The 40835-nt window shown below is 40.9% G+C and carries 40 protein-coding genes and 1 tRNA gene; 34 read left to right on the top strand and 7 right to left on the bottom strand.

Features of this window, described 5'->3' with window-relative positions:
• The 15 genes from H7T93_RS09905 to H7T93_RS00135 all read left to right on the top strand — a co-directional run.
• Positions 1-3147 (top strand): LPXTG cell wall anchor domain-containing protein (locus tag H7T93_RS09905; RefSeq protein WP_260313901.1); only part of this gene is annotated, 3147 nt, incomplete at its 5' end.
• A 187-nt stretch (positions 3148-3334) separates the two neighbouring features.
• The gene (locus tag H7T93_RS00200) at positions 3335-3556 is read left to right on the top strand and encodes a DUF4649 family protein (RefSeq protein WP_002890796.1); all 222 of its coding nucleotides are present in this window, start codon (positions 3335-3337) and stop codon (positions 3554-3556) included.
• Positions 3557-3691: 135 nt separating this feature from the next.
• Positions 3692-4693, top strand: a complete 1002-nt coding sequence (trpX, locus tag H7T93_RS00195) for a tryptophan ABC transporter substrate-binding protein (protein WP_014634336.1) — start codon at positions 3692-3694, stop codon at positions 4691-4693.
• A gap of 9 nt (positions 4694-4702) precedes the next feature.
• Positions 4703-5572, top strand: a complete 870-nt coding sequence (locus H7T93_RS00190) for an ABC transporter permease (RefSeq protein ID WP_002883493.1) — start codon at positions 4703-4705, stop codon at positions 5570-5572.
• The gene (locus tag H7T93_RS00185) at positions 5569-6327 is read left to right on the top strand and encodes an ABC transporter ATP-binding protein (RefSeq protein WP_021144291.1); all 759 of its coding nucleotides are present in this window, start codon (positions 5569-5571) and stop codon (positions 6325-6327) included. The genes H7T93_RS00190 and H7T93_RS00185 overlap by 4 nt, the downstream gene beginning before the upstream one ends.
• 179 nt (positions 6328-6506) lie before the next feature.
• On the top strand, positions 6507-8168 hold the full coding sequence (locus H7T93_RS00180; RefSeq protein ID WP_155164676.1) for a ribonuclease J: 1662 nt from the start codon (positions 6507-6509) through the stop codon (positions 8166-8168).
• A gap of 134 nt (positions 8169-8302) precedes the next feature.
• Positions 8303-9085: an alpha/beta hydrolase gene (locus tag H7T93_RS00175; protein ID WP_021146944.1), complete on the top strand. Its 783-nt coding sequence runs from the start codon at positions 8303-8305 to the stop codon at positions 9083-9085.
• 119 nt (positions 9086-9204) lie between these two features.
• Positions 9205-9924 carry a matrixin family metalloprotease gene (locus H7T93_RS00170; protein ID WP_014633224.1) on the top strand — a complete coding sequence of 240 codons (720 nt, stop codon included), beginning with the start codon at positions 9205-9207 and terminating at the stop codon, positions 9922-9924.
• 12 nt (positions 9925-9936) lie between these two features.
• Positions 9937-10308: a hypothetical protein gene (locus H7T93_RS00165; RefSeq protein WP_021144289.1), complete on the top strand. Its 372-nt coding sequence runs from the start codon at positions 9937-9939 to the stop codon at positions 10306-10308.
• Between the two features lie 85 nt (positions 10309-10393).
• The gene (locus H7T93_RS00160) at positions 10394-10837 is read left to right on the top strand and encodes a flavodoxin (RefSeq protein ID WP_002883520.1); all 444 of its coding nucleotides are present in this window, start codon (positions 10394-10396) and stop codon (positions 10835-10837) included.
• 52 nt (positions 10838-10889) lie between these two features.
• Positions 10890-12425 carry a ClC family H(+)/Cl(-) exchange transporter gene (locus tag H7T93_RS00155; protein ID WP_175057556.1) on the top strand — a complete coding sequence of 512 codons (1536 nt, stop codon included), beginning with the start codon at positions 10890-10892 and terminating at the stop codon, positions 12423-12425.
• 73 nt (positions 12426-12498) lie between these two features.
• On the top strand, positions 12499-12771 hold the full coding sequence (locus tag H7T93_RS00150; protein WP_021145512.1) for a chorismate mutase: 273 nt from the start codon (positions 12499-12501) through the stop codon (positions 12769-12771).
• A gap of 9 nt (positions 12772-12780) precedes the next feature.
• Complete coding sequence (locus tag H7T93_RS00145; RefSeq protein WP_201041557.1) at positions 12781-14007, top strand: voltage-gated chloride channel family protein; 1227 nt, start codon at positions 12781-12783, stop codon at positions 14005-14007.
• Positions 14008-14134: 127 nt separating this feature from the next.
• Positions 14135-14482, top strand: a complete 348-nt coding sequence (gene rplS / locus H7T93_RS00140; RefSeq protein WP_002883489.1) for a 50S ribosomal protein L19 — start codon at positions 14135-14137, stop codon at positions 14480-14482.
• 50 nt (positions 14483-14532) lie between these two features.
• A tRNA-Arg gene (locus H7T93_RS00135) sits at positions 14533-14604 on the top strand.
• A 175-nt stretch (positions 14605-14779) separates the two neighbouring features.
• On the opposite strand, the gene H7T93_RS00130 is transcribed toward H7T93_RS00135, so the two are convergent.
• Complete coding sequence (locus H7T93_RS00130) at positions 14780-15325, bottom strand: hypothetical protein (protein WP_201041556.1); 546 nt, start codon at positions 15323-15325, stop codon at positions 14780-14782.
• A 75-nt stretch (positions 15326-15400) separates the two neighbouring features.
• Positions 15401-15577 (bottom strand): DUF3042 family protein, encoded by a 177-nt coding sequence (locus tag H7T93_RS00125; RefSeq protein ID WP_002883513.1) that lies wholly within the window; start codon positions 15575-15577, stop codon positions 15401-15403.
• Positions 15578-15652: 75 nt separating this feature from the next.
• Between H7T93_RS00125 and miaA the strand changes: the two genes are divergently transcribed.
• The 4 genes from miaA to H7T93_RS00105 all read left to right on the top strand — a co-directional run bounded on the left by miaA (position 15653) and on the right by H7T93_RS00105 (position 19141).
• A complete protein-coding gene (miaA, locus tag H7T93_RS00120; protein WP_201041555.1) occupies positions 15653-16564 on the top strand; it encodes a tRNA (adenosine(37)-N6)-dimethylallyltransferase MiaA in 912 nt (303 codons plus the stop codon).
• Positions 16565-16597: 33 nt separating this feature from the next.
• Complete coding sequence (locus H7T93_RS00115; protein ID WP_282184294.1) at positions 16598-17098, top strand: GAF domain-containing protein; 501 nt, start codon at positions 16598-16600, stop codon at positions 17096-17098.
• Positions 17098-18750, top strand: coding sequence for a DNA polymerase III subunit gamma/tau (dnaX, locus tag H7T93_RS00110; protein ID WP_049545619.1), 1653 nt, complete (start codon positions 17098-17100; stop codon positions 18748-18750). Before H7T93_RS00115 ends, dnaX begins: the two co-directional genes overlap by 1 nt.
• 205 nt (positions 18751-18955) lie before the next feature.
• Positions 18956-19141 carry a DUF3272 family protein gene (locus H7T93_RS00105; protein ID WP_002883500.1) on the top strand — a complete coding sequence of 62 codons (186 nt, stop codon included), beginning with the start codon at positions 18956-18958 and terminating at the stop codon, positions 19139-19141.
• On the opposite strand, the gene birA is transcribed toward H7T93_RS00105, so the two are convergent.
• Positions 19128-20066 carry a bifunctional biotin--[acetyl-CoA-carboxylase] ligase/biotin operon repressor BirA gene (gene birA, locus H7T93_RS00100; protein ID WP_021146940.1) on the bottom strand — a complete coding sequence of 313 codons (939 nt, stop codon included), beginning with the start codon at positions 20064-20066 and terminating at the stop codon, positions 19128-19130. The genes H7T93_RS00105 and birA overlap by 14 nt on opposite strands.
• 279 nt (positions 20067-20345) lie before the next feature.
• Here birA and metK point away from each other — a divergent pair, with 279 nt between their 5' ends.
• From metK to H7T93_RS00025, 15 genes are all read left to right on the top strand, one after another.
• Positions 20346-21539, top strand: coding sequence for a methionine adenosyltransferase (gene metK, locus H7T93_RS00095; protein WP_014634398.1), 1194 nt, complete (start codon positions 20346-20348; stop codon positions 21537-21539).
• 667 nt (positions 21540-22206) lie between these two features.
• Positions 22207-23979 carry a DUF4118 domain-containing protein gene (locus tag H7T93_RS00090; protein ID WP_201041554.1) on the top strand — a complete coding sequence of 591 codons (1773 nt, stop codon included), beginning with the start codon at positions 22207-22209 and terminating at the stop codon, positions 23977-23979.
• Entirely contained in the window at positions 23976-24893 is a 918-nt protein-coding gene (locus H7T93_RS00085; RefSeq protein WP_021144278.1) for a hypothetical protein, read from the top strand. The genes H7T93_RS00090 and H7T93_RS00085 overlap by 4 nt, the downstream gene beginning before the upstream one ends.
• Positions 24890-26716, top strand: coding sequence for a DUF2194 domain-containing protein (locus H7T93_RS00080; RefSeq protein WP_201041553.1), 1827 nt, complete (start codon positions 24890-24892; stop codon positions 26714-26716). The genes H7T93_RS00085 and H7T93_RS00080 overlap by 4 nt, the downstream gene beginning before the upstream one ends.
• A gap of 22 nt (positions 26717-26738) precedes the next feature.
• Positions 26739-28145, top strand: a complete 1407-nt coding sequence (pelF, locus tag H7T93_RS00075) for a GT4 family glycosyltransferase PelF (RefSeq protein ID WP_201041552.1) — start codon at positions 26739-26741, stop codon at positions 28143-28145.
• Complete coding sequence (gene pelG, locus H7T93_RS00070; protein ID WP_060972704.1) at positions 28145-29596, top strand: exopolysaccharide Pel transporter PelG; 1452 nt, start codon at positions 28145-28147, stop codon at positions 29594-29596. The genes pelF and pelG overlap by 1 nt, the downstream gene beginning before the upstream one ends.
• Entirely contained in the window at positions 29593-31359 is a 1767-nt protein-coding gene (locus H7T93_RS00065) for a CotH kinase family protein (RefSeq protein ID WP_207185595.1), read from the top strand. The genes pelG and H7T93_RS00065 overlap by 4 nt, the downstream gene beginning before the upstream one ends.
• Positions 31349-32077: a polyphosphate polymerase domain-containing protein gene (locus H7T93_RS00060; protein ID WP_002883511.1), complete on the top strand. Its 729-nt coding sequence runs from the start codon at positions 31349-31351 to the stop codon at positions 32075-32077. The genes H7T93_RS00065 and H7T93_RS00060 overlap by 11 nt, the downstream gene beginning before the upstream one ends.
• Before the next feature lie 49 nt (positions 32078-32126).
• Positions 32127-32798, top strand: coding sequence for a DUF4956 domain-containing protein (locus H7T93_RS00055; protein WP_002890827.1), 672 nt, complete (start codon positions 32127-32129; stop codon positions 32796-32798).
• Positions 32791-34212 carry a DUF4832 domain-containing protein gene (locus H7T93_RS00050; RefSeq protein ID WP_201041551.1) on the top strand — a complete coding sequence of 474 codons (1422 nt, stop codon included), beginning with the start codon at positions 32791-32793 and terminating at the stop codon, positions 34210-34212. Before H7T93_RS00055 ends, H7T93_RS00050 begins: the two co-directional genes overlap by 8 nt.
• A 14-nt stretch (positions 34213-34226) precedes the next feature.
• A complete protein-coding gene (gene galE / locus H7T93_RS00045; RefSeq protein WP_195917784.1) occupies positions 34227-35240 on the top strand; it encodes a UDP-glucose 4-epimerase GalE in 1014 nt (337 codons plus the stop codon).
• A 191-nt stretch (positions 35241-35431) separates the two neighbouring features.
• The gene (locus H7T93_RS00040; protein ID WP_037603973.1) at positions 35432-35668 is read left to right on the top strand and encodes a DUF1146 family protein; all 237 of its coding nucleotides are present in this window, start codon (positions 35432-35434) and stop codon (positions 35666-35668) included.
• A gap of 67 nt (positions 35669-35735) precedes the next feature.
• A complete protein-coding gene (gene murA / locus H7T93_RS00035) occupies positions 35736-37007 on the top strand; it encodes a UDP-N-acetylglucosamine 1-carboxyvinyltransferase (RefSeq protein WP_038675881.1) in 1272 nt (423 codons plus the stop codon).
• A gap of 1 nt (position 37008) precedes the next feature.
• The gene (locus H7T93_RS00030) at positions 37009-37197 is read left to right on the top strand and encodes a DNA-directed RNA polymerase subunit beta (protein ID WP_013990684.1); all 189 of its coding nucleotides are present in this window, start codon (positions 37009-37011) and stop codon (positions 37195-37197) included.
• A 60-nt stretch (positions 37198-37257) separates the two neighbouring features.
• Complete coding sequence (locus H7T93_RS00025; protein ID WP_038675882.1) at positions 37258-38139, top strand: DNA/RNA non-specific endonuclease; 882 nt, start codon at positions 37258-37260, stop codon at positions 38137-38139.
• A 74-nt stretch (positions 38140-38213) separates the two neighbouring features.
• On the opposite strand, the gene H7T93_RS00020 is transcribed toward H7T93_RS00025, so the two are convergent.
• The 4 genes from H7T93_RS00020 to H7T93_RS00005 all read right to left on the bottom strand — a co-directional run.
• The gene (locus tag H7T93_RS00020; RefSeq protein ID WP_021145490.1) at positions 38214-38864 is read right to left on the bottom strand and encodes an amino acid ABC transporter permease; all 651 of its coding nucleotides are present in this window, start codon (positions 38862-38864) and stop codon (positions 38214-38216) included.
• A gap of 11 nt (positions 38865-38875) precedes the next feature.
• Positions 38876-39574, bottom strand: coding sequence for an amino acid ABC transporter permease (locus H7T93_RS00015; RefSeq protein ID WP_155213477.1), 699 nt, complete (start codon positions 39572-39574; stop codon positions 38876-38878).
• A gap of 17 nt (positions 39575-39591) precedes the next feature.
• Complete coding sequence (locus tag H7T93_RS00010) at positions 39592-40425, bottom strand: transporter substrate-binding domain-containing protein (protein ID WP_060775855.1); 834 nt, start codon at positions 40423-40425, stop codon at positions 39592-39594.
• A gap of 11 nt (positions 40426-40436) precedes the next feature.
• Positions 40437-40835: ATP-binding cassette domain-containing protein (locus H7T93_RS00005; protein ID WP_142917855.1), on the bottom strand; the 399-nt coding region annotated here is incomplete at its 5' end.

The raw sequence follows: 40835 nt of genomic DNA, 5'->3' as shown, positions 1-40835 counted from the left end.
GGAACCGTAACATTTGTTCCAGAAAAATCATTCACTGGAGAAGGTACAGGCGTAACGGTTAAACGTGTCGATAAGAACGGTACTCCAGTTACTGCTAAGTACACACCAACTGTGACACCAGTAACTCCAACAGCAACTCCAGCTGAATCAGAAGCACCTCAAGGTTTGGTTCAAACTGGAACAGTAACCTTCACTGAAGGTGACCCAGTTGCACCAATTGATAAGGATACCATTACTCTTCTTGATGAAACTGGTCAGCCAGCAGCATCAGTAGAAGCGAAATCACCAGCAGGTGACGTGATTGGTACCTTCACCGTTGATAAAGAAACAGGTGTTGTGACCTTCACCCCAACGGATAAATCTTATTCAGGTGATGTTGTTCCAGTGAAAGTTCAAGCTACGGATACTAATGGTACAACAGTAGAAACAACTTACACACCTAAGATTACTCCAGTCGTTCCAACTTCTGAAGATGCTACATCAACAGATATCCAAGGTCAAACACAATCTGGTACACCAAGCTTTACACCTGGTAACCCTGCAATCCCAATGGATGATGATGTACCAGCAACCTTTGAAGATGGCTCAACTACGAAGACAATTCCAGGAGAAGGAACTTACACAGTCGCTCCGAACGGAACTGTAACCTTCGTACCAGAAAAATCATTTACAGGAGAAGGTACAGGCGTAACGGTTAAGCGTGTTGATAAGAACGGTACTCCAGTTACAGCAAAATATACACCAACAGTAACCCCAGTTACACCAACTGCTGAACCAACAACATCAACAGGTAAACAAGGTCAAACCCAAACAGGTAAGCCTGAATATACTGAAGGTGATAGTCGTGTACCAATGAATGACGATGTTCCAGCAACATTTGAAGATGGTTCAACTACCAAGACTGTTGATGGTGTTGGTACATACACAGTAGCAGCAGACGGAACAGTAACCTTTGTTCCTGAGAAATCATTCACGGGTAAAGCGCCGGCCGTAACGGTTGTTCGTGAAGATAAGAACGGAACTAAGGCTTCTGCGACTTACACACCAACTGTGACTCCAGTAACTCCAACAGCAACTCCTGCTGAATCTGAAGCACCTCAAGGCGTGGTTCAAACTGGAACAGTAACCTTCACTGAAGGTGACCCAGTTGCACCAATTGATAAGGATACCATTACTCTTCTTGATGAAAATGGCCAACCAGCAGCGGCAGTGTTTGCGAAATCACCAGCGGGCGATATTATTGGTACCTTCACAGTTGATAAAGAGACAGGTGTTGTAACCTTCACACCAACAGACAAATCTTATTCAGGTGATGTTGTTCCAGTTAAGGTTCAAGCAGCTGATACAAATGGAACAACTGTAGACACAACTTACACACCTAAGATTACTCCAGTCGTTCCAACTTCTGAAGATGCTACATCAACAGATATCCAAGGTCAAACACAATCTGGTAAACCAACCTTTACTGAAGGTGATCCAAATGTTCCAATTGATGAAGATACTCCAGCGACCTTCGAAGATGGATCAACTACGAAGACAGTAGATGGTGAAGGAACTTACACCGTTGCTCCAGATGGTACAGTAACTTTCGTACCAGAAAAATCATTTACTGGAACTGCTACAGGCGTAACCGTGAAACGTGTTGATAAGAATGGAACTGAAATTACAGCGAAGTACACACCAACAGTAACTCCAGTTACTCCAACAGCGGAACCAGCAACATCAACAGATATTCAAGGTGCAACTCAAACCGGTAAGCCAACCTTCACCGAAGGTGACAGCCGTGTACCAATGAATGACGATGTTCCAGCAACATTTGATGATGGTTCAACGACTAAGACTGTTGATGGTGTTGGTACATACACAGTAGCAGCAGACGGAACCGTAACCTTTGTTCCAGAAAAATCATTCGTAGGAACTGCACCAGCTGTGACAGTTGTCCGTGAAGATATTAACGGAACTAAGGCTTCAGCAACCTACACACCAACAGTAACTCCTGTTACTCCAACTTCAGAGCCAGCAACATCTACAGATATTCAAGGTCAAACACAAACAGGTAAACCAAGCTTCACGCCTGGTAACCCAAGTGTCCCAATGGATGATGATGTACCTGCTACCTTTGAAGACGGCTCAACAACTAAAGTTATTCCAGGTGAAGGAACTTACACAGTTGCTCCAGACGGAACTGTAACCTTCGTCCCAGAAAAAGCATTCACAGGAACAGGTACAGGTGTGACCGTGAAACGTGTTGATAAGAACGGTACAGCCATTACAGCAACCTACACGCCAACCGTAACACCAGTAACACCAACTGCAGAATCAGTTACCTCGATTGGAAATAAAGGCCAAACGCAAACAGGTAAGCCAAGCTTCACTGAAGGCGATAGCCGTGTACCAATGAATAACCAAGTACCAGCTACCTTTGAAGATGGCTCAACAACTAAGACTATTGCAGGTGTAGGAACTTACACAGTAGCTGCAGATGGCACTGTAACCTTCACACCAGAAACTGAATTTACAGGAACTGCCCCAGCAGTCACAGTGGTTCGTGAAGATGTGAACGGAACTAAGGCTTCAGCAACCTACACACCAACTGTCCTTCCAATCACTAAGTTTGTTGATAAAGAAGGTAAGGAAATCCCAGGATATCCTACAGTTGATGGTGAACAGCCAAAAGTTGAAATTCCAGGTTACCGCTTCGTAGAAACTAAGAAATTACCTAATGGTGATATCGAACATGTCTACGAGCAAGTAACGACGTCATACGTTGATGAAAATGGTACGCCAATCCCTGGTTATCCAACTGAAGATGGCCAACAACCTAAGAAAGAAATCCCAGGTTATGAATTTGTGAAGACAATTGTAGATGAAAATGGTAATACTCAACACATCTACAAACAAATTGTGACTCCAACACCAGTGCCGGATAAAACTCCGACACCAGAGCCACAGCCAGCTCCACAAACAGAAGAGCCTAAGGCTCCAGTACTTCCAGAAACAAAAGAAGAAGCTCACTTTATCAATCCAAGTGATAAGACAGCTCAACTTCCAGAAACTGGTAGTGAGGATTCAAACCTTGCAATCTTTGGTTTGGCAAGTCTTCTAGCTGGATTTGGACTCTATGGCGCAAAACGACGCAAACGTTAAGATGATTTAACGGTCGGATAGGAGACCTTAAGAATCCAGATTCCAATTAAAATAGACCTCATGGCATTTGCCATGGGGTCTATTTGTATGGACTAGCCTGCTAGTTTTTTTAAGACGTCATGATTGACTTTACTCTCTAGGAAGCGTAATCTAGACTTTAATTAAAGGATTAAAAGGAGGTCCCTCGATGATTGAAGTAACTTATTTAAATACTGCAAAGCAAGAAAAACACACTTCTTTTGAAGATTACAATGAATTTGTCAGAGCACAGCAAGCTTGTTGGATTGCCTTACCGGATTCAACGCCAGTCACTAAGGTGACGATAAACGGACATGATATTGGCTACAAAGGACAATATGGTGACCTTTACTTTTATATTATGAAGCTAGACTTGGCACAATATCAGTAATAATAGGAAAAAGAATCAGACATTGTGTTCTGATTCTTTTTCTTTGAGAAAGGTAATTTTTATAAATTAAGAATATTGCTAATTGACTGAAAATGACTTACAATAGAAAGGAAGAATTTATAGAAGGAGACACATATGAAAAACAAGCGTTTAATTTGGACTTTGGTTTTCTTAGCTATCTTGACGCTCGGTTCTATTGGTACAGATCTTTTCAAAAAAGAACACCAAGATGCCAATAAGGTCGTCAAAGTAGGGATCCTCCAGTTCGTGACTCACGACGCCCTGGATCAAATCGAGAAGGGAATTGAGGATGGCCTTAAGGAAGCTGGTTATAAGGGGGACAAGGTTAAAATCACCCTCCTAAATGCCGAAGGAGACCAGTCTAAAATTCAAACCATGTCTAAACAATTGGTTAATGACAAGAACGATGTCGTTATCGGTATTGCCACACCAGCAGCACAGGGGCTAGCGGCAGCTACCAAGGATATTCCAGTAATCATGGGGGCTATCTCAGACCCTGTTGGGGCAAAATTGGTTAAGAATCTCAAACATCCGGAAGGCAATGTCACTGGTACCTCTAACCAAGTGCCGATTAAGCAGACAGTAGAATTGGTCAAATCACTGACACCAAATGCCAAAACGATTGGTATTCTCTATGCTTCAAGTGAGGACAATTCCAAATCACAGGTTGAAAGCTTTAAGAAATACGCTGAAAAAGATGGTCTAAATGTGGTCGAGTACGCCGTCCCATCAACCAATGAAATCAATACAACCATGTCAGTCATGACTGGTAAGGTAGATGCCATCTGGACGCCTCAAGATAATACTATTGCCTCAGCCTTTTCAACAGTAATCTCATCAGCCAACCAGGCTAAGATTCCAGTTTATACGACAGTTGATACGATGGTGAAAGAGGGCGGTTTGGCTTCAGTTGCTCAAAGCCAATATGAACTTGGAAAGGCTACAGCTCGTAGTGCCGTTAAGGTTCTTAAAGGTAAAAAAGTTAAGGATGTCCCTGTAGATGTTATCGATGATGGCACACCAACACTTAACCTTAAAGTTGCTCAAGACCTCAACATCACCATCCCTGACGATGTGCTTAAACAGTCAGATATCGCTGTTAAAGCTGATAAATAAGGAGGACTTATGATTATTTCATCTATTTATCAGGGGCTTCTATACGGAATCCTAGGTCTTGGGATTTACATGACTTTCCGTATCTTGGATTTTCCTGATTTGACAACAGAAGGTTCCTTCCCTCTTGGTGGGGCAGTAGCAGTAACCCTTATGAACTTTGGTTGGAACCCAATTTTAGCAACCTTGGTTGCCGTTTTGGCCGGCTGTGGTGCTGGACTTGTGACTGGTCTCCTCTATACTAAGGGAGAAATTCCTACTATTTTGGCAGGGATTTTGGTCATGACCTCTCTTAACTCAGTCATGCTTATGATTATGGGGAGGGCCAACCTGGGACTTCTAGATATCAAGACTATCCAAGATTTGCTTCCTTTCAGCAAGGACTACAATCTCTTGATTGTTGGTCTCATTGCTGTGACCATTGTTATCACTGCCTTGATTGCCTTTCTTAACACGCGCCTAGGTCAAGCTTATATTGCCACAGGTGATAATAGAGACATGGCCAAATCTTTTGGTATCAATACAGACAATATGGAAGTGATGGGTCTCGTTATCTCAAACGGTATCATTGCCCTTTCAGGAGCCTTGATTAGCCAACAGGACGGTTATGCCGACGTTTCTAAAGGGATTGGGGTTATCGTCATTGGTCTTGCCAGCATCATCATTGGTGAGGTCCTTTATGCGACTAACTTGACTCTGTTGGAACGTTTGATTGCCATCTGTATTGGTTCAATCCTCTATCAGTTCCTTTTGACAGCGGTTATTGCTCTTGGTTTTAACACAAACTACCTCAAACTCTTTAGTGCAATTGTTTTGGCTATTTGTTTGATTTCGCCTGTTCTACGCCGAAAATTCTTTAAGGGGGTGACCTTATCACGATGACAGCTATTGTAGAACTTAAAAATGCGACTGTTAAGGTCAATAACGGTTTTGACACCAAAAAAACCATCCTGGACCATGTCAACCTTACCATTAGAGAAGGTGACTTTATTACCATTCTTGGTGGAAATGGTGCCGGGAAATCAACCCTCTTCAATGTCATTGCAGGGACCCTCATGTTGACCAGTGGTCAGATTTTCATCATGGGTGAGGATGTTACGTCTCTCCCTGCTGAGAAGCGTGCTAAGTACCTCTCACGAGTCTTCCAAGATCCTAAAATGGGGACAGCTCCTCGTATGACTGTTGCAGAAAACCTCTTAATTGCCAAATACCGTGGCGAAAAACGAGGCCTTAAATCACGCCAAATTCATCTCTACACAGAGGAATTTCAAGGTCTGATCGAACGTATCAGTAATGGTTTAGAAAAGCACTTAGATACACCAGCAGGTCTCCTTTCAGGTGGTCAGCGTCAGGCTCTCAGTCTGTTGATGGCGACACTTAAACGTCCTGAGCTCTTGCTCTTAGACGAGCACACTGCAGCCCTGGATCCTAAGACCAGTGTAGCCCTCATGGAGTTGACTGATGAGTTTGTGACGGGCGACCATCTTACAGCCTTGATGATTACCCATCACATGGAAGATGCCCTAAAATATGGCAATCGTTTGATCGTTATGAAGGATGGTCAAATCATTAAAGACCTTACCAAGGAAGAAAAAGGTCAATTGGATATCACAGACTATTACGCTATGTTTGAGTAAGTCTCGTCTGACTCTAAATTGTAAAATAAGCTAAAAAGTTGTATACTTAAAGAGTATGCAACTTTTTGTTGTGGCCTGTAAATCGACAAGGAGACTGTTCGCACGAACGTTCAGCTTCTTGGACCGTCTGTAAAAATAGGCTCTAGAAGAGAGTCAAACTAAAAAGGAGAAAAACAAGCATGAGCGATATTAAAATTATTGCCCTAGGTGGAGTACGTGAAAATGCTAAGAACCTCTATATTGTTGAGATTAACGACTCTATCTTTATCTTGGATGCTGGTCTAAAGTATCCTGAAAATGAACAACTAGGTGTTGACTTTGTCATTCCTAACTTAGATTACTTGATTGAAAATAGAGATCGTATCCAAGGGATTTTCTTGACTCACGGACATGCTGATGCCATTGGTGCCCTACCTTATATCTTGCAAGACGTCAAAGTACCAGTCTTTGGGTCATCACTTACTATTGAGTTGGCTAAGCTTTTTGTAAAAAATGCTGGCGTTAAGAAATTCAATAACTTCCATGTTATTGATGCAGAAACTGAAATTGAATTTGAAGATGCTGAAGTTTCATTCTTCAAAACAACGCACTCTATTCCAGAATCAATGGGGATTGTTCTTGGCACTGACCAAGGTAATATTGTCTATACTGGTGACTTCAAGTTTGACCAAGCTGCCCGTCCTTACTACAAAACTGATTTAGGTCGTTTGGCTGAAATTGGACGTGAAGGTGTTTTGGCCCTCTTGTCAGACTCAGCAAATGCGACAAGTACTGAACAAACAGCTTCGGAAGCAGAAGTTGGTCAAGAAATTGACCAAGTCATTGCCGATGCAGAAGGACGTGTTATTGTTGCTGCAGTTGCCTCAAACTTGGTACGTATTCAACAAGTCTTCGATTCAGCTGCTGATCACGGACGTCGCGTTGTTCTTACTGGTTTTGACGTTGAAAATATTGTTCGCACAGCCATCCGTCTCAAAAAATTGACTGTGGAGCATGAAAAACTTATTGTCAAACCAAAAGACATGAACAAGTTTGAAGACCACGAGTTGATTATCCTCGAAAATGGTCGTATGGGTGAACCAATCGATGGCCTTCAAAAGATGGCTGTTGGTCGTCACCGTTACGTTCAAATCAAGGATGGAGATTTGGTTTATATCGTTACAACTCCAAGCATTGCTAAGGAAGCCGTAGTGGCACGTGTCAACAACGCTATCTATAAAGCTGGTGGAACTGTTAAGATGATTACGCAGAGCCTTCGTGTTTCTGGACATGCCAATGCTCGCGAACTTCAATTGATGATTAACCTCCTTCGTCCACAGTATCTCTTCCCTGTCCAAGGGGAGTACCGTGACCTTCAAGCACATGCAGAGTTAGCCTTGGAAGTTGGTATTCTTCCAGAAAATATTTATATCGTTAAACGCGGTGACATCATGCACTTGTCAGAGGATCAAGGTTTCCTTCATGAAGGAGCTGTCCCAGCTGGTGATGTTATGATTGATGGTAATGCCATTGGTGATGTGGGTAATATCGTCCTTCGTGACCGTAAGGTCTTGTCTGAAGATGGTATCTTTATCGTAGCTATCACTGTTAACAAGAAGGAACGTAAGATTGTCTCTAAAGCGCGTGTGAATACACGTGGGTTCGTTTATGTGAAGAAGAGCCGTGATATTCTCCGTGAGGCTGCTGACATTGTTAATGCTACCGTTGAAAATTACTTGGCAGGAGACAGCTTCGACTGGGGTGAACTTAAAGGTGCTGTCCGAGACGATGTGGCTAAGTTCCTCTTCGACCAAACCAAACGTCGCCCAGCTATCCTTCCAGTTGTCATGGAAGTCCGCTAATAACTGACTAAAACATAAGAGTGTGAGCGTGTCGCTTGCACCATAGACATTGAGGAAAGTTTTAACAAGACTTTGTTCTAAAATCAAAAGCTGGGGGTGTCCCAGCTTTTCTAACATTAAGAAAGGAAAAACAAATGGCTTTTTTTCAAATTGAATACTCATCAGATGTTCTAGGACAATACCGCCAAGTGGATGTCATCTATCCAGATCGTGATCAGATTGCTGAAACGGAAAGTGATACGGACATCCCAGTTCTCTATCTCCTTCATGGCATGGGGGGCAATCATAATTCTTGGGCCTTCCGTACCAATATTCAGCGTCTCCTTCGTAAGACTAATCTCATTGTTATTATGCCTAATTCTGAAAATGGCTGGTATACAAATACCAATTACGGGGTTAAGTATTACGATGCCATTGCTAAGGAGCTTCCTCAAGTCATGCAACGTTTCTTCCCTAGTATGACTAAGAAGCGTGAAAAGACCTTTATCGCTGGACTTTCTATGGGTGGCTATGGTTCTTTCAAACTAGCCTTAACGACAAATAACTTTGCTTGTGCGGGTTCCTTCTCTGGTGCCCTTGGATTATCAGTAGAGATGATTACAGATGAAACGAGTGAGTCTAAGGAATACTGGCAAGGAGTCTTTGGCGATTTGGAAGGAAAAGACATTAAGCAGCATAAACTGGTTAACCTAGCCAAACAACATGATAAGAAAACCAAATTCTTTGCCTGGTGTGGCCTCGAGGATTTCCTTTTTGATTCTCAAGATAAGGCAGTTGCTGATTTGAAGGCCCTTGGTTTAGACATTGACTACAGCACAGACCATGGAAGACATGAGTGGTATTACTGGGAAAAACAACTAGAAGCCTACTTAGAATGGTTACCTATTGATTACGTTAAAGAAGAACGCTTGTCTTAATAGGTCAAGTTTGTAACATCTTATCAAAGAGATGATAAAAGCTTAAAGTGATATTTTTTGCTTGTCAGAACTATTAGAGCTTGATATACTAGGGGAAGTTTCGAAAAGGAGGCTCAATAATGAAAAAATTATTCAGAGTAATCTTCTATATTCCCAAACTTCTTTTACAATTTATTTGGAATCTTATTTGGGCTATATTTAAACTTGCCCTAGTCCTAGCCCTTATTGGTTATGGACTCGTCTACTATGCCAATAATTCTTCAAGTACCTTAGCCACAAACATTAACCAAGCCTTTCATCAAGTAGAGCTAGGTTTTAGTGGAACCAGTACTAGTGACGTTGAGAAAGTTGTCTCTAACCTATCAACGACAGATACCATTCCAGAGTCTAATGGAGCTAGATGGGCACAAAATACAGCTAGCATCTATATTCAGTCTACCGATGAAACCTTGGTAGCTGCTTATAAGGAGGCTATCACCAACTGGAATAACACGGGTGCTTTCATCTTTACTTTAACTGATGATGCCTCAACAGCTGACATTGTTGCGACTGACTATTCCGATGTGAATTCACAGGCAGCAGGTTTAGCAGACACTCAAACCAATGTTTTGACCAATCGCATCACTCATGTAGATGTGAAGTTGAACCGTTATTTCCTCTTGAATAGTGATTTTGGTTATACTCACAAGCGTATTGTGAATACGGCTGAACACGAATTGGGACATGCCATTGGCTTAGACCATGATGACTCTAAGACATCCGTTATGCAATCAGCAGGATCTTATTACGGGATTCAACAGGTGGATATTGATACGGTCCATGCTCTTTATGCTAATTAAGGAGGGGCTGTCATGCGCTATTTGAAACGCCTTGCTAGACGTTACCCCATGCAAACCTTCCTTTTTCTTTTCAATGCTGGGGTCTTTACTTGGTTGCAAACAACAGGAACCATGATTGCCAATCGTTTGGGCCTATCAGGTGAAGGTATTTGGATTTATATTCCCAATTGGGTAAAAATGCTGACCAGCCATTCTATTGAGAGTATTCAAACCCTATACGGGGCCTCTGGTTGGAGTTGGCTAATCACCTCTATGCTTCTTACTTGGCTCTTGACTTTTCTGAGAGGTCTCATGAGAGCAGTGATTCTCATTCTGATAGTTGGTCTTGGCTTATGGCTAGTTTATCGACACTTTGAACTCTTACAAAATCTAAAACTGTCCTGATGGGCAGTTTTTTTGAGTTGTTAGGTCATTTATTTTCTGAAGAAATATGATATAATATAGCTAATTTATTATTTTGGAGGACATTATGGCTTTAGCAAAAATCGTTTATGCCAGTATGACCGGTAACACGGAAGAAATCGCAGATATCGTTGCCAAAAAATTGGAAGAATTGGGTCACACTGTAGATGTAGACGAGTGTACAACGGTTGATGCCGCTGATTTTGAAGATGCGGACATCTGTATCGTAGCGACTTACACTTATGGTGATGGTGAGTTGCCAGATGAAATCGTTGACTTTTACGAAGATTTGGCTGACCTCGACTTGTCAGGTAAAATCTTTGGTGTTGTAGGTTCAGGAGATACCTTCTACGATTATTTCTGTCATTCAGTGGATGAGTTTGAAAATCAATTCACATTCACAGGGGCGACTAAGGGTGCTGATAGCGTCAAGGTTGACCTTTCTGCTGAAGATGAAGATATCGAAAACCTTGAAGCTTTCGCTGAAAAAGTTTCAGAAGCATTAGCATAAGAAAAAAGCAGAGTAAAGTCTGCTTTTATTGTAGTCAAAAATGGAGTTTTTTATGAATGAAATAGAAAGAGATTTTAGGACGCAATCTCAACATCTCCTTTGGTCCGTTTGGCGAGGGCTCTTAGTGGGGGTGACAGCAGGAGCAGTGGTCAGTCTTTTTCGTTGGTTAATTGCCAAAGGGGCCGCATTTTCTGTAGCTATTTACGAAGACGCCCTTCATAATCCACTTCTGATTCTGGGAATTGTACTTGTTAATCTCTTGATTGCCCTTTTTATTGGTTACCTTATTAAGCAGGAAAAAGACATCAAGGGCTCAGGGATTCCCCATGTTGAAGGGGAACTGATGGGGCTCCTACATCCGTCCTGGTGGTCAGTATTATGGCGTAAATTCCTAGGTGGAGTCCTTGGGATTTCAATGGGACTGATGTTAGGACGTGAGGGACCTAGTATTCAACTAGGTGCCATGACTGCTAAGGGATTAGCCAAGGGACTTAAGCTCTCTGCACGTGAGAAGCGTGTCTTGATTGCTGCTGGAGCAGCAGCAGGGTTATCGGCTGCCTTTAATGCCCCGATTGCTGGTCTTTTGTTTGTCGTCGAAGAAGTCTATCATCATTTCTCTCGTCATGTTTGGGTGACAGCTTTAACGGCATCCTTAGTAGCCAATGCTGTTTCCCTACGCATCTTTGGTCAGGTACCGGTCCTTGCTATGACAGAAAAATTACCCGTATTTCCTTTGAAAGATTATTGGATTCTTATTGTTTTGGGGATTTTTCTAGGTGTTCTTGGATACGGTTATGAGTGGGTTGTCTTACGTATTGGTAAGGTCTACCAAGGGTTAGGGAAAATCTTTCACTTGCCATCTCATTTTCATGGCCTTTTGGCAGTTCTGTTTATCATTCCTATTGGTCTTTATTTCCCACATCTTTTAGGTGGTGGGAATGAATTGATTCTTGCTTTAAATGGTTTACATCCTGCTCTAACTGTGGCTATCCTCTATTTGGCTATTCGCTTTATTTGGAGTATGTTGTCCTTTGGTTCAGGTTTTCCTGGTGGGATTTTCTTGCCGATTTTGACTCTAGGTGCTCTTTCTGGTAGCGTATTTGCGGCAGCTTTTGAAAATCTAGGATTCTTACAAGTCAGTCAGTTCCCTATTTTTATCATTCTTGGTATGGCTGGTTATTTCGGTGCGGTATCTAAGGCACCGCTCACTGCTATGATTTTAGTGACTGAGATGGTGGGTGACCTTCACCAATTGATGACAATTGGAGTTGTGACCCTGATTGCCTATCTTGTCATGGATTTCATGGGAGGAGAACCCGTCTATGAAGCCATGCTTCACAATCTGATTGCCCACGAACCAAAACAAGTTGATAATATACCGACGATGATTGATTTACCAGTTACAGAGAGTTTAGCTGGTCGCTTGGTTAAGGATTTAACCTTACCTGACGGGGTTTTGATTTCCACTCAGATTTTTCAAGACCAGTCTGAGGTTGTTCGTGGAGACACACGTCTAAAAGCAGGAGCAACCTTATATTTGGTTGTTAATGAAAGTAATATCAGTCAGGTAAGAAAACTCTTTTTATAAGCAATTCAATGGCTTGAGGCTCTTTTGTCCTCAGGTCATTTTTGTTATAATGAAGAGAAAAAAGGAGGTCAGTATGGACTTAAATGAGATTCGCCAACAGATTGACACAGTTGATAATGAGATTGTGGCCTTGTTGGAAGAACGTATGAAATTAGTAACTCGAGTTAGTGCTTTTAAACAGCGCACTGGAAAGGCGATCTATGATCCTGAGCGTGAGCAAGCCTTGCTAGATAAAGTAGCAGCGAGTGTCGCAAATCCAGAGTACCAAGAGCCTATCGTAGCTAGCTTTGCAGATATTATGAAACATTCACGCACTTATCAAGCAGGCAAGATTGAAGGAAAGTAGGTTATTAAGATGAAAGTTAGACAATTAAGTGAGAGTCAAGGTCTCTCATACTCCAATTTAGTGATTTTAAGTCTCTATGCTGTCTTTCTAGGAGTGATAGTTGGGCTGATTGATGCTATTTTTGGGCGCGTGCTTATAGGACTCTCGGAATACCGTGACCAGCATATCTTTTATCTGGTCCCAGCACTTCCTTTAGCAGGCCTTTTGATAGTTTACCTTTACCAAAAGCTTGCTGGCAAGGCAGCACAGGGAATGGGATTGATTTTCAAGGTAGGACATAATGAGGAGGATCAAGTCCCCCTAAGGTTAATTCCACTTGTGACTGTGACCACATGGCTGACCCACCTGTTCGGGGGATCTGCAGGTCGTGAGGGAGTTGCTGTTCAGCTCGGAGCCACAGTTTCCCATGCTTTTAGTCGCTATTTTAAGATCCCTAATGCTTCACGCATTTTCTTGACCATAGGGATGGCAGCTGGTTTTGGAGGGCTCTTCCAAACACCAATCGCTGCGACCTTCTTTGCTCTTGAGGTCTTGACCCTGGGACAGTTAAGTCTGCCAATCTTGGTACCGACTCTTATTGCATCTTTTGTGGCTAGTACGACAAGCCATCTCTTAGGTCTTGAAAAATTTAGCCACTTTGTCTCCGAAAGTTTGACTATTGACCTTGAGACGTTTATTAAGTTAGCTCTTTTAGGTTTGGCCTTTGGTATTGCAGGAAATCTCTTTGCTTATCTCTTGTCACTAGCTAAAAAGAAAGTAGCGAGTCTGCTCCCAAATCCTTATTATCGTGTTCTCTTAGGAAGTGTCGTCTTAACCTGTCTTCTTTTGATTTTGTGGAAGGGACGTTATACAGGTCTTGGAACGAATTTGATTGCTTTAAGTGTTGGTGGTGGGACCATTTATCCATTGGATTGGCTCTTGAAATTGCTCTTGACCGTCTTTACCCTATCTCTTGGTTTCCAAGGAGGAGAAGTAACCCCTTTGTTTGCTATCGGAGCAAGTCTTGGTGCTGTTCTAGCACCAGTTCTGGGACTTCCAATTCCACTTGTAGCAGGTCTAGGCTATCTGTCTGTCTTTGGTAGCAGTACCAATACCCTTTTAGCCCCTATTTTCATTGGCGTTGAAGTCTTTGGTCCCGCTAATGCAGTCCCTTACGCGATTGTCATGGCTTTTGCTTATCTCATAAATCATAAGACGAGCATTTATGGACAACAAAAAATGCTAGAAATGCAATAAGATACTAGACATCCTGATAATTTTTTGATAAGATACTAAGAGTGTGTAATGGACACACAAAAATAACGGCTAATCCGCTGAGACACAGAGGTTGCTCTTAAGATTAGTAAGATAGGAGTATATAAAAATGAATCCATTGATCCAAAGTTTGACAGAAGGTCAACTTCGTACTGACATCCCATCATTCCGTCCTGGTGACACAGTTCGCGTTCACGCGAAAGTTGTCGAAGGAACTCGCGAACGTATCCAGATCTTTGAAGGTGTAGTTATTTCACGCAAAGGTCAAGGGATCTCAGAAATGTACACAGTTCGTAAAATTTCAAGCGGTATCGGTGTAGAACGTACTTTCCCAATCCACACTCCACGTGTTGAAAAGATTGAAGTTGTACGCTACGGTAAAGTCCGCCGTGCTAAACTTTACTACTTGCGTGCTTTGCAAGGTAAAGCTGCACGTATCAAAGAAATCCGTAAATAATTTACAGATTTCACCGAAAAAATCTGTCCTCGTGGCAGATTTTTTCATAAGTCCTCTTAGTTAAATGGATATAACAACTCCCTCCTAAGGAGTCGTTGCTGGTTCGATTCCGGCAGGGGACATTTTTAAGCCTTTAACCATGCGGTTTTAAGCTATCTTGCCCCAAATTGAAGCCAAATGTACTTGACGCCTATTGAATTATAGGTGTTTTTTTGATAAGCAAAAACCCTAGTCAGGATTAGTCCTAACTAGGGTTCAAAATAGAATACTGGTGATGATTAGTAGTCTGTTATCTCATTAATTGGAATTGGCACTTGTATCTGTACTTGATGATGCTCGTGGGTACTCGTAAGGAGTGTTATCAACGTCGTCAACCCACTCATTGCTCTGATCAGTTGAGCTTGCGGGATTGCTTCCTCCACCAGCACCTGCGGCGAAGGCTGCATCGTGACCACCACCGCCTCCTCCGTTAGTGGCATAAGAGCCATCTTCTGGCCCGCCCCAACCTCGTCCGCCTTCAGCAGGCTTGGATTTATCTTGATTTCCATCTTGATGAGGTGTTTGGTTGTTTTGTTTTTGATTTGCTTCTTGAGCAGAAGGAGATGCTTGATGCTTATTTTCGTCCTTAGCCTCCTTCTTATGATCTTCCGTCGAAGTAGCTCTTGAAGATTTAGTATTCTCTTTTTTATGAGATGAGCTACTTTTTGATGAAAGGCTGTGAGAGATGTGATGCGTTTTTGCTGTTGGCTTTACAGGTTCTTTTAAATGTTTTGATAAATAACCGAAGAGAAAGAAGAAAGCTAGCAAAGAAAAGGTGATGATATTATATTTTTTTCTTTTCAAATTTGGCTCCGTTCCTAGTCATAGATGAAGAGTTAAAAATAACAGTAAAAAACCAGGTTTCCCTGGTTCTCATTATTAGCGGCTTACACGACGGCGAGCTGCTTTTTTACGGTTTTCTTCGATGAAAGCCAATTTCTTTTCTTCTGGTTCGATAATGGTTTTCTTAACTGCGAAGACAGCACCTGCTACAGTAGCAGCAGTTCCGATAACGCCAGTAGCGACACCTTTAGCGAATGAATGTTTTTTAGCCATGAGACTATCCTCCGTATATGTTATAATATGCTTATATTATCTAAAAAAATATCTAGAATAGCAAGTGAAAACATTATGAAAACCAAACTTATTGTAGTAGCTGGTCCTACTGCTGTGGGAAAAACAGCGCTTGGAATTGAATTGGCCAAGCGTTTTAATGGCGAAATTATTTCAGGAGATAGCCAGCAGGTTTACCGACAATTGAATATAGGAACCGCCAAGGCCACTCCTGAAGAGCAGGCAGCAGCAGTACATCATCTGATTGATGTTCGCGATGTTGATGAGACCTATTCAGCTTATGATTTTGTGACAGAGGCAGAGGCTGCCATTACAGATATCGTTAGTCGTGGTAAGCTGCCTATTGTAGTAGGAGGAACAGGTCTCTATTTACAAAGTCTCCTAGAAGGGTATCACCTAGGGGGACAGGTCGATCAGGAGCAGGTTTTAGCCTATCGCTCGGAATTAGAGCAATTATCTGATCAGGAACTTTTTGAAAAAATTGATCGCTTAGGTATTGAGATTAAAGAGATTAACCGTCGTCGTGCTATTAGAGCACTTGAGCTTCATCGTTTTTCGGAGAATCTTGAAAATACTGAGACGACTTATGATCCCTTTATTATCGGATTAGATGATGAACGTTCCTTAATCTATGACCGAATTAATACACGAGTAGATAAGATGGTTGAACATGGTCTCTTGGAAGAAGCCAAGTGGCTGTACGATAATTATCCTAATGCCCAGTCAGCTCGTGGTATAGGCTACAAGGAGTTGTTTCCTTATTTTGCTGGGAACCAAACCTTGGACGAAGCCTTGGAAAAACTCAAGCAAAATACGCGTCGATTTGCTAAACGGCAATTAACCTGGTTCAGAAATCGAATGACTGTTAAGTTTTATCAGATTTCTAGTCCAGAATATCCTGAAAATGTCGTTCAAGATCTTGAATTATTTTTAAATGAAAGGGAAGGAGAAAAGGTAGGTCAATCTTAGTTTTAAGAACCAATCTTTGCTATAATGGTAGTTATGACTAACGAAGAAAAAAAATCAGCCTATGAATTAATGCTAGCACAGGCTAAGGTGCTTTTTGCCAATGAAGACAATGCTTTGGCCAACTTTTCTAATGCCTCAGCTCTCTTGAATACAACCCTGCCGAATTCTGTGTTCACAGGCTTCTACCTGATGGATAATGTCAAGAATGAGTTAGTCCTTGGTCCTTTCCAAGGTAATGTTTCTTGTGTTCGAATTGCCCTAGGTAAGGGTGTTTGTGGCCAGTCTGCAGCAGAAAATAGAACCTTAATTGTCGAAGACGTCACCAAACACGCCAATTACATCGCTTGTGATTCCGCTGCTCGAAGTGAAATTGTTGTACCAATGGTAAAAGATGGCAAATTAGTTGGTGTTCTCGATTTGGATTCTCACCAAGTAGGAGACTATAACCAAGTAGACCAAGATTATCTTGAAGCATTTGTCAAAATTTTACTTGAGAAAACCGAGCTTACATTTGGAATGTTTGAGGTAAACTAATGTATCAAGCCTTATATCGTAAATACCGTAGTCAGACCTTTGGCGAAATGGTTGGTCAAAAAGTGATTTCAACCACGCTCAGACAGGCGGTAGAGTCAGGGAAAATCAGTCATGCCTATCTCTTTTCTGGGCCACGTGGTACCGGTAAAACCAGTGCGGCGAAAATCTTTGCCAAGGCTATGAACTGTCCTAATCAAGTTGATGGTGAGCCTTGTAATCACTGCGATATTTGTCGCGATATTACTAACGGAAGTCTCGAAGACGTGATTGAAATTGATGCCGCATCAAACAATGGTGTAGATGAGATTCGTGAAATCCGTGATAAATCAACCTATGCTCCAAGTCGTGCGACTTACAAGGTCTATATTATCGACGAGGTTCACATGCTTTCGACAGGTGCCTTCAATGCTCTTTTGAAAACCTTGGAAGAACCAACCGAAAATGTTGTCTTTATTCTAGCGACCACTGAATTACATAAGATTCCTGCAACCATCCTCTCTCGCGTTCAACGTTTTGAGTTTAAATCGATCAAGCAGGGAGCTATTAAAGAGCATTTGGCTTCAATCCTGGAAAAAGAAGGATTAACCTTTGATGATGAGGCTTTGACCATTATTGCTCGTCGTGCGGAAGGTGGTATGCGTGATGCTTTGTCAATCTTAGACCAAGCACTGAGTCTGTCTCCTGACAATCATGTCAGCCAAGCCGTAGCTGAAGAAATCACTGGTTCTATTGGTTTAACAGCCTTAGACAGTTTTGTCGCTAACGTTCGCAATCAAGAGACTACGCAAGCTTTATCAAATCTTGAAACTCTTTTTGATAATGGTAAGTCTATGAGCCGTTTTGCGACGGATCTCTTGGAGTATTTTCGTGATCTTTTGATTGTCAAAGCGGGCGGAGAGAACAGTCACCATAGTCCCCTTTTTGAAGAGAATCTTTCTCTGGAGCAAGACCGACTTTTCCAACTGATTGACTTGGTTACAAGTGCCTTGCCAGAAATTAAAACTGGAACACATCCTAAAATCTATGCGGAAATGCTGACTATAAAATTGTCAGAGACTCATACTCAGGTTTCACAAGAAATTCCAGGGAATTTACAAGAAGAGTTAGATAGTCTTCGTCGCGAGGTAGAAGGTCTACGTAAAGCTCTTAAAGAGGGCAAAGTCCAAGGAGAAGTAGCACCAACTCGAAAAGCCAAACCTGCTTATCAGTACAAGGTGGATCGTGAAAAGATTCTCACGATTATGCGTGAAACCATGGAAAATCCTCAGAAATCACGCCAGTGTCTGGATGCCCTAAAGGCAACTTGGCCTGAAATCTTGGATTCTATTAGCCCACAAAATAGGGCACTTTTGAATGGCTCAGAGCCTGTATTAGCCAATCAGGAAAATGCCATCCTAGCCTTTAATGCTGCCTTTAATGCTGAACAGGTCATGAAACGCAGTGATCTCAATGATATGTTTGGTAATATCATGAGTTCAGCTGCCGGTTTCTCACCTAATATTATGGCTGTTCCAAAAGCAGAATTTGAAAAACTCCGCACAGAATTTGCACGAAGTCTCAAATCCAAAGAAGAATTAGAAAAAGAAGATCGTGAAGAGTATATCCCTCAAGAACTCGAGTTTCTCTCTGATGTAGTAGAAATAGAGGACTAAAAAGGTCCAGTGGACCTTTTTAGGTCCGAGCCAAGAAACACAAAAGCGAGGAGGTCCAGTGGACCTTTTTAGGTCCGAGCCAAGAAACACAAAAGCGAGGAGGTCCAGTGTAATTTGATAGATTTCTGAAGCTGTTCCATCCGTGTAAAAATGAAAAGAGCCTAGACTGCTTGTCCTAGGCTCTATCTATTGATATAATAATCTTATGATTCAACAAATTTTGTTTATTACGCTTGAAACTATTTTTGAAACGGTTTGTTTTAATTACAGTTTACAGCACGGCTATTACTTTTTTACAGCCTTTTTTGGTTATTTACTGTTTCGTCGTCTTTGGACAACTTACGTTGTTTCACGCATTGCGCGTGCAGCCGACAAGTCTACCAAGAAGTAAGGCTCACTTCGCCAGCGGTCAACCATTTTTCCTGACCATCATCAGTAAAAACGAGAAGTTGGCCCTTATCGCCAATTTCCTTGGCAATACCAGTATAAGTCCTTCCAGCTTGTTCAAAGGTCACTTGTTTGTCTAAAACGAGGGACTTTTCTTTATAAACTTTGACCAAATCGCTAGTAGGAATGGTTAAAAAGAGTTTCCAAATTTCTGAAATGAGCTGGTTTCGAGTGATGCTTGGTTTTTCAGAAGTAAAAAGACTAGTAGCTTTATTAGCTAACTCTTCAGGGAAATCAGTGATTGAGAAGTTAAGCCCAATCCCGATAATGACATCTGTGATGCGACCAGATTCGATAGAACTAATGGCTTCGGTAAGGATACCAGCCATTTTTTTGTTGTTGAGGTAGATGTCATTAACCCATTTGATTTCTGTATTGATGCCGGTTAGACGCTGGATAGCTTTGACAATAGCAGCTGCCACCATCATCGTATAAGGGGGTAACTCCTCAAAATGACAGTTGGGCTTTAAGTGGATACTCATGTAGATACCACCTTGTGGACTGGCAAAGAAGTGACGTTCAAATCGTCCTTTGGCTGCCTTTTGACTTGATGCCAGATATAGTGCAGGCGTCGGATTAATCTTTTCCATGCCATGTTTAGCATCTAGTTGGGTAGAGTTAGAATCTGGATTAAAGTAGACTGGAATGTTGAGTTGCTTAGAGATGTCTTGAGGAAGAAGAATATCTCCCTTTTCTAAATAGTAGCCTTTCTTGCGGACACTTGTAATGTCAATTCCTTGTTCTTGAAGTGTTTGAATTGCCTTCCAAATGGCTGTCCGTGAGACACCAAGGCTTTTAGCCAAGCTCTCTCCCGTCACAAAATCAGGACTCTTCGATAAGATGTCATAAACGTGTTCATAAGTTTTCATATCCTAAGTATAATACAAAAGATGGTAAAATGCTCACTATAACTTATTGATAAGGCTTGATAATAAATAACTATATGACTAGACTGAAAAAACATGATATAATAGACGGTAGTTATTAAGTCCCGATAAGGCAACAGTCATCCTAGAGTTGGCTGTTGGTTCTTTGTAACTTTTTAACGGCGTTTAGGTCTACCAGGAGCATAGCGTTTTACCTATTAGGAGACGGTTAAATCCGTGCTATCTAATACTATTTTTCATATTAAAAGGGGGACATTTTATATGTCAGAACGTAAACTTTTCACGTCTGAATCAGTATCTGAGGGGCATCCAGATAAAATTGCAGACCAAATTTCAGATGCCATTCTTGATGCGATTTTAGCAGAGGATCCAGATGCACACGTTGCAGCAGAAACAGCTGTCTACACTGGTTCTGTCCATGTTTTCGGTGAAGTTTCTACAACAGCTTATGTGGACATTAACCGTGTGGTTCGTGATACTATCGCTGAAATTGGTTATAACAATGCAGAATACGGCTTTGCGGCAGAATCTGTAGGGGTTCACCCATCATTGATTGAACAATCACCAGATATTGCTCAAGGTGTCAATGAAGCACTTGAAGTTCGTGGAACTGGTGATCAAGACCCACTTGATCTTATCGGAGCTGGTGACCAAGGTTTGATGTTTGGTTTTGCTATTGACGAAACTCCAGAGTTTATGCCACTTCCAGTTAGCCTTTCACATAAATTGGTTAAAAAATTGGCAGATTTGCGTAAATCTGGTGAGATTTCATACCTTCGTCCAGATGCTAAATCTCAGGTTACCGTTGAGTATGATGAGAATGACCAACCAGTACGTGTTGATACAGTCGTTATCTCAACGCAACACGATCCTGAAGCGACTAACGACCAAATTCGTCAAGATGTCATTGAAAAAGTCATTAAGGCAGTTATTCCAGCCGAATACTTGGATGATGAGACTAAGTTCTTTATCAACCCAACAGGTCGTTTTGTTATCGGAGGACCTCAAGGGGACTCTGGTTTGACTGGTCGTAAGATCATTGTTGATACTTATGGTGGCTACTCAAGACACGGTGGTGGTGCCTTCTCAGGTAAGGATGCCACTAAGGTTGACCGTTCAGCTTCATATGCAGCTCGCTACATTGCCAAAAACATCGTAGCTGCTGGTCTTGCTAAGAAAGCAGAAGTACAATTGGCTTATGCTATCGGTGTTGCTAACCCTGTGTCTGTCCGTGTTGATACTTTCGGAACGGCGACAGTTGCTGAAAGTAAACTTGAAGCTGCTGTCCGCGATCTCTTTGACTTGCGTCCGGCAGGTATCATTCAAATGCTGGATCTTAAACGTCCTATCTATCGTCAAACAGCGGCCTATGGTCACATGGGACGTACGGACATCGATCTTCCATGGGAAAAATTGGACAAGGTAGATGCCCTCAAAGCGGCTGTAGAAGCTTAAAAAGATTTAATATTACTTTCAATTTAATAATATCAAAGTAACAGAATTTAATTTTTTTGAATTCTGTTTTTTTGTTTTGAAAATAAATAATATGAATTTTCTGACTTTAAACACTTGTAAAGCCTATGGATTGAGTGATTTAAGGATAAAAACTACTAGCTATAGATAAATTCTTTTGGTGAAAACCTTTGAAAGGAGTTGAAAAATAAGAATAAATTGCTATAATAAAAGTGACGATGTAAATATAAAACTAGAGTCATTTTAGATTGATAGAGTAAGAAGAAATACCTTTAAATAAGGTTTAACAGGTGTTAGATAATCTAAAGTGATCTGGTTAGTTTGTGATTTCTTGGGGAAGCTAATCAACATAACAAGATATTTAGTTAGTCAATTTAATCTATTCTTTAATAATATTAATTTACGTTAATGTTTATTTAGAATGATCTTGTTCTTTCTTATATTTTTAAAATCTTTAAGAATCTTCAAAAGAGATTCAGATGAGAGTTACGTGCTCACTCATTGGGGAGGAGGCCATAACTTTCAAAGAGCTTTCTTAAGAAAGGCATTACATGGTGGTCTTGAGATTATTGGGAAATACTTGAGACTAATGATTAGAATGGGTAGAGAGTGTAGTTAAGGGGACACTCTTAAAAGTGGGGAGAAGTTTATGAATATTTTGATACTTGGTAATACTGCTGGATTAACAAACGATTTCATTTTGAAAACGTTTCCTAATCAAGCAGTTTTTATTTTTGGTCATACAGGTGTAAAGAACTCTCGTAAGAATAAAATCACCGTATATACCAAACATTATGAGAACAATCAATTAGAAGATGTTTTTGATTTTCATGATTATGATCAAATCATCTATTTTTCGGAATATCTCAATTATGGACATGAAAGTTCAGGGGAGATTGAAAATCTCATCAGATTGTTAGAGTGTCTTAAAGATAGAAAAAACAAACGTTTACTTTACATTACAGGTCCTGTCCTTGAGGATGGGAAACGAAGCTTACAGACGACAACTAAGGATACCTTATTATCTTGGACTCGAGAATTTGGGGTCAACCTTAAAGTTCTGCATAGTCCCTTTCTTTATTCAGTCATTAATAAAGAAGATTATCTATATAAACTGTTTGTACGTTTAGACGATCATGAGCAGGTGGAGTTGAAGGAGTCATCACAAAGTCAGGCGACTTTTATCAGTCTATCTGACTTGGGAGATTTGCTTCACAAATTATGTGAGCGATGGAATGACATCTATGAAAGTATTATTATTCCGGATCCCTTCCAACTGACTTTTGGTGAGCTCTTGCAAGCTTTGGATAAATATTTCCCTAACAAGCAGGTTCATTTCTTAGAGGAAAGAAGAATTAGGAAATATGATAACGATCCTGAAAAGCACCATGATTTGCGTGATCGATTCGCTTGGTTTATGCGTTATGCCTTGGTGCGTGACTTGCCAGATATTTACGAAGACTATCAAAAACAGCGAAAAGGGTCTTTGCGTGTTTCTAAGTTCCGCAATATCGTAGATAATATCGTTAAGCAAAAGAGAAATAAGAAACTTGCTGCGGTTGTCGCGACCTTCTTAGTCTTTGAAGCCTTTCGATATATGACTCAAGGTCAGTTACAGTTCCAATTGATCGACCTACGTTTGCTCTTTGTTGTCTTGATTAGTACAGTTTTGGGCATGGGTTATGGCTTGTTCTCAGCAGTCCTTGCAATTATTGGTTTGACAATTAGTCAAATTTTGTCTGGAACTAGCTGGCAATTGCTTCTATACAATACGGATCGTTGGGTTGCTTTTATTGCCTATATCTTTATTGCTGTGGTTTGTGGATTTGTAGAAATGAAGAAAAAAGATGACAAGCTACAACTAGATAAACAATTGGAAACAGTTAAGGAAGACTATCTTATCCTTAATCAATCCTACCATACATTACTTAATGAAAATAAAGACCTGAAAAATGCCTTGTTGGCAAGTCAAGATGGTCTTGGAAAAGCCTATTCTTACTTTGTGACTTTAGATCATGCTAGTGTTGAGAAGGTTCTCAGACAGACGCTTGATTTGGTTTCAGAGATTTTGAATGCTCCAGTTTCACTATATGGTGGTGGTCCTTTCCAATATGAACTTTTTTTGGGAGATAACGATAAGAAGCAAGTATCTTTGACAGATTTTAAAGAAGTTGGAGATGCCTTCGGTCATGGACGTGTCTGGGCTAATAAATCATTGCTTGAGAATCGTCCAGCTTATGCCATGGAAGTTAAGACCAAGGGAGAGGGTACCTTTATCATTTGGGTAGAAGCTGTTCCTTTTGTAGCTATGTCTACTAAAGTGTTAAACGAGCTTGAGGTTCTTTCAAAAATGAGTCGTTCTTTCATTGAAAAGGCAGAACTTCTTGAACAAGCTAGTCATCAAGGGAGGGTTGCACAATGATTCCAGTCCTAATTACTAGTATTTTAACGGTTTGTTACTTCCTATCTATAGCACTTGTCTATAAAGCCATTGTTAGTGGCAGATCAGATTTAACCATTTTTTACTTGATTTTCCCAATTGCTTTACCTTTCTTTGGTGCCGGTCTGATTCATATGATTTCTAAGCCAAATCCTGGTAGACACCGTCGTGGTCAAGAAGCAGCAGTTGGTGGCAAAATTAAAGATTTGACCATTGATTTTGGTAATATCGATGATTTTCAACGTCCTAAGGAATTGGTTGAAGAAGACATCGTTCCTCTTGAAGAGTCTCTCTATTTGAATAAAGCTAAAGAAGCTCGTCAGCAATTGATGGGATTAGCTAATAATGATCCATCTCATTTTATGGATTTGCTCTACTTGGCTCGCTTAAATGAGGACAGTGAAATTGTTCACTATGCGACAACCTTTATTTCTGAAATTTCAAGTCAATACGATGAGAAGTTGAGTGCCTTTGAGAAACGTTTTGAAAAGGGTGAAGCAGACTTTGACCTCTTAACCGAGTATTGTGATTTTATGGAAGATTACCTCTCTAAAGAACTTCTAAGTAAACAAATGGAAGGTTTGCTTCGTAAGGAGTACGAGGAACGTCTCTTGCAAAAACTTAGTCACGGAACGACTGCTAAAGACTTAGTGAGAGTTATCCATAATGAACTAGCTCTTGGTTTGTATGATTTGGCTCAAAAGCATTTGACACAGCTTTCAATTAAATCAAATGCGGATGATGTGTATTATTTGTATTTGGAATATTACTATCAAACTGGTCAGTTTGATGAATTTAAAAACATGATTCGTGAGATGCAAGGCAAACAGGTTGTTCTTTCTAAGGACAAGCAAGATCTCTTGAACTTCTGGCAAGGAAAAGAGGTGATGGCATGAAATTAGGTAAAAAGAATGTTATCCGCAAAGAAACCTTGCTAGGTGTCGGACTTATTTTGTGTCTTGCCATCGGACTCTTTGTTCAAAAGAAGGGAGAATGGTACCCAACTCAAGGTAAGGAAGCCTATCTTACTGGAAAAGTACCATCTACGGCCTCAGTGGTCAAAAATTTAGATAAAGATACGCTGGTTCTTTATGATAGTGAAAACGAGACGAGTCAAAGGGCTTGGAAACAGTTCGAGCAAATTCTAAAAGATATGCGTATGGGAGCTAAGTTAGTCGATGTGGCTAAACACGAGTCCTATTCACTTTCAGACTATAAAAAAGTAGTTCTTCTTGTCACTGACCTATCTCGAATGGAGGACCAGGTTCAGCCTCTCATGGACTGGACTGAAAAAGGTGGTCAAACACTTTTTGCAGTAACCATGGGGAAAGAAAGTAATCTGGATGCCATTGATCATAATCTTGGCGTGAGTTATTCCAACTTTGAGATGGATGAGGTCAAGGAAATCTACGTGGATCCTGACTTCATGATTGGTGGGGGACGCAATTATAAAATTGAAGAACCTTTTGAGTCAGCCAGAAAAGTCTCTCTTGAAAGTGATGTTAAGGTGCATGCTAAAACAACAGATGATTCTCATACACCGTTGATTTGGGAAAAATCATACGGCAAAGGGAAGTTTGTCGTTGATAACCTTGGAATCTATGAGCGTAATATCCGTGGTATTTATGCCGCTTCTTATAGCCTTTTGACTGAAGCGACAGTTTATCCGGTAATCAATGGCTCTACCTATTATATAGATGATTTCCCATCACCTGTTCCAGCCGGAGATGGTCGTTTCGTTAAACGTGACTACGACATGTCTGTGTCTGAATTTTACACCAATGTTTGGTGGCCAGACCTTCTTAAGCTGCATGAAAAGTATGGTATCGTTCATACAGGTGTGGTCATTGAAAACTATGAGGCTCAGACAGATGGTAAAATTGTTCAACAAAACGATTTAGATCGTTTCAAGTATTTTGGAAATTCACTTTTGGCTAATGGTGGTGAGCTTGGATATCATGGTTATAACCACCAACCTTTGAGTCCTTCATCTGTTAAATATGGTGAAAAGTATGCCAGCTACAAGACTTGGAAGGATAAGGCTGCTATGAAGGCCAGTCTGTCTGAGTTGATTCGTTTTGTCAACCAACTCTTTCCTAAAGCGCAAAAATCAGTCTACGTTCCACCATCAAATATCCTTTCAAAAGAAGGGCGAGAGGTAATCGTTAATGATTTCCCAGAAATCAAGGCTATCTCAAGTAACTATTTCCCAGGAGATTTCACTTATTCGCAAGAGTTTGAAGTGTCACCTGATGGAATGATTGAAGAGCCACGTACAGTTTCTGGTGCGGTTTGGGACGATTTCTCACAGATGACGGTCTTTTCTGAAATGAATATGCACTATGTCAATAACCATTTCCTTCACCCTGATGACGTTCTTGATGTCGATCGTGGTGCAGAATTGGGTTGGGCAAAGATGTATAAGGCTTTGGACAAGGAAGTTAGTTGGGTCCACAATATGTCACCTTCGCTCAGGAATCTAACAGGTTCAGAATTAGCAGGTGCTGTTCAGCGTTACGGTATTTTGAAAGTTTCTCAAAAATATACCAAAGACGCCCTAAAAATTGATCTTGAGAATTTTCATGATCATGCTTACCTTATGGTTCGTTTAAATCAAAACGAGGTTAAGAAGGTAAAAAATGGTAAGGTTACGCATTTAACGGGTGATCTTTACCTATTGGAGGCTACGAATAAGTCAGTCACCATCACATTAAAATAAGGCAAAATAGGGGAAAATGCCGATGAAGATATGTTTAATTCTTGAAGGGTCCTATCCGTATGTTCACGGTGGTGTCTCTACTTGGATGCATCAATATATTACAGAAATGAAAGAGCATGAATTTGTTCTTTGGGTTGTGGGGGCAACGCATGAGCAAAAGGGAAAGTTTGTTTATGAACTTCCTGAAAATGTCGTAGAAGTACACGAAGTCTTTTTGGACTATGTTGTGCCAGATAAAGAAGAAGACATAAAGCCACATCAGTTTACAGATGAGGAAAAACAAGCGCTTAAAGATATGGTTTTTTGTCAACAACCTGATTGGAAAGTCTTGTTTAAACTTTTACAGGATGGTAAGGTCGTTCCTAACGATCTCTTGAGTAGTGAGGCCTTTTTTCAGGTCTTGAAGGATCTCTGTAGTGAACGCTACACGCAGCTATCTTTTTCAGATGTTTTTCACACGATCCGTTCTATGCTGTTTCCACTTTTAAATATTTTATCCTGTCCACCTCCTGAAGCAGATGTTTACCACTCAATCTCTACAGGTTATGGTGGTATTCTTGCAACTTTGGGAAGTTTGACCTATGACAAACCTCTCTTCTTAACTGAACACGGGATTTATACGCGTGAACGTGAAGAAGAGTTGCTTCGTGCGAAGTGGGTTTTACCTACAATGCGCCATCAGTGGGTAAGATTCTTCTATATGTTGTCTGATGCGATTTATCAAAATGCTGAAAAAATTACCAGCCTCTTTACGAAGGCCAAGGAAATTCAGATTGAGATGGGGTGTGACCCAGAGAAATGTCAGGTTATCTCAAACGGGATTGACTATGATGCTTTTTCTCAAATTCCTTTGAAAGAATCGGATGGTTGGATTGATATCGGAGCTGTGGTTCGTTTGGCTCCAATCAAGGACATTAAAACCATGTTATATTCTTTCTACGAATTGGCCCAGCAGGTGCCAAACGTTCGTTTGCATATCATGGGTGGTATAGATGACCAAGAATATGCGGATGAGTGTTTTAGTTTGGCTGATAAGATGGATTTGGGAGATCGTCTCCTATTCACTGGTCGTGTTAATATTCGAGAATATATGAAGAAAATTGATTTTACGCTTTTGACCAGTCTTTCTGAGGGCTTGCCACTTTCTGTTTTGGAATCAATGGCGGCTAGTCGTCCTTGTGTGACGACAGATGTCGGATGTTGTCGAGAATTGCTAGAAGGTCGTGAGGATGACAATCTAGGGATTGCAGGATTTTGTGCACCACCTACTTGTACAGGGCCTCTTGCAGAAGCTATGAAGAAGATGGCGATTAATGATAAAAGACGGCTTGAAATGGGTGAAATTGCGCGTAAGCGTGTTGAAGCGATATATCAATATCCGCAAATGATTGGTCAGTACCGACGCTTATATGAGGAGGTGGCTGTTTAATGGCCGGTATTGGATTTGAATTACGTAAAATTTACAATGAGGATAGCCTTTTTTCAAAACAAAAGGCCTACGCTTATGCTGGAATTGTGTATACCGGCCCTATGCTTTTGGGGATTTTACTTACAGCTGGTGTTGTTGTTCTGACAATGGTAGCGGGAATCAGTGAAAATGAGCGTGATTATATTCTTTCGAACTTAACCTACGCTATCATCTTTTCTCTCGTGATTACCAGTCTCTTTTCTCTGGTGGTAACCCGCTTTGTTGCGGATATGCTCTACGAGAAGAAATTTGAGACTATTATTCCTTCATTTTATGCGTCGAGTGCCTTGATGCTTATGATTGGGACACCACTGTATGCGCTCTATCTAGCCTTGGCTAGCCGAAGCTTAGCAGAAGTAGCTATGGGTGTTTTGCTCTTTGGTGAGCTTTGTCTTGTTTGGAATGTGATTACCTATTTGACAGCGATTAAATCCTATAAAGAAATTATCAAAGGTTTCTTTTTAGCGATTGGTGTGACGATTGTCTCTGGGTTACTTAGTATTTTCCTACATCAAAAGTATGGTATATTCCTAAGTGTTTGTTTGGGATACGGTGGAATGATGTTTTGGATGGTTCGTCTGATCCATGATTATTTCCCATCTAATCTTAAAATGTCCTTTGAGTTTTTGAAATGGTTTGATCAATTTTCAGATCTTGCCAAGACTGGACTTTACATGTTGGTGGCCCTCTTTGCTCATATTGTTATTAACTGGTTTGGACCAATTAGTAAGAGTTTTGATGGCTTCTTCCGTACAGCTCCAGTCTACGATGTGCCGGCCATGTTAGCCTACTTAACGACTTTAGTATCAACACTTAATTTCGTTATGTCTGTCGAGGTTTCCTTCTATCCGCATTTCCGACGTTATTTTAAGCTCTACAATGAAGAGGGAAGTCTTTCGGATATTCAGGAAGCTGAAACCCAAATGTTGGATGTCATGAGTAATGAGCTCAAATATGTTTTTTGGAAACAATTGCTAGCGACAATTTTCATCATGTTCTTCGGAAGCGTGGTTTTGACTTACTTACCAATTGGTTTTAACAATCAAATGCATGGTTACTTCTTAACGCTATGTCTAGCTTATGGTCTCTATGCTGTAGGTAATGTGAATATCTTGCTTTTGATGTATTTTGCAGATTATAAGGGTGCCAAGAAGCTTGCCAAACACTTTGCCATTCTGACAGTAGTTTTGAGTTTTGGTTCTCAGTTCTTGGACTCAGCCTTCCTAGGCTATGCCTTCCTGATTTCTTCTTTAGTTCTTTTCATCGAAAGTGGTCAGGAAATCGATAAATACACAAGTGATCTTCAGTATCATTTCTTAGGAAGCCAAACCATGGTATCTAAGAAAGACGTGGGCTATTTTGAAAAATGGACTGAGCGTTTAGAAAACATACAAAAGAGGTGGGGGAAATGAATAGGAAAAAGAGTTTAGCAGCGGTTTTGTTGCTCTGTACGGTATTTGGTTTTACAGCATGTGGAACCAAGGAACAGACAAAAAACGGTGTGACAACTAAAAAAGTAGATAAACAAGCGGCCACTGATATCTCTAATGTACACTTAAGAGACAAAAAGAGTCTCTATGATAAAGATCATACCAAGGTAACGACCATGTACCTGACTGTACGTCGAGGAGATGCTACAGAAAATCAAAATCACTCATGGTCTGAGGTCAACCAATATTCTGTTGAAGATTATCAGAAGATGGGTGTTAAACGATACCAAGTAGCAGGTCTTCTTCAAGTTGGTAATGAGTACGGTCCTGTGTCTGGTGAGTTGGGTTATGATCAGGACGTGCCAAACGCCAGTGTTCAGATTCGTGGGGAAAGTTCAAGTAAGAACGCCCAAAAGAACTATAAAATCAAGATTAAAAAGAACAAGGGCGAGTGGAACGGCCAACGTACCATTAACCTTAACAAACACCAGACTGAAGCCCTTCGCTTTAGAAATAAGTTGTCCTATGACCTAATGGAAGAAATTCCTCAACTCATGGGTGCTAGAACAAGTTTTGTTCACCTCTACGTTAAGGATGAAACCTCTGACAATCCATCAGGTAAATTTGAGGATTATGGTCTCTACACGCAAGTCGAACAGATTAACAAAAACTATCTGAAAGATCATGGTCTGGATGAAAATGCCAACCTTTATAAACCAAACTTCTTCGAATTCTTCCGCTATGAAGATACGATTGTTAAAGAAGAAGATCCTAAATTCGACAAGGATAAATTCGAGAAACTTTTGGAAATCAAAGGTAGCCATGATCACACCAAACTTATTGATTTTCTAACCAAGCTCAACGATCCATCGGTGAAGATTGAAACCATCATGGACAAGTATGTAGATCCTGAGAATATCCAATATTGGATGGCCTTCCAGATGTTACTTGGTAACGATGATACACAGAGTCGTAACATGTATCTCTACAGCCCACAAAACTCAACCAAATGGTACATCATTCCTTGGGATAACGATAGTATCTTGATGAAGAATGAACGTCGTTTGGTAAGTAAAGACAGCGACCAAGCCAATAGCTGGGAAGTCGGTGTCAGCAACTATTGGGGGAACCAACTTTTCCAACGCTTGCTCAAATCAAAAGAGTTCCGCAAGGGACTAGATGAGAAGATGGATGAGCTACGTAAGACGATTACTGGTGATAAGATTACTTCTATGAGTAATGAATACGCAGCAGTCATTAGACCTTACCTAGCTAAGATGCCTGACCAAATGCATGCTAAGACAACTCCTGACAATTACGACAAGATTTTGGCAGATTTGCCAAATGAGTTGGAGAACAACTACAAGATTTATAAAACAAGTCTTGAAAAACCACAACCATTCTTTATCAATAAGCCGGAAGTAGCCAATAACAAATTGAAATTAAGTTGGGGTGCCTCTTACGACTTCAATAACAGCAAGTTGACTTACACAGTTGAGTTAGCTAAGGACTATGAATTTAAAGACAAGGTCTTTGAAAAATCTGGTCTCAAGACCCTCAGTGCTGAAACAGATACCTTGCCTAAGGGACAATACTTCGTACGTGTGACTGCAACTAATGAGGCTGGACAATCACAACGTGCCTTTGACTACTATGTCAATAGTGATAACTCTAAACAATTTGGTATCATGAGCTTCTTTGTCCTCGAAGATGGAAAAATTGGGGTAGATGGTTATGAAGACTAAAGAGAAGCCCTTTCGCCATGAGTTGAAATACGTCATTGGTGAACCAGAAAAGGCCCTGTTGACTGAGCGTTTCAAACATTTGATTCAGTTGGATAAGCATGCGACAAATGGTGGTTATACCATTCGAAGTCTTTACTTTGACGACTATTGGAATAGTGCCTATGCTGAAAAAGATGCAGGTATTCTGGTTCGTAAAAAATATCGGATTCGTATCTACAATTTCGGGACCAATAGTATCAAGCTAGAGCGTAAGAAAAAGGTTGATACCTACATTCTGAAAGAGGATGCACCACTAACTGTCGAAGAATTTTATAAAATCATTGATGGGGATTATGACTTTCTCTTGAAAAGTCCCTATCCTCTCTGTCAGGAATTTTACTATGAATGTGTTAGTAACATGATGCGTCCACGGACCATCGTTGATTATGAACGAGAGCCGTGGGTTTATGACTTTGGAACAGTTCGCTTAACCTTTGACCAAAATGTCAGAGTAGCGGTTGGAAGTTTTGATATTTTTGATCCGGACTTACCAACAATTCCAGTCATTGATCCGGAAAAGATGGTTTTCGAAGTTAAATATACAGAGTATCTGCCAAAGATTGTCCAAAGTGTCTTGCCAGGGAAAGCAGACATGATGGCTGTCTCTAAGTACGTATTGGCTTATGAAAAATCTCAGTATCTAAATGGTTTTGAATACTGGGAAGATGGGAATATATAAATCGGAAAAGTGCTAAGTTTGGAAGAACTTAGTATAAAAAGGGGAATTTATGAGTGTTCAAGACTTTATAAAAAAATCTATTTTGCAGTCTGATAACTATGCGACGCAGTCACCGTTTCGTATTGTTATCGTCTTGCTACTTGCCTTGTTGATTGGAGCCTTTATCTATAAGGTTTACCAGCATTTCTTTACAGGCGTTATTTATTCACGCAGTTTTGCCATGACTTTGGTCGGTATGACCTTGCTTACGTCAATGGTAACACTGGCAATCAGTTCAAACATCGTTATCTCACTTGGTATGGTCGGTGCCCTCTCTATCGTCCGTTACCGTACTGCAGTTAAGGATCCTATGGACTTGCTCTATCTTTTCTGGGCAATTACCTCAGGGATTACGGTAGGGGCAGGTATGTATGTCCTAGCCGTTGTAACGTCTATCGTTATCCTACTGATGCTTATTGTCTTTAGCCGCTTGCAAGAGACTGGTAAGGTGTATATCGCTGTGGTTCACTTTGATGGTGAGCACACAGGTGACAAAGTTATTCAAGAACTTGGTCGCATCAAGCACTTTATCAAGTCTGAAACTATGCGAAAAGACAGTGTTGAGATGGCTATTGAAGTCTTTGTGAAAAATAACGACCTTACCTTCGTTGAAAACATTAAATCTATCGAAGGTGTCAAAGACCTTACGCTGATCCAATACAACGGCGAATACCATGGCTAGAAGACGTGAGAAGAAAAGTTGGAGTAGTCGAAAGAAGAAACTTTGGCTCGTCATCTGTCTAATCATCATTACGAGTGGTCTTTATGCCATTTTTGTGTATTTAAATACCAGAAACACAGGTACCAAGTTTGAATATACGCTTTCAGACAAGAGTTTTGGGAATCCGCTCATGGGTTATGTCCCTTCAGCTGAAGAAAAAACAGTTTCTGAAGACATTCACCTAGTCTATGTTGATATTACATGGAAAGAATTGGAACCTAAAAAGGGCCACTATAACTGGGAAACAATTGAAGAAAGTAACCAGTTTAAACGATGGAAGAAAGAAGGCAAGCAGGTCGTCTTACGTTTCTTGCTAGATTACCCTGGCAAATCAAGTCATAAGGATATCCCTAACTGGTTGGGAAATGAAATTTCTGACCTTGGGGATGCTTATAGCACATCCTACGGTAAGGGATTTTCACCAAATTACCAAAATAAACGGCTTAGAAAATACTATAAAGATGCTGTTACTGCTATGGGACAGCGTTGGGGCAATGATGATTTTATCGCCTACATCGAGCTTGGTGGCCTAGGCCACTGGGGTGAGTGGCATGTTCACTCAGATGCGGGCATTCGCCAATTGCCACGAAAAGAAGTTCGTAAGGACTACATTGCTCCGTTTCAACCAGCCTTTCCTAAAGCAAAGATTCTTATGAGAAGACCTTTTGATACAGGTTTGGAAGGTGATTTTGGAATCTACAATGATGTCTTTGGAGACAAATCAGCAACTAAAACCTGGTTAAATTGGATTCAAAATGGTGGATCATATGATCAAACCCAAGAGCAAGCTGCCTTGAAAGCCATGCCTAAGGCCTGGGAGAAAGCACCAATCGGTGGTGAATTAACAAGTTCGCAGTCTATGTCTACTTTGCTTGGTAATAACTTAGACGAGCTTACAGATGAAGCCAAAGCAGCTCATTTGACCTTCTTGGGTCCAAAGGTTGCTGAAGATATTGGTGACGGGCAAGCTGCTTATAAGGAACTCTTGAAGAACATGGGCTACCGTCTCTGGGTATCAGGTTTGACAATTTCCAAAGGAGAGAGCAAGGTTGAAATTACCCTTAATTTGGAAAATTCTGGGGTTGCCCCTTTATATGGGGATTGGCCTGTGGTATTATACTTGTGTAATGCTAATGGTAAGGTTCTTCAAGCCCAACAACTTGATTGTCGTTTGTCAGAATTGCTTCCAGATCAAACAACTGAACTTAAGGCAAGTTTCGCCTATTCTAAAGATCAGAACTATCAAGTGAAGCTAGGAATTCTATCTCCAATGACACAAGAGCCTTCGGTTCATTTTGCCATGAAAGGTTTTGAAGGAGAAGTCATGCCTAAATTAGCAACGATTCAAAAGAATCAAAAAGGCACTGGCAAGTAAGAAAGGAAAAATAAATGTCTATTTTAATTACAGGAGGGGCTGGCTATATCGGTAGCCACACAACCGTTGAACTCCTTAATGCAGGTTTCGATGTAGTCTTAGTTGACGACTTTTCAAATAGTTCACCAGCAGTACTTGAACGTTTGGAAAAGATTACAGGTAAAAAATTTCCATTTTATCAAGGATCAATTTTAGATACTGATTTTTTGGATAAGGTTTTCACAAATGAAGATATTGAGTTAGTTATTCACTTTGCGGCCTTCAAGGCAGTGGGTGAATCTGTTCAAAAACCTTTGAAATATTATAAAAACAATATCAGTGGTACCATTACTCTTCTTGAAAAAATGAAAGAATATGATGTTAAAAACATCGTCTTCAGTTCAAGTGCAACAGTTTACGGTACTAATAATCCTTCTCCAATGACGGAAGATATGCCAACGTCAGCTATTAACCCATACGGTTATACTAAGTTTATGATGGAACAAATTCTTACAGACGTAGCTGCTTCAGATCCGTCATGGTCAGTCACAAATCTTCGTTATTTCAATCCTATCGGTGCTCATGAAAGTGGTTTGATTGGGGAATTGCCAAACGGTATTCCAAACAACCTGATGCCATATATTACACAAGTAGCTATCGGTAAACTGCCTGAGCTTAACGTCTTTGGGGATGACTATCCAACTCCAGATGGTACAGGTGTGCGTGACTACATTCACGTTCTTGACCTGGCCTCAGGTCACTTGGCTGCTGTCAAATATAATTTGAGTCATAAAGGTGCTGAGATTTTCAACTTGGGTACTGGACATGGTTATAGCGTTTTGGATCTCGTTAAGACTTTCGAAGCTGAAAACAAGGTTGCTATCCCATACCGTATTCAAGGACGTCGTGCTGGCGATATTGCTACTTGCTATGCCTCTCCTGAAAAGGCCAAAGAAGTCCTTGGCTGGGAAGCTAAGAAGACCTTGAAAGAAATGGTTAGAGATTCATGGCGTTGGCAAACGACTAACCCAAACGGTTATGAAGACTAAGTAGCATAACTCAAATTATCAGTTCCTAGGGAGTGTAAGATAAGCACTAGATTATTTTAAACTATGCCTAATCTAGTAGCTTCAAAAATAAAGAGAAGAGGAGTGGGAGCGGTCACTAAATGATTACAGATTTAGAACTGTCTCACCCTCTTTTTATGTTTAAGCTTAGCTTTCTATGGTATAATGAAACTATGACTATTATTAATCAATTCGTCACTTTGGCGAGTCACCTTGTATTTATAGGATTGAGCTACCAAATGCTGATTAGCCTTTTTGATTGGGCGAAGATCATCAAAAATCCGATTGAAAATACTGGTAAATTGAAACTCTTTTTGCTCTTTATCAGTATTGCCTTAGGCTACCTTATCAGCTCCTTTGTTCTGGCGGTTTTAGCTTTTGGACAGAATATGGCTAGCTCGATTTCTTAAATTAGTGATTTTAAAAGACTTTTGATATAATACAAAAAGATGAAAATGACCCTTGAAAGGAATCCTTATGGATAAAATTATTGTGCAGGGTGGCAACACTCGATTAAGTGGTGAGGTTGTCATTGAAGGTGCTAAAAACGCTGTCCTCCCTTTGTTGGCAGCGACTATCTTGGCCTCAGAAGGTCAAACAACCTTAACTAATGTTCCAATCTTGTCAGATGTTTACACGATGAATAATGTTGTTCGTGGTTTAGATATTGCTGTAGACTTTGACGAGGAAAATAATACCGTTGTCGTTGATGCTAGTGGAGAAATTCTCGATCAAGCACCATACGAGTATGTTAGCAAGATGCGTGCGTCAATCGTAGTTCTTGGACCTATTCTTGCCCGTAATGGTCACGCTAAGGTTTCAATGCCTGGCGGTTGTACGATTGGTAGTCGTCCAATCGACCTCCACCTCAAAGGTTTAGAAGCAATGGGTGCTAAAATTACCCAAGTTGGTGGTGACATTACTGCGACAGCAGAAAACCTTAAAGGTGCAACTATTTATATGGACTTCCCATCTGTTGGTGCCACTCAAAACCTTATGATGGCAGCAACTTTGGCTGATGGTGTTACAACCATTGAAAATGCTGCGCGTGAACCAGAAATTGTTGACTTGGCCCTCCTTCTTAACGAGATGGGAGCAGACGTCAAAGGTGCTGGAACTGAAACGCTCGTGATTAAAGGTGTTAAAGCTCTCCATGGTACTAAACATGCGGTTGTTCAGGACCGTATTGAAGCCGGTACTTTTATGGTAGCGGCAGCTATGACTTCTGGAGATGTTCTCATCAAAGATGCTATCTGGGAACATAACCGTCCTTTGATTTCAAAATTATTGGAAATGGGTGTCGATGTTAAGGAAGAAGAAGGTGGCATTCGTGTTAAATCTGATATTTCTCAATTGAAACCAGTAACCGTTAAAACTCTACCTCACCCAGGTTTCCCAACTGACATGCAGGCTCAATTTACAGCACTTATGGCAGTGGTAAACGGGGAATCAACCATGATTGAAACTGTCTTTGAGAATCGCTTCCAACACTTGGAAGAAATGCGTCGTATGGGACTTCATTCAGAAATCCTTCGTGACACGGCTATGATTCACGGTGGTTTGCCACTTCAAGGTGCTCAGGTTATGTCTACTGACCTTCGAGCTTCAGCAGCACTTATTCTTACAGGAATGGTAGCTGAAGGAACAACGACTGTTGGTAAATTAACACACTTGGATCGTGGTTACTATCAATTCCATGAGAAACTAGCTAAACTAGGAGCAAATATTTCACGTGTAAGTGAGGCTTAGTATGGAAACTGGTAAAGGCTATGTTTTTCGTCAATTATTACTTGTTTTGAGTGTGTGTGTGATTGGCCTTGCTTTTCTAGCTATCGGTTTGATGGTTGGCTATGCTGTTTTAGGAGAGGGCAAGGATCCAATAAGCATCTTAAAACCAGAAACTTGGCAGGCAATTGTTGCTAAATTTACAGGAAAATAAAGGGAGTGGGAAGTAATCCCGCTCCTTTAGTCATGACATTCATATAAAAGAAAGAGAACAATGGCAAAAAGAAAGACATCTTTAACAAATAAACAGAAACGTCAGCTAGTCTCGTTACTGATAGCGGTTTTGATTGCAGTTTTAGGTTACGTTGGAACGAGTAATAAGCTCTCACCTAACAATCCAATCAAGCAGGTAGCTAGTCTAGTCTCGGGAAAATCCAATAACTACGTCAAATCAAACGGCTCAACAAGTGGGCAGTCTACGCCACAAGAGCAACTCGCAGAGACGGTGATGACCAGCTCTGTCAAGAGTCAACTAGGAAACGCCATAGAATGGAATGGGGCTGGTGCCTATATTGTTAACGGTAATAAAACCAATCTTAATGCTAAGGTATCTAGCCAACCCTACGCTAATAACCAAGTTAAAACGGTTCAAGGACAAACGGTTCCTACAGTTGCGAATGCCTTGTTAAGTAAAGCGACCAGACAGTACAAAAATCGTCAAGAAACAGGGAATGGCTCAACTTCTTGGACACCAGCTGGATGGCATCAAGTTCACAATCTTTCAGGAGAGTATAGCCATGCCGTAGACCGAGGCCATTTGTTAGGTTATGCACTTGTAGGTGGTCTCAAAGGATTTGATGCCTCGACTTCAAATCCAGAAAATATTGCCGTTCAAACTGCTTGGGCTAACCAAGCTAATAGCGAAACTTCCACAGGCCAAAACTATTATGAAAGCCTGGTACGAAAAGCTCAAGATAAAAATAAACGTGTCCGTTATCGCGTTACCCTCATTTATGAAGGAGATAACCTGATTCCATCAGGATCACATCTTGAAGCCAAGTCAGCAGATGGCTCGCTTGAGTTCAACGTCTTCGTTCCAAATGTCCAACAGGGAATTACCCTAGATTATTATTCAGGGAAAGTAACGGTGAATTAATGAAAAAACGACTCCGGTTGGAGTCGTTTTTAGTATCTAGAAAAACAAAAACCCACCCGCAGGTGAGTTTTTGTTTATTCACTAGCTTGCTCCCATTGTTTAGAGAGGTAGCGAGAGTAGCTAGAAATAGCAAAGTTAACCACGAAATAAGCTAAAGCCACAATACCGTATAAGGTAAAGATTTGACTAGGTTCGTAGTAACCACCCATCAAAATTTGACTCTTACCAAACAATTCTTGTAAGGCGATAACAGAGTAAAGGAAAGAAGTATCCTTGATAACTGTTACGAATTGAGAAATGATAGATGGCAACATCTTACGAATAGCTTGTGGGAAGATGATGTAAATAAAGATTTGTTTGTTGTTAAATCCTTGAGACAAACCGGCTTCCGTTTGACCTTGGTCGATAGAGTTCAGTCCCCCACGAATGATTTCCGCCAAGGCAGCAGAGGTAAAGACCGTGAAAGAGGTAATCCCTGCCGCAGTTGACTTGAGTTGGAAGACCAAGAAGATGATGAAAATCCAAAGCAAGTTAGGAACGTTACGGACGAACTCAACGTAGATAGAAGCAATCCAACGAAGGATAGGATTCTTTCCGTTACGCATCACCGCCAGAATAGTTCCGAACAGGGTAGATAGCACGATGATGAAGAAAGACAAGTAAAGAGTCGTCCACATCCCTTGTGCCAAGAATTTAAGGTTAGTAGCTGATAAAACTTCTGACATAGTGGACCTCCTTAGTACGCTTTCTTATTCTCTTCTTCTTTACGACGTGCCCATGTAGCTAGAGGGAAACACATGATAAGGTAGAGGAAGGCAGCCCCAGCAAAGGCCGGCACATAGTTAGTGGTATCATAAGCCCAAGCCTTAGCCGTGAACATGATATCTGCCCCAGAGATAATGGCAACTGTAGAAGTATTCTTAATCAAGTTAACCACTTGGTTGGTCAATGGTGGCAAGATAGTACGCACGGCTTGAGGCAAGATGATGATACGCATGGTATCAGCGTAGGTGAATCCTTGAGACAAAGCCGCTTCGGTTTGACCTTTAGGAACTGCCTCGATACCTGTACGAATAATTTCAGAGATATAGGCTCCTGTGTAGACACCCACACAAAGGATAGCTGTCAATGAAATTGGAATCATGACATGACCATCAGTCAAGATTGAAATCCCATAGAAGACAACCACAAATTGCACGAGCAAGGGTGTGTTCTGGAAGATTTCGACATAAACACGTGAAATGCCACGAAGGGCCTTGTTGTGAGTCGAACTCATAGCTCCAAAGATAAGCCCAAGAAGAAGGGCAACAATCAAGGCACCAATTGAAATACCAAGGGTGTAAAAGAAACCTTTGGCAAATTGCCCAAAGTTAGCGAAGAAAGCAGCCCAACGTTCAAGAGCGAAAGGACTAGCCGTTTCAGTTAAAAGATACATAAATTCAGGACTCCTTTCTATTTATCTTCAGCCTTAGCTGGTTTCAAGTGATACTTATCGTAGAGTTTTTGAAGGCTACCATCTTTTTGCCATTTAGCAATCAAATCGTTGGTATAATCAATCAACTCTTGGTTAGACTTGCTTGAGGCAATACCGTACTCTTGTGTTTTGAAACCTTCTTTTAAGGTTTTAGTTTTCTTACTTTCATATCCAGAGAGAATAGATTTATCAACTGAGAAAGCATCTACACGGTGAGCGTAAAGAGAAACAGCCAATTCTGGGAAAGATCCTAGTTGGACATAGTTGAACTTAAGGTTATTAGCTGAAGCGTATTCTTGCAAAGCAGCCTTAGTTGACGCCCCTTGAGAAACACCGATAGTCTTACCATTCAAATCTGAGATTTTGTTAATACCTGAATCTTTAAGAACCAAGAAACCGATTTGGTCATAGTAGTAAGGAGTTGAGATAGCGTAAGAAGCCTTACGTTCATCATTGATGGTATAAGTAGCGATAAGCAAGTCGATAGTTCCGTTATCCATAAGTGGTTCACGGGTTTGCGTAGTTACTGGGATATAATTCACTTTAACTTTTAACTCATCAGCAATCTTCTTAGCAAGATCAACTTCCATACCTTCGTAGGTATTAGTCTTAGCAGAATAGTAACCAAAGTTAGGAACGTCTTGCTTCACACCGACATTGAGTGTCCCTCGCTTAACAATCTTTTGGACTGCTTTACTATCAAAAAGCTTACTAGTGTCTTCCGCCTTAGTCTTGTGACTCGTGATAAGAAAAATAGTGAGTATTGCCAAGCTTGCAACAGTTAGGTAACGTAAGATTTTTTTGAAAATCATAGGCAACCTCCTTAGGCATCCACTTGGACATTATCAGAGTTGTGATCGATAATCTTAGAAAGGAATTGAACCGCACGAGGTTCAGTTGGATTGTCAAAGAAACCATCCACATCCGTAGTGTCTACAAGAACTTGACCTTCAGCCATGAAAATGATACGGTCAGCCACACTGCGGGCAAAGCCCATTTCGTGGGTAACAACCACCATGTTCATGCCACCTTTGGCAAGCTTTTGCATAACCGCAAGCACGTCACCGATAGTCTCTGGGTCAAGGGCTGATGTTGGTTCGTCAAAGAGCAAGAGTTCAGGATTCATGGCAAGACCACGGGCAATTGCGATACGTTGTTTTTGCCCACCAGAAAGCATACCAGGGTATGAATCTTTCTTGTCCCACATGTTAACGTAGCGAAG

The organism is Streptococcus sp. 9.1, from assembly GCF_016648815.1.
GTDB classification, from domain to species: domain Bacteria; phylum Bacillota; class Bacilli; order Lactobacillales; family Streptococcaceae; genus Streptococcus; species Streptococcus salivarius_E.
Note: the sequence above shows the minus strand (reverse complement) of the source record. Positions and strands in the feature narration are given on the sequence as shown.

Excerpts from the sequence above, each read along its gene's own strand:
- H7T93_RS00105 (WP_002883500.1), top strand. The coding sequence starts at position 18,956 with ATGATTCAACAAATTTTGTTTATTACGCTTGAAACTATTTTTGAAACG.
- miaA (WP_201041555.1), top strand. The coding sequence starts at position 15,653 with ATGAAAACCAAACTTATTGTAGTAGCTGGTCCTACTGCTGTGGGAAAA.
- pelG (WP_060972704.1), top strand. The coding sequence starts at position 28,145 with ATGGCCGGTATTGGATTTGAATTACGTAAAATTTACAATGAGGATAGC.
- H7T93_RS00090 (WP_201041554.1), top strand. The coding sequence starts at position 22,207 with ATGAATATTTTGATACTTGGTAATACTGCTGGATTAACAAACGATTTC.
- dnaX (WP_049545619.1), top strand. The coding sequence starts at position 17,098 with ATGTATCAAGCCTTATATCGTAAATACCGTAGTCAGACCTTTGGCGAA.
- murA (WP_038675881.1), top strand. The coding sequence starts at position 35,736 with ATGGATAAAATTATTGTGCAGGGTGGCAACACTCGATTAAGTGGTGAG.
- H7T93_RS00180 (WP_155164676.1), top strand. The coding sequence starts at position 6,507 with ATGAGCGATATTAAAATTATTGCCCTAGGTGGAGTACGTGAAAATGCT.
- H7T93_RS00040 (WP_037603973.1), top strand. The coding sequence starts at position 35,432 with ATGACTATTATTAATCAATTCGTCACTTTGGCGAGTCACCTTGTATTT.
- H7T93_RS00020 (WP_021145490.1), bottom strand. The coding sequence starts at position 38,864 with ATGTCAGAAGTTTTATCAGCTACTAACCTTAAATTCTTGGCACAAGGG.
- H7T93_RS00055 (WP_002890827.1), top strand. The coding sequence starts at position 32,127 with ATGAGTGTTCAAGACTTTATAAAAAAATCTATTTTGCAGTCTGATAAC.
- H7T93_RS00085 (WP_021144278.1), top strand. The coding sequence starts at position 23,976 with ATGATTCCAGTCCTAATTACTAGTATTTTAACGGTTTGTTACTTCCTA.
- trpX (WP_014634336.1), top strand. The coding sequence starts at position 3,692 with ATGAAAAACAAGCGTTTAATTTGGACTTTGGTTTTCTTAGCTATCTTG.
- H7T93_RS00015 (WP_155213477.1), bottom strand. The coding sequence starts at position 39,574 with ATGTATCTTTTAACTGAAACGGCTAGTCCTTTCGCTCTTGAACGTTGG.
- H7T93_RS00175 (WP_021146944.1), top strand. The coding sequence starts at position 8,303 with ATGGCTTTTTTTCAAATTGAATACTCATCAGATGTTCTAGGACAATAC.
- galE (WP_195917784.1), top strand. The coding sequence starts at position 34,227 with ATGTCTATTTTAATTACAGGAGGGGCTGGCTATATCGGTAGCCACACA.
- H7T93_RS00080 (WP_201041553.1), top strand. The coding sequence starts at position 24,890 with ATGAAATTAGGTAAAAAGAATGTTATCCGCAAAGAAACCTTGCTAGGT.
- H7T93_RS00160 (WP_002883520.1), top strand. The coding sequence starts at position 10,394 with ATGGCTTTAGCAAAAATCGTTTATGCCAGTATGACCGGTAACACGGAA.
- H7T93_RS00050 (WP_201041551.1), top strand. The coding sequence starts at position 32,791 with ATGGCTAGAAGACGTGAGAAGAAAAGTTGGAGTAGTCGAAAGAAGAAA.
- H7T93_RS00150 (WP_021145512.1), top strand. The coding sequence starts at position 12,499 with ATGGACTTAAATGAGATTCGCCAACAGATTGACACAGTTGATAATGAG.
- H7T93_RS00065 (WP_207185595.1), top strand. The coding sequence starts at position 29,593 with ATGAATAGGAAAAAGAGTTTAGCAGCGGTTTTGTTGCTCTGTACGGTA.
- H7T93_RS00010 (WP_060775855.1), bottom strand. The coding sequence starts at position 40,425 with ATGATTTTCAAAAAAATCTTACGTTACCTAACTGTTGCAAGCTTGGCA.
- H7T93_RS00155 (WP_175057556.1), top strand. The coding sequence starts at position 10,890 with ATGAATGAAATAGAAAGAGATTTTAGGACGCAATCTCAACATCTCCTT.
- metK (WP_014634398.1), top strand. The coding sequence starts at position 20,346 with ATGTCAGAACGTAAACTTTTCACGTCTGAATCAGTATCTGAGGGGCAT.
- H7T93_RS00185 (WP_021144291.1), top strand. The coding sequence starts at position 5,569 with ATGACAGCTATTGTAGAACTTAAAAATGCGACTGTTAAGGTCAATAAC.
- H7T93_RS00115 (WP_282184294.1), top strand. The coding sequence starts at position 16,598 with ATGACTAACGAAGAAAAAAAATCAGCCTATGAATTAATGCTAGCACAG.
- H7T93_RS00060 (WP_002883511.1), top strand. The coding sequence starts at position 31,349 with ATGAAGACTAAAGAGAAGCCCTTTCGCCATGAGTTGAAATACGTCATT.
- H7T93_RS00145 (WP_201041557.1), top strand. The coding sequence starts at position 12,781 with ATGAAAGTTAGACAATTAAGTGAGAGTCAAGGTCTCTCATACTCCAAT.
- H7T93_RS00200 (WP_002890796.1), top strand. The coding sequence starts at position 3,335 with ATGATTGAAGTAACTTATTTAAATACTGCAAAGCAAGAAAAACACACT.
- H7T93_RS00170 (WP_014633224.1), top strand. The coding sequence starts at position 9,205 with ATGAAAAAATTATTCAGAGTAATCTTCTATATTCCCAAACTTCTTTTA.
- H7T93_RS00025 (WP_038675882.1), top strand. The coding sequence starts at position 37,258 with ATGGCAAAAAGAAAGACATCTTTAACAAATAAACAGAAACGTCAGCTA.
- H7T93_RS00125 (WP_002883513.1), bottom strand. The coding sequence starts at position 15,577 with ATGGCTAAAAAACATTCATTCGCTAAAGGTGTCGCTACTGGCGTTATC.
- pelF (WP_201041552.1), top strand. The coding sequence starts at position 26,739 with ATGAAGATATGTTTAATTCTTGAAGGGTCCTATCCGTATGTTCACGGT.
- rplS (WP_002883489.1), top strand. The coding sequence starts at position 14,135 with ATGAATCCATTGATCCAAAGTTTGACAGAAGGTCAACTTCGTACTGAC.
- H7T93_RS00165 (WP_021144289.1), top strand. The coding sequence starts at position 9,937 with ATGCGCTATTTGAAACGCCTTGCTAGACGTTACCCCATGCAAACCTTC.
- H7T93_RS00190 (WP_002883493.1), top strand. The coding sequence starts at position 4,703 with ATGATTATTTCATCTATTTATCAGGGGCTTCTATACGGAATCCTAGGT.
- H7T93_RS00030 (WP_013990684.1), top strand. The coding sequence starts at position 37,009 with ATGGAAACTGGTAAAGGCTATGTTTTTCGTCAATTATTACTTGTTTTG.
- birA (WP_021146940.1), bottom strand. The coding sequence starts at position 20,066 with ATGAAAACTTATGAACACGTTTATGACATCTTATCGAAGAGTCCTGAT.